The sequence below is a fragment of the Bizionia saleffrena genome (genome assembly GCF_008086175.1).
GTDB lineage: Bacteria > Bacteroidota > Bacteroidia > Flavobacteriales > Flavobacteriaceae > Bizionia > Bizionia saleffrena.
Genome location: NZ_VSKM01000003.1, coordinates 57672 through 115342, shown reverse-complemented (window position 1 = coordinate 115342; position 57671 = coordinate 57672). Strand labels below are relative to the sequence as shown.

Below are 57671 nucleotides of genomic sequence, written 5' to 3'. Positions count from 1 at the left end.
GATATCACCAAAACCTACGGTAGTAAGGGTAACAATGGACCAATAGATACTTTTAGGGATGTTATCGAAGCCGTTTTTTTCGCCTTCTACTAAATACATAATTGTACCAAAAATAGTGGCGGCAATAACAACGGCAAATAAAAATACAGAGATTTTCGCACGGCTTGCTTTTAGGGCTGTGGCGAGTTGGTTTGATGCGCCTAAGTAACGGGCTAATTTTAAAATTCTAAATACACGTAATAAGCGTAGTGCTCTTAAAGCCACGAGAGCGTGTGTACCTGCAAATATTAAAGATAAGTATTTAGGTAGGGTAGATAACAAATCGATTATACCGTAGAAACTAAATATGTATTTCCAAGGTTTTTTTACGGTAATTACTCGCGCTATATATTCGATAGTAAATAATACGGTAACAATCCATTCGCCTACGTTTAACCAAAAATGGTATTTTAAATCGATGGAGGCTACGCTTTCAAGCATTACCAATAAAATACTAGCAATAATGAAAACTAATAAAATAACATCGAATAACTTTCCGGCAGGAGTGTCTGCTTCGTAAATAATTTCGTGAAGTTTTATCTTCCAACGCTTATTTTTTTCAGGTAAGGGATTTTCCATAGGTATAAAAAATACAGAAATTTAATTATTTTCTTGCTGTGTATCTAATGTTACAATTTTTAAGCGTTTATTACGTCTTAAGTAACTTTGTATAATATGCTGGTTATCTCTATTGTTAAGCATTGGTGTAATGATTGTTTTTAAAATATCGATATTGTTTATTTGATAGTTTAAATTGAAAAATCCCAAGCCTTGAAAGATACCATTTTCTATAAGAATAGCACTACGTTCATCGATATCGCGACCTTTGTCTATAATTACCATATCTTGATTATCGTAACTGTATTTTTTTATTAGCTCAGTGACGCGTTTATTATACGCTTCTGGTGCTTCTTGATTAACACAAGCGCCATTGCACGATTTTATATCGTAATTAAAACAACTGGTTTTGGTTTTATATAAACCATTTAATTTCTGACATAAATTATAGTCTTCCACCACTTTAAACATAAATGCTTTTGCGCTTTGCCTATTGCTAAAGGTTGTTATCGCTTTTTTGCGACCATCGGCCTTATCAACGGTTAAATTAATATAACCATTATCGTCTACAAAACTGTATAAAGCACTAGAGAATAGAGAACGGCGTAACGAACGATTATGTTTCGGTTTTACGCGTTTTATTTCTTCGCTTTCTTTTAATAGTGCAACAAGTTCGCTACCTGTAGACTCGTAAGTGACCTCGGCCACTTGTAACTGTATTTTTTTTGACTTCGAGTCGGTACCCGTAAAATGTTGATTAATACGTTTCTTAATATTATTACTTTTACCAATATATATAATATCTCCGCTTGAATTATGAATATAATACACACCAGTTATTGATGGCAATTTACCCATAATATCGACGAGTTTAGGCTCCAATTGAAGCTTTGGCTCTTTACGAATGGAATTAATAATAATTTCCTTATTCGTGTCTTTGTCTATTAATAACTTAAAAAGTTTTACTGTCGCCAAGGCATCTCCAGAGGCGCGATGCCTATCGGTTACTGGTATACCTAAAGAACGCACTAGTTTACCCAAACTATAAGACGGTAAATCTGGAATTAAGTCTTTAGACAATTGAACGGTGCATAAGGTTTCTCTTTCGTATTCGAACCCTAGGCGGCTAAATTCTGTACGTAAAATACGATAATCGAATTTGGCGTTGTGCGCGACTAAAATAGAACCCTCTGTAATTTCGACAATGCGTTTAGCGACTTCGTAAAATTTAGGTGCATTGCGCAGCATATTACTGTTTATACCTGTTAAGTTTACAACAAACGGTTGTATCTCGCGCTCCGGATTTACCAAACTAATAAATTGGTCTACGACTTCGTGTCCATCGTATTTGTAGATGGCAATTTCGGTAATGCCTTCTTCATTAAACTTCCCGCCGGTCGTCTCTATGTCAACTATAGTATAAATATGCTATTAATTTAAGTGTTTGTTATGCGTTGTAATTTCTTTCTCCAAAGATACTACTTCCTACACGAACCATTGTGCTGCCACAATTAATTGCTAATTTATAGTCGCCACTCATACCCATAGAAATGGTTTTGAAGGCTTTATTTTCGGGCTGAAGCGCTTTTAATTGATTGAATGCAGTTTGTAAAGCATTGAATTCATTTTCAACCTGATTGGTATTATCAGTAAATGTTGCCATCCCCATAACACCAGTAATTTGAATGTGTTTAAATTCTGAAAAGTCATCCCTCTGTAAAATCTCTGAAGCCGCGTCTAAAGACATTCCGAATTTAGAATTTTCTTCAGCAATTTTTATCTGCAAAAGACAATTAATAGTGCGCTCGTTCGCTTTCGCTTGTTTATTAATTTCTTTTAATAACTTAAAATTATCGACACCGTGAATTAAATTCACAAAAGGTGCCATATATTTTACTTTATTACGTTGTACGTGCCCAATCATATGCCAAAGGATGTCTTTTGGCATATCTTCGAACTTGTCGCACATTTCCTGAATTTTATTCTCTCCAAAAATACGCTGACCAGCGTCGTAAGCTTCCATTAAGTCGCTAACCGGTTTCGTTTTAGAAACGGCGACCAGAGAAACGTGCTCTGGGAGGGTGGCTTGTATATCGTGTAATTGCGTTGTTATGCTCATTTGTTCTTGCTTATAATCAATTTGCTAAATGGTAATGCGTTTTAAAACTCGTAAATAGTAACTCCACTTCGTAATTTTGGTTCTATATACGTGCTTTTTGGAGGCATTTTTAAACCATCGTCAGCGATGGTTTTAAGTTCATTAATACAAGCAGGAACCATACCAAAACCTATTTTGTAGTCGCCTTCATCCACTTTACTTTTCATATTTACGACTTCCTTAATACCGCTTATGTAATTTATTCTATTATCATTACGTAAATCTTCAATACCTAAAATAGGTTTTAAAATGGTCGCATAAAGTAATTGTGCATCCAAGGCATCAAGCGATGTTTTAAACGAATAACCTGCTTTCCTTAAATATAAGGAGTAAAACTCGCCATCTAAATACATACTGAAATGATGTTTTTGTGTCGGTTTATAAGGAATGGCACCGCGGTTTTCTATTCTATACAGCGTATCTAATTGTATTAAAAACTCTTCTTTACTTAATCCGTTGAGATCGGTGATTAATCTATTAAACTCGTGAATTTTTAATTCGGATTCCGGAATTAAATACGTCATAAAGTAATTATAAGACTCCGATCCTATATGATTTTTGTTTTTAGATTTTAAATCCTCATATAATAAATGAGACGACGACGAACGGTGATGGCCATCGGCAATATATAAGGTGTCAATGTCTTTAAACGCGTCCGAAATCGCGTTTATATCAACTTCATTTTCAATTTTCCATAAGTAATGCGTGTCGCGAAAGGTGGTTGTAAATTCAAATTCTGCTCGGTGTTGTTGTTCCTTTTTAATAATAGATGAAATAACAGCGTTATCGGGGTAGGTTAACAACACAGGTTCGGCATTAAAGCCCACCGTTTTTAAATAGTCTTTAAACACGACTTCGCGGCTAGAAATAGTGTCTTCGTGTTTTTTTATAACATCGGCTTTGTAGTCTTCAACACTTGCTGCTGCCACAATACCGTTAAATACTTGGTTTTTTCGATCTATAATTTTATAAATATAAAAACAAGGGGTGTTATCGCGTTTAAATATGCCGCTTTCTTTAAATTCTAAATAGCGATTTTTAACGAGTTGATAACGCGCAACTCCAGAAATTTCTTTTGCATATTTATAGCCCGGATTAACGATGTGCAAAAATGAATACGGGTTATAATCTAAACGGCCTTCGCGTTCTGCTTGCGTATAACTTTGATACGACCGCGAAGCCACCAAGCTCACTTTATCTCGGGTAGGACGTACTGCTTTAAACGGAATAATTGTAGACATACTAAATATTGAGAGTGTTTAATTCGCATAAAAATAAAATTAGACCTTTAGAGGTATGCGAACGCTATCTGCTTATAATTTTTATTTCGAAAATTGCTTAGCGACTTTTTCAGCCTTTCTACTTTCTGAATAATCATAAAATCCTTCGCCAGATTTAACACCTAATTTCCCTGCCGCTACCATATTCACTAATAATGGGCACGGTGCATATTTAGGGTTTTTAAAGCCGTCGTACATAACGTTTAAAATTGATAGGCAAACGTCTAGCCCAATAAAATCTGCTAATTGTAAAGGTCCCATTGGGTGCGCCATACCTAATTTCATAACTGTATCTATTTCTTCAACGCCGGCAACACCGTTGTATAACGTTTCGATAGATTCGTTTAGCATTGGCATTAAAATTCTATTCGCTACAAAACCAGGATAATCGTTAACCTCGGTTGGCGTTTTACCTAATCTTTTAGATAAGTCCATAATAGTTGACGTCACGACATCGCTTGTACTATACCCGCGAATAATTTCAACCAATTTCATAATAGGCACAGGGTTCATAAAGTGCATTCCAATAACTTTCTCTGGTCGAGAAGTAACGGCTCCAATTTTTGTAATAGAAATAGAAGAAGTATTGGTGGCTAAAATGGTGTTGTCGTCACAAACGTCGTCTAATTGCTTAAATATTTTAAGTTTTAAATCGAAATTTTCGGTTGCAGCTTCAACTACTAAGTCGGTGTTTTTAACTCCTTCAGAAATATCGGTGAACGTGGTAATCTTTTTTAGAGTAGCGGTTTTATCAGCTTCAGAAATTTTTTCCTTAGCAACCATTCTATCTAAATTTTTCGTAATAGTGTTTATGCCACGCTCTAAAGACGCCTCACTAATATCTATAAGTTGTACGTTGTATCCGGATTGAGCAAAGGTGTGGGCTATTCCATTTCCCATTGTTCCTGCTCCAATTACTGCTATATTCTTCATTAAATATTTATTTTTATTCCTTAAAAAAAGGATTCTTATTTATTATCTATTTTTCCTTGAGCTCGTTTGGTGTTTAGCAAGGAAGTAAATTGTATTTTTTACTTAATTATACTTCGAATGACTTTAATTTAAATAATGAGATTATTAGTTGCGACAGCACTAAAACTGATTGATAATCATAGTAGCAACACGCAAGGCTTCGGTACCATCGTGAAGTGTTACCACTGGTTTGGTGTCGTTATTAATGGCATCGGCAAACGATTCTAATTCGTCTAAAATGGCATTATTTTCTGAAATTTCAGGATTGTCGAAATAGATCTGTTTTTTGATGCCTTCCGCATTTTGAAGAATCATATCAAAATCTCCGGGGTTTTTCGGGGCGTCTTTCATTTTAACGACTTCACATTTCTTCTCTAAAAAATCGACAGAAATATAAGCGTCTCGCTGAAAAAAGCGAGTTTTACGCATATTCTTTAACGAAATTCTACTCGCTGTTAAATTCGCCACGCAACCGTTAACAAACTCAATACGCGCGTTGGCAATATCGGGAGTGTCACTAATTACCGAAACGCCACTTGCCGAGACGTGTTTTACTTCAGATTTTACGACGCTTAAAATAGCATCGATATCGTGAATCATTAAATCTAAAACCACAGGAACATCGGTACCTCGTGGATTAAATTCTGCCAAACGGTGCGATTCTATAAACATAGGTTTATCGAGCATGTCTTTAACGGCAATAAACGCAGGGTTAAAACGTTCTACGTGCCCCACTTGACCTTTAACGCCTTTTTCGGCGACTAAAGCACGCAAGGTTTCTGCTTCCTCAACGGTATTTGTAATTGGTTTTTCTATAAAAATATGCTTGCTTTTAGCAATGGCCTGCTTGGCACATTCGTAGTGCGATAGGGTAGGGGTAACAATATCGACAACATCTACAGCGTCAATTAATGCTTCTATAGTACTAAAATAGGTGTAGCCCAATTCCGCTTCAATACGTTTTGCATTTTCTTCATCGGCGTCATAAAAGCCAACCAAATTATATTTTTCAGATTGATTAAGCAGTCTTAAATGAATTTTTCCAAGATGACCAGCACCTAATACTCCTACGTTCAGCATATAATTACGTTTTCAACAAAAATAAGATTTTTGAAGCAGAATAAAGAAAAAGAATTTATAAAATAAAGGTATGAAACCTTTAAGATTTGATTAATTTTATCCCGTAAAACTCCCAATTATTTTGAAAGATACTTTAAAACATCAAGGCTTACGTCAGCAATTAGTTTCTGTGGTTAAATCTAAAGGTGTAACCAACGAAAATGTACTAAAAGCGATGGCTAAAATACCACGACATTTGTTTATGGATTCTAGTTTTTTGGACCACGCGTATCAGGATAAAGCCTTTCCTATTGCTGCCGACCAAACGATTTCACAGCCGTATACAGTAGCGTTTCAAAGCGAATTAATGCAAATAGAACGCGGCCATAAAGTATTAGAAATTGGCACTGGAAGTGGTTACCAAACCGCTGTTTTGTGTGAATTAGGAGCACAAGTATATAGTATTGAAAGACAGCGAGAATTGTTTAAAAAAACGAGTAATTTTTTACCTAAGTTAGGGTATCGTGCCCGAAAACTTATTTTTGGTGATGGCTATAAAGGATTAGTTGAAGAAGCGCCGTTTGATAGTATTATTGTTACTGCCGGAGCACCTTTTGTACCCAAACCGCTTTTAGCGCAACTGGCTATTGGTGGCCGCTTGGTAATTCCTGTGGGTGACGACGTGCAAACAATGACGCTATTTGTAAGAACAGGCCCAAAAGCATTCGAGAAAACCGAGTTTGGAGAATTTCGTTTTGTGCCTTTATTGGAGGATAAAAATTAAGGGGTTATTTCTTGGTTTGCACTATTGTTTTAATCACCATTACTATAGGCATTAGCGTTAAAAATGCGATCGTTATTATTAAGAAGTAATTTGAAAACAGCGAAAAGGAAGTGCTGTTTTTTAAAGCTATAGTTACCATTTCGTAAGTAATTACCGCGCAAATTAATGAAAAGCTCAAGTTAATATATCGTGTTATTTTTGTTGAACTTCTGTACTGTTTTTCAGCATTGTTTTCCGTGATTTTCACAGGATAATTATAGATGTAAGGATGTTTGTTCAATTTATAAACGCCGAAGCAAATAGCAGAAAGTAGCATGGGGACTAACCAAATCATACTTTTCTCGTCATAGCGGTTTACTTCGCCATCTAATCCAAAATGAGCGGGAACCCTATCGGGTAAATCACTGTAATGATGCGCTATAAACGCAAACGAAAATAACAAGCTTAAAAGTGTAAGCGCTTCAATAATTCTGTCTGATTTATCACAGTCAATTTTTAATTTAGGTCGGTTGGTGTTGAACATTTTCGGTGTTTTAGTTGAAAGGTATTTAACGTCGAGCACAAGGATCGTTATAAATATTAGGTATGAGAAAGGGGTAGAGTAAAATTAGAGTTTGTAATTACGAAGCGATTAATATTAAAATACTAATTTAAATAGTATTTTCCTTAATTAGTTTCTTTTTCAACCTATTCATAAATAGGTTTTGCCTTATTAATGCAATAACCAGTTCATTCCAAAAAACCAAATAAATGCAAAAAATCCAATATTATAACTTTGAGAAATAAGTCCGAAAAAGGCACTCATACACAAAGCAATATAAAACATCCTAATTAGAGAAAAAGAATATACTACTATTTTTGAATCTCTATTCAGCTTAAAATATTCTTTATCTACAGGAGCCATTAGATGATTTCTTCCCTGTCCGTTGAAAAAGGAGTTTCTGAAATTAATTTCAAACCCTGAAAGTATAATTTCATCAATTTTTAAGTGAATCAGTTCTTTTTCTATCGTTTCAATAATTTTATTGTTTTCAGAATCTACATTTAATTTTATATTTTATGTTTAATGGAAACAAATTATTTTTATATATATATAATGTATTAATTAAACCTTTTGTAAATCCAAATGGTTCTTAAAATTGTTTTGTAATCGACTTCTTAAAAACATTCCAAAGAGGTGAAACAAAATGGCAACTACAATTATAAGGAGTCCAAAAATCAAGGTTTTGTTATTTGAAGCTGCCACTATTAAGGTAATTATGCCTATTAATACGGTAAGAATAGGGAAAATGGCTATAACAGGATTTGGTTTAATGTTTAATTGCAATAATGAGCCTTTTTCAGAGGTTATTATTTCCCCATTTAAATACGCCGTTTTTCTTTTAAAATTTGGGACATACCACTTAATATAAGTCCATTTATCATAAGCTTCAAACGCATTTTGACTTGTAAATTTTCCAACAAACTTCAAGTTATTTTGGCCAAAAATGTCCTCAATTTTTTGTCTTAAATTATCTCCATTCAAATTTGAAGAATAATGTGCTTTTTTAGTGTTAAGTATATATTTAATCATTTTCTACAATTATGTTTTTTCAATATAAGGGCTAAAAGTAACGCGTATATGATTCCGGATTATCTCTTTACTCAAAGGCATACAGCTAGAGTATAACTTAAGTTAGTATTTTATAAATATAGTTAACTTTAAGTTATAATCAGAAAATATAAAAGAGTGGAGTAAGGTCATTTTGTGTAATGAAACTTAGATCTTGTTTTTTTGATTTTAGGTGCCGTAGTAAAAACCAATAGTATTGACGCTAAAATAATAAGCGAAGAAAAAATCAAAGACTAATATTCTTTCGGTTCCGAAATTTTTGAAAATTCTACAGTTAGAATGCTCAAAACACAAGAAGTTATTATAAATATTGAAGCTAAATGTCTTTATATTATTTTTTAATATTATGAGAGGATATTGGGTTTATTGTAGTCTTTGTTATTGCGTTGCAGGTCTTATATCTAGGGTTTTCCTAAGGAAAATTAGAAGTTTAAAAACAAGGCAACTGACAATGATAATATTAATTAATTTTATACGGTATTATGTTTTTTTTATTTTTTTTAGTCTAATCCATTCGTGTTTAATATCCTTCATTAGTAGCCCATTGTCAAATTTCACAGAACCTTTTGGGAAAATATTTTCATCTTCAAAAAAACTCGACTCTACGTTTTCCACTACCAATAACGATACTTTCCAATTTTTCGTTTTTAATTCAAGTCCGTCAAAATCATTTTTATCAGGCGCGTATCCAATAGAGGCATATTCAAAAAAATCAGATGCACATTTTAAATTTTCAAATACGCTTTCGTTATTCCACTTATGTGTTTCTGTGGCTTGGATTGATATAGATGTTTGGTCTTCACTTATAAATCTGATATCGTAATTTCCGCCTTTTTCATTAACTGTAAAATTTGCTAAGTGATGGATTCCAGGGAAAAGTGTTCCTCCAGCAAGAGAATTTAATTTAGAGGACGTGTCTCTTCTTGGAATATAAACACCTTCTTTTAGTTTTCCATTTTCTACCCATTCGACTGCAATACGGTGTGCCCCGTTTTCAGATGAAATTCCGATTTGTTTAGGGAAACCTTTAGGTCTGATTTCTTTTAATCTAATTAAACAAATTCCACCAATTCCTTTTCCATTTACCAATTTCGGTTTAAAAGGTTTTGGTAAATAATTCTCCAAAACTTCTTTATCAATTTGGTAATTGATTAAAATTCGTCTGTCTATTATTCCTTTTAATCTTGGTGTTTTCATTATAGTGGTCAATTGGCATCAAACGCGATTGTTTAAGATTAGTTTCGTGGCTAAGCAACTAAATTAGGAAATAAAAATCTACTTCTAAAATCTATAAAAATTTCTAAGTAGGTTAGAACTAGCAATTAATTTTATACGGAATTACCCTCAGTTTTTTTAATCATCAAGTTTATCTCTTAATATTTAACTTTTGTTTTGTTAAGCCGTTAGAGTGCGCATAATGTACACTACCTCTAATGTAAGAGTTATAAATTAAACTATTAATTACATATTAAAAGCTAATTCCAAACAACACAGCATCGCTAATAAAGCCAGAGCCTTGGTACGAGCGCACATAATCTATTCGTAAAAAACGGTATTTACCAAAGCCTAAATTATCGATTCCTATAGCATATTCTGTATACGGTTTGTTACTTTCCGTGTAGGCAATATTGGAGCTAATTAGCATGTTGTAATTCAGTTTATTAAGTAATGGAATTTTATTCAAAATAAACCCTTTAAAGTTGTGTTGCGCGTGTACTTCTGCGTAATTGTTATTGGTGCTTAGGGCGTAGTAAGGTAAATTCTTATAGCTGTTTAAATACGAGCCTCTAAAATTAACATTGGTCTGGTTGCCATTAAAATGATGATAATCGATAAAAGCAATATCATCGGCATTGGCAAAGAAACCACCTTTTACATTATAGTTTAAAACCCCTTTGTTACCAACAACCACTTCCTGCTGAAGTCCTAATTTAAAAGCATCGAAATTGTAATTAGATTCAGACGTACCCAACCCTTTTTCGTAGCCTACAGTTAGCGTTGGGTATTTATTATTGGTAACATTAAATTTCCCGTCAGGGCGACTATAAAAACTTTGGGCGAAATTGATGCGCGCATTTACATTCAGTTTTACAATATTGTGCGTGCTAAAATTGGCGCTTGTATAATTAAATGGATCTCTGGGATTATTACTTGTGTAACTATCGCGATCTTCGTTTATAAAAGTATAATCGGTGTGATTAAAAAGCGGTTTTCTACGTTCGTAAGCTAATGAAGAATAGAAGCTAAACCCATTAAACAACTCTTGTGAGAATTTAGCTTCAGCAAAACTTTTGTCGTAAAGCTTCATATAATTATCCTCAAAAAACAATGAGCTGATGCTATTTATTAACGGGGAAATAGGTGAGCTACTATTAAACTGTTCGGTTTTTATACCTCCAGAAAGCGAAATAAAACGATCGTTTATATTATTGAATTTAAAACGAAAATAAGCAACAGCACGCAGGCGGTCATCGGCTTCACCATAATTTATTTTCGTACCGATACTTAGGTATTTATTAAAATCGTCGTACTCTTTCATGAAATTGACATCCAAAAAGCTATTAAAACCTTGCACCGTATTAAAGTTGACACCTTTTAAAGGAGAACTTACATTAATAGTATACGATTTTTGAGAATTTTGATAACTGTAACCGCTAATAATATCACCAATTTTAAAGGCATTATTCGCGCCGTCTATGGAATCTAAATAGGGTTTCGATTCTTTTACTAATTGAATACTGTCTTTTTTTATGTAGTCCTTATTTTCCGGTTGCGTTAAGGGAACGGGCCTTTTTGTCGACCAATAGATAGCGTCTTTTTTATTAGAATTGTCTTCGAATGAAAGAATTTCACGTGTAAAATGATCATCTTCAAAATTAGGAGAAAAATCGTAATCACTATAAACAACAGTAAAATAACCATCGCCCGTAATGCCTAAAATGCCGAACTTAAACTCGAAAACCTGCGATATTTTTGCCCAAATAGCATCGGTTTCAGAGTAAGCGTAAGATTGTTTTATGGTAAATACATCGACAGGAATTACCTGAGCGCGTTTTCCAGTAACCGAAACGTCTACGGCGTATAAACTCCAATCATCTTCTACGATATATACAAAACCAGAAAAGGCTTTATCGTTTTCTCGTTTTGGAGTGATTTCTATTTTATTAATGAGGTTCCCTTTGTCATCATAAAAAACACCAACGAGTTGGTATCGGTAATAATTAAAGGCATAATCGGCAATAGGCGAAATAATTTCGCTCCCTAAGGTAATAGTATTGTCGTAAAAATTGAAATTAACGCTATTGGCGCTGTTAAAACTAAAACCATTATCATCGCCACTCACTTTGGAAGCGATAATTTTTTCTTTTAAAAGTTTTGGTGCTTGATATTCTAATTTCGAAATCGTTTCAGAAAGATAAATAATTCCACTTCGGGTAGAATCTAATGCGCCACCTAAATCACCAACGTCTTGTCCGAATATTTTCTCGGGAGCATTTTTAATTTTCAGTAATCCTCGAGAATAAAAGTTGGCCGAAAACGTGTTCTCCTTTTCTAAATTGGCTTCTCGAGCTTCGATAGTTTTACGAATAATAATATCTGCTGGGTTTTCTTTCGAATTAATAACGACTTCATTCAGCGAAATATCTTCTTCTATTAATTCAGCATTTAAAGTATGTGGAAATGATGTAATAGTAACCGATTTCTTTAACGTTTTATACCCTAAATATTGAAAAACAACGGAATACTCTCCAGTTTTAGCGAAGTTCAATTCATAGATGCCATCGTCGTTCGTGGTTGTACCAATATACGTATCGTTTAAATAAACACTTACGACAGGAAGGTTTTCTCCGCTTGCCGAAGTTACCCGGCCTGTTAGTTGTGAAAATGAAGTATGGAAAATAAAGAACGTTACTAAAAAGAGTAGTGGTTTGGTCATAGTAAGGGTGTTTAGGGTCTGTTTTATTATAGACGCTTTTAAAAGTAAAAAGGTTGCCTAAAGATAACTGAATTTAATAATAAAACAGAAAAACATCAGTAATGACTAATAAATAAATTATGGTAAACTAAAAGTTCTTCTTAATACGCGCTAATTGTTTTTTGCTATCTCGGTCTTTTATAGCTTCTCTTTTATCGTATAGCTTTTTACCTTTTGCTAAAGCTATAGTCAGTTTAGCTAAGCCTTTATCGTTAACAAACATACGCAACGGAATAATGGTTAACCCAGTATTTTGCACCTCTTTATTAAGTTTTTTAAGCTCTTTTTTGTGTAATAATAGTTTGCGTTCTGCTTTTGGGACGTGGTTGTAATAATTACCATACAGGTATTCTTGAACGGTCATATTAATAACAAATAATTCGCCACGGTCGTTAAACTCACAAAACGATTCGGTAATGGACGCTTTTCCCGATCTAATGGATTTTATCTCGGTACCTGTAAGTACAATTCCTGCGGTATATTTATCTAAAATTTCGTATTGAAACTTAGCCTTTTTATTAAGTATGTTTATTTTTTTTTGCATAGCACAACAAAGCTAATCAATTTAAGATTATTTTATTAAAATTGATGTTAATAATTACTAAGTTGCACGAAATAATTGCTTTTACTAGATGTAATTTAATCTCATTTTATCCGACTGTTTGATTATTGCTTACAGAAAAATGAAGTGATACTGTCTTATTAAAATTAAAAAAATGAAACTAATGAAACTAATGAAATCTATACTTTTACCTTTACTCTTTCTTACTGTTTTAATAAGTTGTAAACAGAATACTACCCCAGAAGTTGCAGCACCAAACGCAACTAACATTGTAAACGAAGCGATTAAAATTGCCGGTGGCGATACTATTTTAACGTCTACGCTTACATTTAAGTTTAGAGATAAAACGTATATAGCAGTACGCGATGGAGGTGCTTTTACTCTAAATCGCACATTTATCGATTCGGTAGGAACAATTCGCGATGTGTTAAGCAATACACGTTTTGAGCGATTTGTGAATAATGAAGTGGTAAAAGTACCAGATTCATTAGTGGATACGTACAGTAATGCCGTTAATTCGGTACATTATTTCTCGATACTACCGGTAGGATTAAATGACGGAGCGGTTTATAAAACGTATTTAGATACGGTTACCATAAATAAAAAATCGTATCATAAAATAAAAGTGACATTTAGTGAAGAAAATGGCGGAGATGATTTTGATGATGTGTTTGTGTATTGGTTTTCGACTGAAGATTATAAACTTGATTACTTAGCATATCAATACCACGTAAATGGTGGCGGTATTCGTTTTAGAGAAGCGTTTAATGAGCGCTATATAAACGGAGCGAGAATTGTAGATTACAATAATTACAAGCCCGAAACTATCGATATCAATATAGAAACCATTGACGCTTTATTTAAAAATAAGAAATTACAACTCCTCTCTAAAATTGAATTGGAGAATGTAAGTGTAGAATAATCTGAAATTAGGCTAATTCTAGTGCAATTTCAATCATATCATTAAAGGTGGTTTCGCGTTCTTTGCTAGTGGTGACTTCGCCAGTTACTAACGAATCTGATATGGTTAAAATTGTTAGGGCTTTTACGTTATGTTTAGCGGCAACTGTATATAATCCAGCGGTTTCCATCTCTACGCAAAGCACACCAAATTTCGACCACTTTTTATACGATTCGAAATCGTCTGCATAAAACTCATCCGAAGTAAAAACATTTCCGGCTTTTATAGGGATGTTTTTACTTTTTGCAGTGTCTACCGCTTTCTGGAATAACTCAAAATTGGCAGTTGGCGCGTAATCGGCGCCGCTAAAACGCAATTCATTAACGCCGGAATTGGACGATGCTGCCATTGCCAAAACGATATCCCTAATTTTTATGTGTTTTTGGTAAGACCCAGAACTTCCTACCCGGATTAAGTTTTTAACCCCAAATTGCGTAATAAGTTCGTGGGCGTAAATAGATATACTCGGCACGCCCATTCCGGTACCCATAACCGAGACGCTTTTGCCATTGTAAGTACCGGTATAGCCTAACATACCGCGGACTTTATTAAAAAGTGTAGGATTTTCTAAATAGGTTTCTGCAATCCATTTGGCACGTAAAGGATCTCCGGGCAATAAAATTGTTTCCGCTATATCTCCTTTTTTAGCGTCTATATGTATACTCATAATTACTGGTGTTCGATATTTAAAACTTCTGAAGTTGTTTCGTTACCATTAATTGTTACAATAAAAAGCGCGCTATTTATACTATCGTTGATGGCGTTGTATTTATTCTCTCCAATAATGGTATTGACAAATTTTGGAGTGGTATCGCTATGTCCTACGATTAAGACCGTTTTGCCTTTAGTGCCTGCTTTAAAAGCGTTGTAATCTAATTTTGACGGATTGTAAATAATAAGTTTTAAATTGTTCTGTTTCGCCGTGGGTGTTGCTGTTTGTTTCGTGCGCTTGTAATTCGTAGAATACACGGCATCAAAAGCAATAGATTTAAAATATTCGGCCCAATTTTCAGCTCTAGATTGTCCTTTTTCTAACAAATTAGGGTTTTTAGTTTTTACAGCTCTGTTTTTTTCAGAATGACGGATAAAGTAATACGTTGTTTTATTTTCAACTTGAATTGTTTCTTCTTTCTCTTTCGTTTGCGCTTTTCCGCAGGCAAAAACCAGTAATAGGAGTGACGCTAATAGTAATTTCTTCATTTTAATAATTTGCTTTTTTATCTTTATTATTTTCAGTGACAATAGCAATACTGTTCGATGTGCCTAAGCGCAAAGCTCCAATTTTAATATACTCTAAAGCTGTTGCGGTATCTCTAATACCACCTGAAGCTTTCACTTTTACGTGCGTGTTTTTAGTGGCGTTAAGCATTATTTGTACCGTGTTTAACGTGGCGCCACTAGACCCGAAGCCTGTGGATGTTTTTATAAAGTCGGCGCCGCTTTCTAATGCAATTTCGCTGGCTTTAATAATTTCTGTCGTGTCGAGGTAACAGGTTTCTAAAATCACTTTTAAAGTAAGTTTAGGCATTTGTTGTTTAACGGCTTTAATATCGTGGGCAGCGCCCGTGTAATCTGCGCTCTTAAAAAAACCGATATTCATTACCATATCAATTTCATCTGCACCCTCTTTTAATGCTTGTTTTGTTTCTTCAACTTTAGCGATAGTGCTCATCGCTCCTAAAGGAAAACCTATTACAGCGCACAGCTTAACAGAACTGCCTGCTAAAGTTTGCTTCGCCAAAGAAACATAACACGTGTTAACACACACCGAAAAAAAACCGTATTCCATAGCTTCCTTACAAAGCGTGACAATGTCATTTTTGGTCGCTGTTGGCTTTAATAACGTATGGTCTATAAAAGTATTGAGGTTCATAAATAAAAAATAATGGTGTTTATCTCTAGTAAAAATACAATTTACTGCGAGCATAATGAAGATAAATAGCGAATTATTGCGACGGTATCTTGATAAATTTCAGAAAACTTCTTTTTTAGCATATCCCAATTTAATCCTATAAAAAAGCTGCTTTTTATGAGTAATACCGACCTGAAATACAGTCTACTACAGAATTCAGGATTTACCTATGACTTTTGTCAACGTTAAAGCTATGTGTTGTAAGTATTTTTGGGGTATAATATTAAAACATAATACTATGAAAAAAGTAATTTTTAGTGCCCTAATGTTGTTTGCGTTTATATTTAACGCACAAGCACAAGATGATGACAAAATGAATGCTGATTTTAACAAATGGCAAGCACGTTTTAGAGTGGTAACCGTAATACCCTCTCCAGGAGATAATTTAGACGGTTTAGATGTCGATTTATCGACGTCGTACATTCCAGAAATAGATATCACCTACTTCTTTACAAGAAATATAGCAGCCGAATTAATTTTAGGAACTACAAAACACGAAGTTGAAGTTGGAAATAGCCTAGCAACCACAGATTTGGGGCACGTTTGGTTGTTGCCTCCAACATTAAACCTTCAATACCACTTCTACGCCGGGGATTTTAAACCTTATATTGGTGCAGGTATTAACTATACGTTTTTCTACGAAATTGATGAAGGAGCGGTGGCAGGAATGGAATACGACGATGCTTTCGGGGTCTCTTTTCAAGCAGGATTAGATTATAATTTAGACGATAAATGGTTTTTAAATCTAGATATTAAAAAGCTATTATTATCTACCGATGTAAACGTAGATACCGGTGCAGGTGTATTACCAGTAGAGGTAGACATCAATCCATTAATGGTCGGAATTGGTGTTGGTAGAAAATTCTAATCAACGTTATCTCGTATATAGTTCAATATAAATTAACAAGCCGCCATAGTGTGGCTTGTTTTTTTAAATGAAAGGAGCTTTTTTTTAGCGTTATTTTTGGTTTGTAGTAACGCTTTCGCGGAATTGTTATAGCTTCAAACGTGGTTTTAGCACCTAATAAATAGAGTGATTCCTTCACCCTTTTTAAGCTAAGAGAAAGATAAGCGCACTTAATTTCTTATAATAATTCCCGACGTTTGAAGGCGTCGCGCTTCGGTTTATAAAGGAAAGACAACAGCAATAGTAGAGTAATAGGGTTTCACTTTGGCACTATGAAAAATACAGTATTGTACCCGTTTAATCCTATAATTAGCCCTAAGATGAAATCTAAACGTGTTGCTCTAAATCACTTTTCTTTTCCTTCTGAAACATAAAGTAGGAGTAGAGAATAGGTAGTATTGAAATAACCCCTGTAACAATTAAAAACACCGTGTAATTCGCTTTTTGGTCTAGAATTAAACTAGAAATAATTACAATAATACCACCAATAAACCATAATTTACCTCCCATTTTGTGCGTTTCCTTCCAAACAGATTCACTTTCTAGCGTCCAAGGCGTTCTAATCCCAATAAAGTAGTTGGCTTTAATTGTTTTAAAATAATTTCCAAGAATTAAATACAACAAACCAATACAAAGTACTATATAATTAGGGTTTGTAAGCGATTCATTTTTTGCAGTGTAAATAATAAACAAAGCCAAAACAGACATAATAGTAGTGAGTAAAAACTTTAAACTCTGCAGTTTGTTACCCATATTTTTCAACTTATTTTTAGGGTCGATTTTCGGAATCACCAAAAACACAACATATGTGAGAACAGGGAGTAAAAACGGAATTAATAAAAGCTCTATTTTTTCACCATAACGATCTATTTCTCCCTCAATATTCCAGTGCATCGGTACTTTTTCTGGCAAATCATTCCATACATAAGTGATGTAAAGGAACGGCAGTAATACTATTGCAATTAGCGGAAGTTCTTTTTTAAGTTTCATAATTTATTTTTTTAAGGTTAGTATCCAGTTTATTAAATCTTCTAAAATGCTAGTGTTTAAAGAGTATGCTACAAATTGTCCTTTTTTCTCACTTGTAATTAAATCCGCCCTTTTTAAAATATCTAGATGATGCGAAATGCTAGGTTTCGACATTTTAAATTGGTCTGCAATTTCTCCAGCATTCATGTCTCTTTCTTTTAGCATTTCTACAATCTGCCTTCTCGTTTCATCATTCAGTGCTTTAAATAACGCGTTCATTTTGTATGTTTAGGTATTTAGACAAATATCTAAATATTATTTTAATTCTGCAAAATTATTTCTTATTAAAATTATAACGCACTGATTTAATTACTTCTACGCGTGGTTTTGCTCAAGAAATAATTCCTGAATTCTACGAGATATTAACGATTGTTAAACATTTTTAAAGTAAATAAGGGCTCTTAAAGCACTATAAAAGTCCGTTTGCATACGGCCGAGTAGCTGCTTAAAAAGTATAAAAGAAAACAGTTTTAAACTGATGTAGCTTGAAGAGGCTCAACTCTATTTCTTAAAGCGTAGTCGAGAGGTTATTTACAAAAGGACATAAAAAAAAGCAACGTAGTCTAAAGTGTAGACCAACGTTGCTTTTCAAACTAACTAACCATTACTAGGAAAACGTACTCTTTTCTGAGTTATTTTACGTTAACAATAATTTATGATTTAGACCGCGTCGGAAACTAAATTCCCTTGATTTCTAAATACTAATTCTTTGTCGAAGGCATCGAGTAAAATAATACTATCGGTGTTTACGTTTCCTGAGAGTATTTCTTTACTCAAGGTATTTAAAACTTCTTTCTGTATTACTCTTTTTACTGGTCTTGCACCATATTCTGGATTATATCCTTTCTCTGCTAAGTAAGAGATTGCTTCTGGTGTCGCGCTGAATGTTATGCCTTGCTTACCAATCATTTTAGCGACACCTTTTAATTGTAACTGCACAATTTCGGTAATGTTATCCTTAGATAGCGGTGTAAACATAATCGTGTCGTCAATTCTGTTTAAAAACTCAGGTCTTACTGTTTGCTTCAATAAAGCTAAAACATCCACTCTTGCAGCTTCAGTTGCCGCGTCTATGTCTTTAACAGCAGCGAATCGCTCTTGAATAATATGGCTACCAATATTCGATGTCATAATTATAATAGTGTTTTTAAAGTCGGCAACGCGTCCTTTATTATCTGTTAAATGGCCTTCGTCTAACACTTGCAATAAAATATTGAAGGTGTCCGGGTGCGCTTTTTCAATTTCATCTAACAGTACCACAGAATACGGTTTGCGTCTCACTGCCTCCGTTAATTGTCCACCCTCATCATAACCTACATATCCTGGAGGTGCTCCAACCAAACGGCTCACAGCGTGGCGCTCTTGGTATTCACTCATATCTATTCGCGTCATTGCATTTTCATCATCAAATAAGTACTCGGCTAATGCTTTTGCTAATTCTGTTTTACCAACTCCCGTAGTTCCTAGAAATAAGAAAGAGCCTATTGGTTTTTTTGGGTTTTGCAATCCCGCGCGACTACGTCTTACGGCGTCACTCACAGCGACAATAGCTTCTTCTTGGCCAACGACGCGTTTGTGTAATTGATCTTCAAGTTTTAGCAGTTTTTCGCGATCAGTTTGAAGCATTTTTGTCAACGGAATACCGGTCCACTTCGCCACCACTTCGGCAATATCATCATATGTAACCTCTTCTTTAATTAAAGACGTCGCCGATTGATTTTCTTTTAATTCTTGTTGCAGTTTTTCTAAAACTTCTTGCGCTTCTTTAATCTTACCATAACGTAATTCGGCAACCTTACCATAATCACCATCGCGTTCGGCACGTTCGGCTTCGATTTTAAAGTTTTCAATCTCTAATTTTCTATTCTGAATATTATCGACAACCGCTTTTTCGGTTTTCCATTTCGCATTTAGCTCGTTGCGCTCTTCTTTTAAATTCGCTAACTCCGAACGTAAACTTTTTAGTTTGACTTCATCTTTTTCCCGCTTAATGGCTTCAATTTCAATTTCTAACTGCATCACTTTTCGGTCTAAAACATCAAGCTCTTCCGGTTTAGAATTGATTTCCATTCTTAATTTAGCGGCAGCTTCATCCATTAAATCAATGGCTTTGTCTGGTAAAAATCGGTTAGTAATATAGCGTTGCGATAATTCTACTGCACCAATAATTGCTTCATCTTTAATACGTACTTTATGGTGTGTTTCGTACTTTTCTTTAATACCACGTAAAATGGAAATAGCACTTTCTGTATCGGGTTCGTCGACCATTACTTTTTGAAAACGACGTTCTAAAGCTTTGTCTTTTTCAAAATACTTTTGGTATTCGTCTAGGGTTGTAGCTCCAATCGCTCTCAATTCGCCACGCGCTAAAGCTGGTTTTAAAATGTTAGCAGCATCCATAGCACCTTGTCCGCCACCAGCACCTACAAGCGTGTGGATTTCGTCTATAAATAGTACAATGTTTCCATCGCTTTCAGTTACTTCTTTAATAACGGCTTTTAAGCGTTCTTCAAATTCACCTTTGTATTTTGCACCGGCAATTAAGGCGCCCATATCTAGAGCGTAAATTTGACGATCGACTAGATTTTCGGGCACATCGCCATCTACAATTCTATGAGCTAAACCTTCTGCTATAGCAGTTTTACCAGTTCCAGGTTCTCCAACTAAAATGGGGTTATTTTTTGTGCGTCGCGATAAGATTTGAAGAATACGTCGTATTTCTTCATCACGACCAATTACAGGATCTAATTTCCCATCTTTGGCTAATTGGTTTAAATTTTTCGCGTATTTATTTAAAGAGTTATACGTTTCTTCTTGGTTTTGAGACGTTACGCGATCGCCTTTTCTAAGCTCTTCAATACTTGCTGTAAGATGTTTTTCTGTAACGCCTTGATCTTTTAAAACTTGCGCAATTTTACTGTTCGATTTAAAAATGGCGAGTACTAAATGCTCAATCGACACATAATCGTCTTTCATTTTTTTAGCAATGATAGCGGCTTCGTTTAGCGCTTTTGAAGCGTCGCGCGACAACACTAAATCGCCACCCGAAACTTTTGGAAAACTCTCTATTTGCTTATCTAAAATTTGTTGTACCATAGGAACGTTGACATTCATCTTTTTTAAAATGAAAGGGAGTACATTCTCATCGACATCAAAAATAGATTTTAAAATATGTTCATTCTCTATTTGTTGATGTCCTAAACTCTGTGCAAGTTGTTGGGCTTGTTGTATCGCTTCTTGCGATTTAATTGTAAAATTATTAAAATCCATAGCTGTATGTTTTGTGGTCTTTGGTTGTTATCGGAAGTTTACCTAACGCTTCTAATTAATAGGACTGAAGACTATTGTTTGTTTTTGTTTGATCGAGATATTTCAATTATCTTACCAAATAATAGCGAACGACAAAATGTCTGTTATCACGAATATTGATATGACTTTTTGTCGGAATGTAAGGTTATATTAAAGATACGACTTATACGATGAGCGTACAAATAAAATCAGTGATTACTGATTGCTAAATACAAAAAATATTATGGGATTTATAAATAAGTTGTTTGGAGGTTCTAGTGAGCCCAAAGAAGAAAAAGTGCTGCCGTGGTTGCTATTAACTTCGGAGTCGCAATTAGAAACGATTGAAGAGCGTTCTAAAACAAAAACGCAAGTCGTTTTTAAACACTCTACACGATGTGGTATTAGTAGTATGGCAATGAATCAGTTTGTATCGAATTACGAACTCACTGCTGAAGATTTAGATTTATACTATCTCGATTTACTAAATTTTAAATCGGTGTCTAATGAAGTGGGCTATAAATTTCAAGTGCTTCACGAGTCACCGCAATTATTAGTCATTAAAAATGGAGTAGTAGTAGCACACGAAAGTCACGGTGCTATTAATGCTTTAGATTTAAACCGTTTTATATAAAGAAACAAGTGTTTTTTCAAAGTGTTTTTTAATTATATAACTTCACGGTTGCTATTATCTCTTTAATTTCAAGTGAATTTCGCGTGTAATTTTAACGTTAAACTAAGACGTTTTGTATCTTCGGGCTATTATTTAGTATACCTAGAAATCAAGCATTTATGAAGGTTAAGATTGATAGATTCGTTGTGTCTATTGTAGTTGTAATATTTATAGCTTACTTTTTTCCACAATGGGGAATAGAAAGCAGCATAATTCCTATCGATACGATTAGTGCGATAGGAATTTCTCTTATATTCTTTTTCTACGGACTTAAATTGAGTCCGACGAAGTTAAAAGAAGGGATTAAAAACTGGAAGCTACACCTTTTGGTCCAGGGTTCTACATTTTTAGTTTTTCCGTTGTTAGTTTTAATTTTTAGGCCACTTATTCAAAATCAAGAGCAAGAAACGATGTGGTTGGCGTTCTTTTTCTTAGCCGCGCTGCCATCGACAGTATCATCGTCTGTTGTTATGGTTTCTATGGCAAAAGGAAATGTTCCAGCTGCGATTTTTAACGCGAGTATATCCGGGATTATCGGTATTACGATTACACCACTTTGGATGGGGTTATTTATAAACGATACCCAAACGCATTATGATTTTACTTCTATTTACATCAAGCTCATAGTTCAAATACTTCTGCCTGTTGTTTTGGGCTTACTCTTACAGCGCTACACTAATAATTTTGCTCATAAACATAGTGCTAAACTCACCCTTTTTGATAAGTCTATCATTCTATTAATTATTTATAAAAGCTTTGCGGAGTCTTTCTATAAAAACATTTTTAGCGCTGTGTCGCTATTAGATTTAGGTGTGCTTTTTATAGGTGTACTAGTACTCTTTTTAATCGTGTTCTTAGTCACCGGGTTTACGGCAAGAAAATTAAACTTAAATAAAGAAGACCAAATTACGGTACAATTTTGTGGTACTAAGAAATCGTTGGTGCACGGCACGGTATTTTCTAAAATTATATTTGGTAATATGGCAACCGTAGGTATTATCTTATTGCCGCTTATGCTGTTTCACGCGTCACAACTATTAATAATAAGTATTATCGCTAGTAAACTTGCTAAGCGGGAACGTTTTGAGGAATAATGTGTTGTAATTTGAAATGTAATTTGTGGTCTTCTGTTGGAGCTAAATTTAATCTAAAATCTAATTACTGCTTTTGCAGTGACATAAATACTTATAGCAAGGAACAAAAAAAACAGCCTCTTAAATTTAAGAGGCTGTTTTTATATGTATTTATACTATTTTTATTACTTGTTTTTCTTCGCATTAAAAACAGGTAATAATTTTGTTTTTACTTCTCCAAATCCAATACGTGTTCCATCTTTTTCACAGTAACCTCTCATAATAACCGTATCGTTATCATTTATAAATTTACGCTCGGTACCGTCATTCATTGTAAGTGGTTTTTCACCTCTCCAACTTAATTCTAACATCGATCCGTAAGAATCTGGAGTTGGGCCAGAAATGGTTCCACTACCCATCATATCTCCCGAGTTTATTGGGCAACCATTTATAGTGTGGTGCGCTAGTTGTTGCGCCATAGACCAATACATATATTTAAAGTTAGATTTACTTATCACCGTTTCTTTAGCTTTTTCAGGCTGAAGTGCCACTTCCAAGTTAATATCAAAACCTTTTTTTCCTTTTTGTTGTAAGTATTCCAATTGCTTTTTTAAAGGTTTAGGGCCTTGTATTCTGTAAGGTTCTAAAGCATCTAATGTAACAATCCAAGGAGAAATAGACGAGGCGAAACTTTTCGCTAAGAAAGGCCCTAGTGGCACGTATTCCCATTTTTGAATATCTCTAGCACTCCAATCGTTAAATAAAACTAATCCGAAGATGTATTCTTCCGCTTCATCAATAGGAATAGGTTCTCCTAAATCGTTAGCATCGGTAGTAATAAACGCCATTTCTAATTCAAAATCTACTAATTTTGAAGGTCCGAAAACAGGTTCGTTCGCTCCGGCCGGTAATGTTTGACCTTGTGGTCTGTGCACATCAATTCCCGATGGAATGATAGACGAACTTCTACCGTGGTAGCCTACCGGAATATGTAACCAGTTGGGTAGTAAAGCATTCTCTGGATCTCTAAAAAGAGTTCCCACATTTGTTGCGTGCTCTATGCTCGAGTAGAAATCTGTGTAATCACCAATTTGAACCGGTAATTGCATTTCGATTTCATCCAATCTAAAAAGAACAGTTTCTTTATGTTGTATGTTGTTTTTTAGCGTCCCATTTTCGTTATCAAAAATGTCCGCAATTCTATTTCTTACTAAACGCCAAGTTTTACGACCGTCGGCAATAAAATCGTTTAAAGTATCTTGAAGAAAAATATCATCGGTTAATGGTATTCCTTCAAAATAACCTAATTGGTGTAAAGCTCCCAAATCTATAGCTGTATCACCAATTCGAGTTCCAATAGTTATTATATCGTCCCTAGTAAGAAAAACTCCAAAAGGAATGTTTTGAATGGGGAAATCTGAATTTTTATCGACGTGAAGCCAAGATTTTCTATCAGGGTTATTTGCAGTTATTGACATGTTAAGGGTGTAATTTTAAAGTTTGTAAATCATTCCAAACCTACATATTTTTTTTATTTTACAAGAATAAAATCGAAAAAAACGAGATTGAAATTAATCATTTGTTAAAATAGTTACGTTTAGGAGTAAATATATGTTTTTTCAAGTTTATAACTAATCAATTTCTTATTTTTGGTTCTTATTTAACACTAACAAAATATTATGCAAAGGGACGAACAAATATTTGAATTAATTGATGCTGAAAAAGAAAGACAGCTTAACGGTTTAGAGCTAATAGCCTCAGAAAACTTTGTAAGTGATCAAGTTATGGAAGCAGCAGGTTCTGTTTTAACCAATAAATATGCAGAGGGCTATCCTGGAAAAAGGTATTATGGCGGGTGTGAAATTGTAGATGAGGTAGAGCAGATTGCGATAGATAGAGCTAAAACGTTATTTGGCGCAGCGTATGCTAACGTGCAACCACACTCTGGAAGTCAGGCAAACACGGCTGTTTACCACGCGTGTTTAAGTGTTGGAGATAAAATTTTAGGATTCGATTTATCTCACGGAGGTCACCTAACACACGGTTCGCCAGTAAATTTTTCTGGTAGATTGTACAACCCTGTGTTTTATGGTGTCGATAAAGAAACGGGATTAATAGATTACGATAAAATTCAAGAAATTGCAACCAAGGAGCAGCCAAAGTTAATTATTGCTGGCGCTTCAGCGTATTCTAGAGATATGGATTTTGAGCGTTTTCGTAAAATTGCAGATAGTGTCAATGCTATTTTATTAGCCGATGTATCGCACCCTGCCGGATTAATTGCAAAAGGTATTTTAAACGATCCAATTCCGCATTGTCATATTGTTACAACAACAACACATAAAACATTAAGAGGTCCAAGAGGTGGGTTAATATTAATGGGGAAAGATTTTGAAAACCCGTTTGGCTTAAAATTGAAAAACGGAAACTTACGTATGATGTCTTCTCTTCTCGACTCTGGTGTTTTTCCAGGAAATCAAGGCGGGCCTTTAGAGCACATTATTGCGGCTAAAGCAATTGCTTTTGGAGAAGCGTTAACCGATGAGTTTTTAACGTATATGCTTCAAGTGAAGAAAAATGCTGCGGCAATGGCCGACGCATTTATGAAAAAAGAATATGGTATTATTTCTGGTGGAACAGATAACCATATGATGTTAATAGATCTGCGCAATAAAAATATCACCGGTAAAGACGCCGAGAAAGCACTAGTGAAAGCTGACATTACTGTGAATAAAAATATGGTGCCTTTCGACGATAAGTCGCCATTTGTAACGTCTGGAATTAGAATAGGAACTGCCGCTATTACAACTCGTGGATTAAAAGAAGAAGATATGAGTGGTATTGTAGCGCTTATTGATGAAGTTATTACAAATTACGAAAATGAAGAGGTCTTAGAAAAAATAGCAGGAAAAGTAAATGCAATGATGAGTGACTTACCGTTATTTAAAATGTAAATACTGTTTAATAGTTTTATAAAAACCTGTATGAAATCATACAGGTTTTTTTGTTTAACTTTAAAAAACACTATTAATACATTACTTTTTTGATATTTTCTGAGCTAATTGACCACCTAACCACGCCATCGGAATGTATGCTAAAAGCAAATCGGCGGTGATAAACCAAAGAGGACCAGTTATCATAAAATTAATCATAATTCCGCCCAGTAAAAAGAACACTCCTATAATATAAGCAAACTTCATTTTATTATTTGTCGCCATACTATAAGCGATTATCGCGCCGACAAAAGTCCCTAAAGCGTGTGCTAAAAACGGAAATATAAAATAATTAGTCCCTAATGTTGGCATAACTTTCGATAAGGCATTCATGTTGTTTATATCAATATTTGGAATAGGATAAATAGAATGTCCGACTTGTATTAAAGCCATATTAATAATACTGCCGCCAATCCATCCTAAAATAATGGCAAGAATATTTTTTATAGTAGAGTTCATAATGTCGTTTTTATAGTTGTTTATCAACTAAAATAAAGGTAAAAATAGATTTCAGGTGATTTATTATTTATTAAAATGCTGTGTTTTCGCCACTTTTCTTAAATTAGAAACACTAAAGTGTTCAAAAGATATAGACTAAATAAGCTTCATCTTTTTTGCCTTTTCAATCACCTCTTGCATTTCTTCTTCTTTTTGAGTCCCTATTCCAATCTTTTTTCCATTTTTAAGTGCAATCGCTACTCCTTTATTTCCTCTAGTATTGTACACGGTGCCATAGGCTGTATTCCATCTAATTCCCCATCCACCAACAAACCCATAATTAACGACTTCAGCAGTTTTAATATCTTTCCAATCAATCTCTTTTTTTACAAACGGAATGTAATTCATTTGTATGCCTTTCGAATTAATTTCTGTTTTTAAAGTAAGCCTTAGAAACACGCCGATAGTAGCAAATATAAAAATAGAGTAGAGGATTAATCCAACATCAGAGAGTGGGGCATCTCCTAAAGGTTCTTTTTTAATAAGTTGTGTGTAAATCCCAATAAGCGGGCTAATTCCAATAGCTATTAAAATAAGCCACAACCACCACTGTGTAAATTTCTGCGTTTCTTTAAATGTTAACATAATATATGTTTTATAGTGCCCTAAAATAAACATTTAATATTAAGTGTGAAATAGAATAGAATAGCACCATCAAGATTTATTTAGGTTTTTCGAGTTTGTTTTTTAAGTAATGCATTACAAAAACAGCGAGCGCCCCGCCTAAAAAGGAAACAACACAATTAATTGCGAATAATGGTAGTGAAACGGTGTCTATAATTACAATAGTTTGAGGATTAAAGCCTAAGCGTCCAAAACTTTTAATTAATAAAATACTCCCAAAAACTCCTGCAATTGTATTACCTATAAAACCAAAAGAGCGATTTTTATAGCGTATTGCAATACCATTTGCACCAAGGATGCCAAATACAATACTAATTAGTGAGATTAAGGTTGCTGTCATAATAAAGGGGTTTACTATTAATTAATGACCATAATCCATGGTGTCCACTTTGCCTCTCATCAATCTTTTTTGAACTATAAAATAGATTAATAATAGAATCAAGCCTACAATTCCCCAACCCATTGCTACGGACAAGCCATACTGTGCTGCTGAGGTGTTATAAATCGTTAACGACTCGTGAACGCTATTAGTAGATGGTAAAATAACGGGGAATAACGAGGCTAAAGACGAGGTGATTCCGCCTAAAATTATAAGTGTTGAAAAGACAAGTGGACTGTTATCATTTTTAAATTTTGAAATGAAAAATGTACCAACGACCCCCACTATAAAAAGCAACGGAAAAATTAACAGATAAGGTTTTTCTGAGAAATTATTAAATGAATCGGGGTTGATGGTTTTCCAGCTAATTAACGAGACAATCGTTAACAATAAAAGTACCCCGTTTAAACGTACGGCTATTGTTTTTAGTTTCTGATTAATCGATGAATTGGTTTTTAAAACAATCCAGTTTGCTCCGTGTATAGCCAAAGTAACAACACTTATAAAACCAATAATTAGCGTAAACCAATCGATAACTCCCGGGTGTGTGGTTAGTGGGCTAAAACTAGAATCCCATAGCGGTAAGAAAAAATAGTGCGCTTCGTAAATAGAGGAGCCATCTTCAAAACCACCTAAATTTACACCTCTTACAATATTACCTAAGGCAATTCCGAAGAATAAAGCCAAAAGCAGACTGGAAACACCAAAAGAAGTATCCCAAATATCTTTCCACATTTGGAAATTAAACTGACTTCTAAACTCTAAACCAATCGCCCGAAAAATAATGAGCCATAATACCAAAATCAATGGCAAATAGAACCCACTAAACACCGAGGCGTAAAATGTGGGGAATGCCATAAACAGTAAACCTCCGGCAGCCACAAGCCAGACTTCATTCGAGTCCCAATACAAACCGGCAGATTTGGCTATAACCTCTTTATCTTTATCCTTTTTGGCGTAAAATAAATGAATAATTCCTGCTCCAAAATCGTAACCATCTAAGATGAAAAAGACGACTAAAACAAGTGCAATAATAATAAACCAGAATAATTCCATAATTAATGAGTTTGAAATTTTGGACCTTGGTGAATCGTTTTACCAACCAATACTAAAAATAAAAGTCCGAGTAGCATATAAAGCGCGACAAAACCCAGTAAAGTAAATAATGTATTTCCTGAAGACACGTTTGGAGACACCCCTTCGCTAGTTCTAAGTAGTCCATAAACTAAGTAGGGTTGGCGACCTAGTTCGGCGGTGTACCAGCCCGTTAAATTTGCGATATACGGAAAGGGAACCATAAACATAATGGCCCACAGTAAAGCTTTCATTCCGTATAATCTTTTCTTCCATAAAAAGAACGCCGATATAACCATTAATCCAATAAAAATAGTACCTAAACCAACCATAATATGATACGAGTAATACAAGGCAGGAATATTATCTGGTAATTCCTCTTCTTTAAATTGGTCCATTCCTGCGATTTGTCGGTCCCATTCCTGGTACGTTAAAAAGCTAAGAATGTTGGGCACTGCAATTTTATTGTCCAATTTCTTTTCGATCATATTTGGCTGACCGATTAATATAATTTCAGCTCCAGCGTCTTCAGTCTCAAAAATTCCTTCCATAGCCGCAAACGCTGCAGGTTGATATTTTACAACGTTTTTAGCATTCCAATCTCCCGTTGGAAACGCCACTAAAACACTAGATATTAAGCCGAAAACGACCCCTGTTTTTAAAAATAATTTACCAAACTCTGTGTTTTTATCTCTTAAAATGTAAAACGCGCCAATGGCAGCCACTACAAAAGAAGAGGTAACGACCGATGCTAATTGGTTGTGTAAAAAGGCAGGAAGTAGCCAAGGATTTGTAAATAACTCAGAAAAATTATTAAGTACAAATTTCCCGTTTTCCAGTATTTCGTAACCCACAGGATGTTGCATCCACGCGTTGGTGGCTAAAATAAACCAGCCACTTGCCCAGGAGCCTACAAAGACTAAAAAAGCAGTTAAAAAATGAAGCTTTTGGCCTAGTCGTTTTTCACCGAAAATAAAAAGGACTAAAAACGAAGATTCTAAGAAAAATGAAAACAAACCTTCCATTGCCAAGGTTTGTCCGATGATACCACCGGTAAGCTCGGAGAACTTTGCCCAATTGGTACCAAACTGAAACTCCATTGGGATTCCTGTAACTACCCCCATCGTAAAGTTGATGGCAAAAATTTTCATAAAAAATTTAGCGGCGTCATTATATTTCTCTACTTTATCACGTAAATAGCGCCATTTAAAATAGACTATCATTAACGAAAGACCCATAGTTAATTGGGGAAAAATGTAATGGAAAGTGATTGTGAATGCAAATTGAAGTCTATCGTAAAAGATCATATCTTCCATAGCGCAGAATAAATTGAGAGTTTAATTTTTAATTGCGTTTTAAAAAATAATGCAGTGAAAAATAAAACAAAGAATAGCTAATTGATTAGCGTATTAAAGGTTTTTAATGGATCGTCGCACTGAAATTATAAAATTTAAAAAAATGTTTTACAATTTTATTTACTAATTTTTTAAAACGTTTTAACGAAGGTAATCAATAGTAATCTGTCTGAATGTAACTGCTGTTACTTATCGGAAAATTATCTTAGTTTTTTAAGGAATGTCGCGAACGCAAATTAAAAGTAATTCAAAAAAAAATAAGCTTTAAAAAGTAGTCTGTTGGTAGGCACCACTATCTGGAGATGCCGTTCTGTTCGTTCCAGAAAGATCTAACGGCACTTGATTGGCAAAAAAGGAATTGCCTATGCCATTTGCCGCCGAGTCCTCACTAATATTAAAATCGTTTTCAGTTACATTTTTAAATTTTGGTGATTGGTTAAACAGATTGCCTTCGTAATGTGTTGCATCGTTAAAATCGTAATTCGATCCCGTATAACTGTTATTTGCATTCTCAAAACGCAATAGTGAATTGGTGAATTTGAAGTTAAAATCTACTGAAGCATCAAAAATTTCATCGACTAAAAACTCAGGGTTATCATTTCCATAAACAATACAGTTGTTAAAATTGGCCTCGGTTAGATTATAAACTAAAGCTGTGTTTGAAGCGTCTACAACGAAATTATTAATTAGAAGTGCAGGAAATTGCCTAAAACTATTGGTCCAATAATTGGTAATAGTAGAATGTGTAAAATTATATTTTCCTCCTTGGGTTAAGGCTAATGACACTTGTCCAGAATTATTAATCACGAGATTCTCTCCTGAAATAGACGTGTTTCTCGCTAATACACCATAGTTACTAGAATTGTATATTTTGGTGTTACTTATCGTTAGTTTATTATTGGATGCATCGGGATTGCCGTCTACAATAAGAGCTACTCCAGCATTTTTTATGGTTGCATAATTAATACTATTATTTACGCTATTTTGAAATAACCAAATGGCGCCCCATTGTCCAGGAATATCAGAAAAACCAGGTTCTAAACGATCGCCTTCAAAAATCACTTCGTTTTCTAATAGAGTAGGGTCGGTACTTAAATCGCCATTCACTTGGAGCGCTGCGCTTTCAGACACTAGCAACCCAGAATTAGCGTGGAAATGTACTCGAGCGCCGGGGTTAACGGTTAGCGTTTCTCCGTTTGGTACAGCGGCATACCCGTAAATTACGTATGGTTTTTCGTTGGTGAAAGTTAATTCATCCGCTAATAATTCGCGCCCTTGAATATCGGTAGCTATAGATTCTCCATTGACATTTAAAGTTAAGGTTTCAACGATTCCTGTAGCACCATCACGATTAGGATAGATAAAAACGGCATCTTTTACCAAGGTTACTAAATTTACACTTTGTTGATTAATCCCCGAATCGAATTCAATTTTGTCCGTGTATAGAAAGGCGTTATTAGTTACCGGATTTGTAGTGGTGTTGTACGTCGTTTCAACAAAAATAAATAGACTGTCTTTAGCTAAAATTTCAACATTATAAAACGCTTTTCCTGCGGCTCCATCTACATTTAAACGGTAGCCAGAAGATTCTCCACGACTTAAACTCACCGAAGGAATTGTAATATCCTCATTACTACGGTTATAAACTTTTAGATTGTAAGTACTAGAGCCAATATTTGCAAATATGGTATCTAGATATACGGTGTCTTTAGAAAACTCTAACTGTCCTGAGCTAGGTTCGAATTCGAAATCTTTCCGGCAAGAACTCCACAGTAAAAGAAATGCAAAACAAGCGATAAAATATAAAGTACTTTTCATAGGTGCAAAAATAGAATGGCATTGGTTGTAAACGACTAAAATATAACTTTTGAAATACTAATTTAGTATAGAAAAGCCTTTTTAATTAAATAATTCTTCAATCTCTGGCGTAATGCGCGTAGGTCGTTGCGTTAATGCATTCATAAAACACCATTTGGTTTTAGATTGGGCAACGAGTTCTTTAGTTTCTGTATTATACATATCTACAGCACGCAGAGATGTAATAGAACTGGACTCGATAATATAGGTTTTAACGGTTATGGTATCGTTTAAAACCGCCGCTTTTTTATAGTCGATAGTGTGCGACATCAACACCCAGAAATATTTGTTTTTTATGTGCTGTGACGCTACTTTTTCCCAATGTGCTTTTGCGATATCGTTTACCCATTGCACATAAACAACGTTGTTTACGTGATTAAGATCGTCTAAGTAATTAGCAGTAACTGTGATATCGTATTCTAAGGCTTTCATAATTTTTAAATTAGCAGACTAAGATACTGTTTATTCCTGTTTTTTGAAAGATTTAATACTTTAGAATAGTACCGTATCTAATTATTGTTGTCCGATAAATGACACGAGATTACAGCACTTCTGATGTCAAGAATCAAGAACCAAGATTTCATTCTAACTATTAACCAAACAAGAAAGCTTAAAAAGAAAAAAACGCCACTATTTCTTTAAAACGATTAGCCAAAAAGCACGCGTTATTATAAGCAATTAGTGAACTTCTTTATTTTGACACAGATTATGCCTCTTAAACTATTTTAAATCGGATACTAATGATTACTAATAGATTTTTTTAAGACTATCCCGTATTGTTCATTTTTATCGCGATTAAATTGTCGTTAATGTCTCTCTGCTTTTTAAAAGGTAAAGGCTACTTTTCGATTATTTTAACCTCAAATAGTTTATCCCATCGTTTACCAGTAACAAAAATAGTTTGGGTTTCTGGGTTATAGGCAATACCATTTAAAACATCTAAACCTTGATGCTGAGTCACTAATTTTTTCAATGGAGAAAAATCGATAACGGCTTCCGTTGCTCCGTTTTCTGGATTAATAATTACTACACCATCTTTTTGATAAATGTTAGCATAAATTTTTCCATTAATCCACTCTAATTCATTCAAACGGCCAATTTTACCTTTATTAGTAAAAACCTGTATGTTATCTTCTTCAACCAAAGTCTCTGGATTTAAAAGCCAGATATGCGACGTGCCATCACTTTTGTATAGCGTTGTGTTGTCATTACATAAGCCCCATCCTTCTTTACTTTCGCCATATTTAAAACTGCTTTTGCGTTCTAATGTTTCGGCATCGTAAACAAAACCAGTGCCTTCTAACCACGTTAATAAAAACACATTGTTATTTAAAACGGTAAGTCCTTCACCAAAATATTTCTTAGAAAGATGCACATTTTTTGTTACGTTTCCAGTGGCGTAATCTAAGGTTCTAAGTTTAGATTCTCCATATTGTCCGGTACTTTCATAAAGCGTACCGTTATAAAACTCTAAACCTTGTGTGTACGATGTAATATCGTGGGGATACGAATTTATAATTTCGTAAGTCATTACTTTTGGCGCGACGTTATTCAATAGAGATAGTTTTTGCGACACCGTTTCCGTGTCGCCATTGTAAGTAACAATGGCTTCTAAGTTATGTTCACCTAATTTAAAGTCGCTTATTAGTGTTTTTGCTTCAATTGGGGTGCCGTCTAAAGTATAAGCGACCGAAGTCACTGCGATATTTTTAGCATTTTTAAGCGTCAATTCTAAGGTGTTTCCTATTTGAATGGCGTTATTTTCGGTATTTGTTTGAATAGAAAAATTATTTTTTTGAGAAGAACTGCCACTACAAGCGACAATTAAACTGCCTAAAAATATGATTGTAAGTACTTTAAATGTTTTCATTTTTGGTTTAATATTTTTAGCAAGATATTTATTAAAATTCAGTTTAAAAAATGATTGTAAAAGTATTAAAAGATTGTATCTTTGCACCGGCAAGTCCTACACAACTAGCTCCTGTTGAATCCTCCAGGTCGGGAACGAAGCAAAGGTAAATAGTCGTAGCAGTGTGATGTAGGGAGCTTGCCTTTTTTTGTGCCCAAAAGTCTCGTAACATTCTTCACTTAAATTATTGTATTTTTGGCCCATAAAAGTTTAAAATTTATATGTCTAAAGTTGTTTTAATTACAGGCGGTTCCTCCGGAATCGGAAAATCTATTGGAGAATTTTTAACCGATAAAGGATTTAAAGTCTACGGCACTAGCCGAAATCCAGAGCGTTATACTAATAGTAAATTTCCTATTGTAGCTTTAGATGTTAATAATCCAGAGAGCATTACTACAGCCATTTCTGAAATTTTAAAAAATGAAAACACCATAGATATTCTTATAAACAATGCCGGTGTTGGTATAACGGGGCCCATTGAAGAAATCCCTAACGACCAAATTCAACATAATTTCGATACCAATGTTTTTGGACCGATAAACGTTATTAAGGCTGTTTTACCTCAAATGCGTATTCAAAGAAGTGGATTAATTATTAATATCACGTCTATTGCCGGATATATGGGATTGCCTTATCGCGGCATTTATAGCGCGAGTAAAGGAGCCTTAGCGCTAATTACGGAAGCGTTTAGAATGGAAGTGAAAGATTTTAATATAAAAATGACCACTATTGCCCCTGGCGATTTTGCAACCAATATTGCTGCTGGACGTTTCCACGCGACTGTACACCCAAATTCTCCATATACTAAATATAAATCGGTGTTAAGTGATATCGATGAACACGTAGATAGTAGTGGTGACCCCATAGAGGTTGCCAAGAAGGTGTATCAAGTAATTAATGCCAAAAATCCCAAAGTGCATTATAAAGTAGGGGCTTTTATGCAGAAATTTTCAATTGTATTGAAACATATTTTACCAGATACGGTGTACGAAAAACTACTGTTAAATCATTACAAACTGTAAGTAGATTATGATTTTAATGTATTCTTTATTAAAAACAAGGGATAAATTGTAATTTAGCTCCAATTAAAAATAAACACTACTAAATATATTACCATGAAATTTTTTATTGATACAGCAAACTTAGAGCAAATTAGAGAAGCTCAAGATCTAGGTGTTTTAGACGGCGTTACTACAAACCCGTCATTAATGGCTAAAGAAGGTATTACCGGTCACGATAATATTATGAAACATTATGTTGAAATCTGCTCAATAGTAGATGGAGATGTTAGTGCTGAAGTTATCGCGACCGATTACGATGGAATGGTGAGAGAAGGAGAGGCTTTAGCGGAACTACACAATCAAATTGTTGTGAAATTACCAATGATTAAAGATGGAATTAAAGCGTGTAAATACTTTAGTGATAAAGGTATTAAAACCAACGTTACGTTAGTGTTTTCTCCAGGACAAGCATTATTAGCAGCGAAAGCAGGAGCAACGTATGTGTCTCCATTTATAGGTCGTTTAGATGATATTTCTACGGATGGATTAAACCTTATTGCTGAAATAAGACATATATACGATAACTACGCGTTCGAAACTCAAATTTTAGCGGCTTCTGTGCGCCATACAATGCACGTAATCGATTGTGCTAAATTAGGTGCCGATGTTATGACTGGTCCTTTAAGCTCGATTGAAGGGTTACTAAAACACCCGTTAACAGATATTGGATTAGCTAAATTTTTAGAAGATTATAAAAAGGGAAACTCATTGATTTAATTATTCAGATAAGACTATAAAAAAAGCTTCAGGGTATTACTGAAGCTTTTTTTGTTTTATACCTTTTTTAAAAATTGATTTGAGCCACAATCAGTTGAAATAATTAGACTTTATCTCCTTAACTAGTATTGAATATTGTAAGAGTCTAATCGTCTTATAATACTAGGTGTCGTCTCGTTTACAAACGATGCGCTGTCATAGATAAGTCCCACGCCATCTGCGTAATAAAAATGGTCTAAACCATTAAATGGTTCGCCTTCTTGTGATTTAGCATAACGTTCGGAGTTGATGCTGGTAAAAACGCCGGCTTCAACGGTTATTAGAGAATCTCCTACCGTTAAAGTTTCGTAGATAGAACCCCATTGGTTTTCTACAATTAAGCGTTCATCAAAATCGTTATTTGTAAACTGAATCGCGCCATCTTCATTTATTAAATTGCCTTCGTTTTCTCTAAGGAGTTTAAAATGCTCTCCATTAGAATTACAAAGCGTTATCTGTTCTTCATTTCCTGTGGTTAGTCGTCTAAACTTATAATAAAGATGTCCCGAAACGTCTTGAGTATCTACAATACTTAAAGAATCGATGACCCCGGTATTTTCATAGTTTTCGGTATTGTCATCGTATTTATAATTTTTATATACCCATGAATTGCCAACGGTTAATGCGTAAAAATTGGCTTCAGTTGGCGTCGTTTGATTTTCGGCATCGTCGGATTCACTGCAAGAAAAAGAAAATATAATAATTAAAAAACTTAGCGATATACGTTTCATAGTATAGGTTTTTTTGTTAAAAATTAATTAGGTGTGGTTTTGAAGATATTAGTTGTATTAATCTAAACGAGAGAAAGTGAAATTTAGTATTATTTGTGTTTTTAGTTGGTGTTACTAAGATGAAAATGATTGAGGTGTTTTTTATCAGTTTAGCTAATATAGATATGTATATTAAAAGACTTTAATTTGTAAGACTATTCTAGAGAATAGAAGCATACCATAACGATAAGGAATGTTAAATGAAAGCAACAGTTTAGAAATCCTAAAACTTAAGATGTAATTCAAAGTCTTCAATACTCAGAAGAAAATTTAATTTTCAGAACTCCTCCAGAATCTCTCTTGAACTTAGTGGCGAATTACGGTGATTGCATTATGGGACTAAAATTATTGAGAAATTTATTAGTATTCAAGTAGCCTTAAAGGTCTGCCAAAAACCAAAGAAAGGATGTTAAAACACTGTCTCGGCTATTATTAACCTGTTCTAGTTGGATTAGTTGTTGGAGAATTTAATTAAAAAGGGGGGCTTTAGAGTAGAGATTATGCCTGCGCTAAATATTAAAAGTGGTAAGGAAATCTTTTTCAAATTCGCTAACCATAGAGAAGTATACAGCAGCGGTTTTCCAAAAAAGTATATAGTGTCTAGCGTATTAGGCATTAGAAAACTAGGGTTTTACGTGAAAAATCCGGCAGAAACACTGAAAATATTAAGTATTTAAAGTTTTGGAGAATCAACAAAACGATAGAGAGGTTGCTAAAGATCTTAGTGAAATTAAAGTAATAACAATCTTTGTCCTTAATAAATTACTGATTTATAACACCCAATAATTCTTGCTCAAAACTAATATTAAACATATTAGCTTTAGCGTTAACAATCTCTGCTTTTCCATTTAAAATGAAAACGTTATTAATGGGTTTTACAGATAAAACTTTTATAGCCTCTGAGGCAGATTGGAAACGGAATTCGTTATTAATTCTTACGTTGTATAGCTTCAATAATCGTACTTGTTCTTTATACGAAATAGAATCTACGTTTAAGGCTATAAATTCGACTTCGGGATATTTTTTTTGTAAATCGGAGGCCCTTCTATGAGCGATAATCAAATGGTTTTTATTGGTTCTAGTCCAAAAATAAATAACAGTTGGCTTATTAATAAGCCCTTGTAAAGTGCGTTGATTATTATTTTTATCTAAAATTTTTAAATTAGGAATCTTTTTACCCGGTTTTAAGCGTTTGTATGAATTTACAATGCGCGTAACACGTGCTATTTGTTCGGTATTAGTGCTTTTTTGCTGAAACGATTCTAAAAGAGCATCGTAATCTTCAGTATTTTTTGTAATGCTTATAAAATGTACAATGTTATAATTTAGAAGACCGTTTTTTATTTCTTCATTCTGGATTTTGTCATCTATAACATTAAGCTTATCCAAGGTGTAATCTAAAATATGCTCGTTATAAGAGGTGTCTTCAGAATGTTTAAAATGGGTTTGTAATGCGGCATTATTTACATAAAAACGTAAAAACGAATTATAGGGGCGGTAGTCTTTTAATACATCGTTGTTAAAATCAACATCCTTTCGGTAGTTATAAAAATCTTCAGGCAAACTTTCGAACATATCACGCTCAGATTTGCTGTAATTTGCTAAAGGGTATAATTCTTTGTTTGAGTAGTATTTGTAATTAATATCGGCCGTAGCGAGTTCTAAAAACAAGTCAGACGGTTTGTTTTTCTTCTTAAAGCGCGATAATTTATTAAACTTTGCGTCCCTTAAAGCGTGAAGTTTCTTTTCGAATTCTTTTGGATTTAATTGACTAATACCAAGGATGTCTTTGTCTTCTTGTTCATTTTGAAGAAACAAATTAACTAGAAAATTATTCTCTTTGGCGCCTTTACCCGTATACACTAACGACTCATCAAAATCTATAGTATTTAATCGTAAACGTAAGCTATCGCGGGGTTGTAATAAAAATGTTTGGGTTTCTCTACCATCAAAAAAGTTGTAAATACCAGGTTTTAAACTCTCGAGTGTGTAACCAAATCTGTTTTTCTTATCCAAAAATAAGGTGTCTATAAATTTTCTGTTTTTAGAAAGTACGAGATAATTTGAATAGGGATTAATAATTTCACCACCAAAAAAAGCACTGTCGTCTACATTACTATTCGCTGCGTCTTTTTCACAAGAGGTAAAAAAGAGAGTCAAAATTAATAATAGAGGTAGGGCTTTAATAGTCATTAATAGAACGTATATTTTAGATAACAAAAATATGTTTTGCTTTGGATTTCTCGTGTTAAGGCGTTGTTAAAGTTATTAAGCTGGGTTTTATTTCGTCTTACGGAACTAATTTTCTACTTTTGCAAAAATTTTTAAACTACAATTTATGTTATCAGTTTCAAATCTTTCAGTTCAATTTGGGAAGCGTATTCTTTTTGATGAAGTGAGCACAACCTTTAATAATGGAAATTGCTATGGAATTATTGGTGCAAATGGCGCCGGAAAGTCTACATTTTTAAAAATAATTTCTGGTCAGCAAGAAGCTAATTCTGGTAGCGTGCATTTGGAAGCAGGAAAGCGTATGTCGGTTTTAACACAGGACCATAATAAGCACGATGAAGATACTGTTTTAGAAACCGTTTTAAAGGGAAACGAGATTTTATATAAATTGAAGTCTGAAATAGATGCCTTATACGCAGATTATACGGATAAGAATGCTGAAAAAATAGGGGAACTTCAAGTTCGTTTTGAGGAAATGAACGGCTGGAATGCAGATAGCGATGCAGCGTCAATGTTATCTAACTTAGGTGTTAAAAGCGATTACCATTATACGGTAATGGGCGATCTTGATGGTAAACAGAAAGTACGTGTGTTATTAGCACAGGCGCTGTTTGGAAATCCAGATGTGTTAATTATGGATGAGCCTACCAACGATTTAGATTACGAAACTATTTCTTGGCTAGAAAACTTTTTGGCGAATTATGATAACTGTGTTATTGTGGTTTCTCACGATAGACACTTTTTAGATTCTGTATGTACACATATTAGTGATATTGACTTTGGAAAGATTACTCATTTCTCTGGAAACTATACGTTTTGGTACGAGTCTTCTCAATTAGCAGCAAGACAGCATGCGCAACAAAACAAGAAAGCCGAAGAAAAGAAAAAGGAATTAGAAGAATTTATTCGCCGTTTCTCTGCTAACGTTGCTAAGTCTAAACAAGCAACTAGTAGAAAAAAGATGATTGATAAACTTAATATTGGAGATATTAGACGGACAAGTCGTCGTTATCCAGCCATTATTTTTGAGCGCGATAGAGAAGCAGGGGATCAAATATTAAATGTTGAAGGTTTAACGGCTTCTTTAGATGGTGAGGTGTTATTTAAAGACATCGATTTAAACTTGAATAAGGGTGAAAAAGTGGTGTTGTTCTCTAGAGATTCTAGGGCGACAACGGCATTTTATCAAATATTAAACGATAAAGAAAAAGCAGATTCAGGAAAATTTGCTTGGGGAGTGACAACGACACAATCGTATTTACCTTTAGATAATAATGCTTTTTTCGAAAATGAGTTAACGTTAATCGATTGGTTGCGCCAATGGGCAACTACCGAGGAAGAGCGCGAAGAAGTGCATATTCGAGGCTTTTTAGGAAAAATGATTTTTAGTGGAGAAGAGGCCTTTAAAAAATCGTCTGTGTTATCTGGTGGAGAAAAAGTACGTTGTATGTTATCGCGCATGATGATGACTAGAGCCAACGTTTTGCAACTGGATGAACCAACAAACCATTTAGACTTAGAAAGTATTACCGCGTTTAATAACTCGCTTAAAAACTTTAAAGGAACTGTATTGTTTACCACTCATGATCACGAGTTTGCACAAACTGTAGGAAATCGCGTGGTAGAATTAACACCAAACGGAGTAATTGATAGATTTATGTCGTTTGATGATTATATGCAAGATCCAAAAATTAAAGAATTAAGAGATAAAATGTATGGGGTAACTGTATAAATTTCACCTTTCAATTTAATAAACTAGTAAAGCTCTGATTCTATCAGGGCTTTTTTTGTAAATAATTATCTTATATTTGGATAAATATGTTAAAATAATCGCTGTAAAACATCTAAAATCGAAATGTAATCGTTTAAAGAGTAAAGCATTAAATAAAAAATAAAAATTATGTATTTAAAAACTAAAGCAATAACCAAGCAAATTACAATGGCAATAGCGCTAGTAGGTTGTATTAGTTTGGGTTTCGCTCAAAATAAAGAGCTTGAACGTACTGATAAGACATCAGAAAATAAAATCGCTGAATCTGAAATGAGTCGTGCTTCACTATCGGCTATAGATGAGGAAGATGCTACATCGGCTAACGCAAAAGCTGAAGAAATAAAAATGTCTCATAATGCAACAGATAATGAAGAGGTTTTAAAAGCGGAATTGAAAGATGCCAAACAAGACACACAAGAAGACGACACAGAAGGAGAACCAGAAGCGTCTACAATAAACAGTGCTATTTATATGTTTAGTAAAAGTAAGATAACAACTCCCCGAACTGTCGAAGGAACAACTGTTTTCGCTTATTTAAACAACTCTGAAGATCATACGTTTTTAGTACGCGCAATTAAACTTGTAGGATTAGAAGAGACTTTAAAAGGAAAAGGGCCGTTTACTGTTTTTGCTCCAACCAACGCAGCATTTAACGCGTTACCAGAAAAAACGTTAGAAACGCTATTAGAAGCTGAAAACAGAGAGGCACTTAAAGAGATGTTAACTTACCACGTTATGCCAGGAAACCAAGGTGTAAACGAGTTAACGAGGGCTGTAAATGGCAACGGCGGAGAAGCACGTTTGAAAACCTTAAACGGAACAACACTTACAGCAACTTTACACGGTGATAAAATTGTCTTAATTGGCGCTAACGGTGTGAAATCTACTATTATTTCGGGAGATAAAACACAAACAAATGGAATGGTACACACCATCAATACCGTTGTAATGCCAAACTAGTGAGCATATGTAGTATATAAAAAAAGCGGCTAAAATAAGATTTAGCCGCTTTTTTTATGTTTAAAATCAAGCCATAATTATTTACTTTCCATCTCTCCACGAACCACCTCTACCACTTGTACAGCTTTATTTAGTTCTTTTTCATGTACATAAACTTCTGGTTGTCCGCGTAAAGCAGATGCAAATCCTGCAAGTCTACCAGATTCGGTTTCGTCTTTAATAATCGGACTAATTCCGATATCTTCTAAACGCTCCTTAATCATTTGAACGATAATATAATTTCCTGTAAAAATTTTTACATATTCTGAGTCTGACATACTGTTTCGTATTTAGGTTATATTTAAATGTACAAATAATAAGTGTTCAAATTAAATTTTAAGGAACTTCTGTAAGTTAAAGTTTTGCAAAATAGATAGGGCTCAAAAAATTAAAATAGATAGATTACTATTTTAGTATGCCTCTATTTTATATGTAAGACACTGATTTTGATAATGATTTATATAGGGATCGTTGTATACCTCAGCAACATTTTATAATACAGTTACACAGGTTGTTGAATTTAGTAGTATCTGATTACCTTTTTATGCGATAATAACAAAGAATACGAAGGCGATTAACAGCAAATTAAGTGTTGAATGGTGTCTTTCTGAAATAAAAAAAGTAGCCTACAGATTATGCAGACTACTTTTATATAGTGTTATCGAAAGTTGTTTTTACTTCGTGTATTTATATAAATTATAAATACCGAAACCAAGGAAGGCCGCAGCAAAAACAAGTCTTAGGTTTGACAGTGTTGCTTCAGTTAAAAAGTGACTGTAAAAACGGTAACCTCCTAAGCCAATAAAAGCTATACCTGAAATTAGATCCCAGATATTTTTCTTTTTCTGTGGTACTTCATTGTGTTCTGTTTCCATAATTTATCTTAGTTGGGCACCTAATTTTGTTTCGAAATTAGATTTTAATTTATTCATGATTTTATCTACTTGCTTATCAGTAAGTGTTTTGTTTTCATCTTGAAAGATAAAACTTACGGCATAACTTTTCTTTCCTTCGGGTAAATTTTCACCTTGGTAAACGTCGAATAAATTTACGCTTTTCAAAAGTTGCTTTTCTGTTTGTTTAGAAATAGTGTGTATGTCTTCAAAGAGCACTTTATCGTCTATTAGTAACGCGAAATCGCGACGCACTTCAGGGTATTTTGGTATCGCTTTAAACGAAATTGTATTGCGTTTTGCAATGTCAATAATAGCCTCCCAATTAAAATCGGCATAAACGACAGCTTGAGAAATTCCAAAATGCTTTAAAATAGCGTTTTTAACTACTCCAAATTCTACTAATTTCGTTTTACCTTGTTCTAGCAATACGCCTTCGCTAAACACATCATTTTTAAAAGGGTTAGTCTTAAATCTAGAGATTCCTAAGCGCTCTAAAGTCGCTATAATGGTCCCTTTTAAATAAAAGAAATCGCTTGGTGTCTGGTTTTTATTCCAAGATTCACTCGTTTTATTACCTGTTAAAAACAAGGTTAAGTGTTTTAGTTCTTCTTTATTATCTCCATAGTTATGGTAAGTTTTACCAAATTCAAATAACTTTAAATCGGTGCGTTTTCTATTTATATTAAAAGAAATAGCTTCCAAACCTGAAAACAGTAGCGATTGACGCATTACCGATAATTCGCTACTTAACGGATTTAACATCGTAACATTATGGTCTTCATTTAACTGCTCGCTTAAAGCTATATAATCTGGAGTCGTAAGAGAATTAGCCATAATTTCGAAAAATCCTTGAGACGCTAATTGATTACCAATGATGTTTTGTAATTTATAGTCTTCAAAACGAGACGCATTAGAAATAGACGCGTTTAGCTTCGTCGTGGTTTCTATTTTATTATAACCGTACACTCTTAAAATCTCCTCGATAACATCCGCCTGGCGGTGTACATCGTTTCTATACGCAGGAATTGTTAAACCTAATCCTGTTTCGGTAACATTATTAATTTTGAAATCTAAAGTCGTTAAAATACTTTTTATCGTTTCTTCAGGAATCTCTTGACCAACCAATTTCGTTACTTTATCGAATGTAAGGTGAACGTGAAGGTCTTCAATTTTATTCGGATAAAAATCTGAAATATCGCTAGTAATAATGCCGCCTGAAATTTCAATAATTAATAAAGCTGCGCGTTTTAAAGCATATTCTGTGATATTTGGGTCGATTCCTCTTTCAAATCTAAAAGAAGCGTCGGTATTTAAACCGTGGCGTTTCGCTGTTTTACGAATGCTAACGGGGTTAAAAAACGCGCTTTCTAAAAATATAGAGTTAGTGTTTTCGGTAACACCAGAATGCAATCCGCCATAAACACCGGCAATACACATAGGTACATCGGCATTACAAATCATTAAGTCGTCTTCATGCAATTTGCGTTCTACGCCATCTAAAGTGGTAAAGGGGGTTCCGGCAGCAACCGTTTTTACTTCAATTTTATTATCTATAATTTTTGCCGTATCAAAAGCGTGAAGTGGTTGCCCTAATTCGTGTAATACGTAATTAGTAGCATCAATTATAGTGTTTTTTGGGGTTACACCAATAGCCTTTAAGCGGTGTTGTAACCAAGCAGGGGATTCTTTAACTTTAATATCAGAAATGGTAATACCGCAATAGCGCGGTGCCAATTCTTTATTAGCGATTTCAATGTCTATTTTTAACGATCTATTGTCAACGTGAAACGCACTTACAGAGGGGGTGTTTAATTGGGCAATAATATTTTGTTGCGCTAAACCAGCTCTTAGATCTCTGGCCGTACCGTAATGACTCATTGCATCGGCACGGTTTGGGGTTAAACCAATTTCAAAAACCTGATCGTTTACAATCTTAAATAAATCTGCAGCACGCGTTCCTACAACTGTATCGATGTCTAAAACCATAATACCATCGTGAGATTTCCCTATACCTAATTCATCTTCAGCGCAAATCATTCCGTGACTTTCTTCACCACGAATTTTTCCTTTTTTTATGGTCCAAGCTTCGCCTTCCTCGGTATATAAAGTCGTTCCTATGGTCGCCACAGGTACTTTTTGCCCAGCAGCAACATTGGGTGCGCCACAAACAATTTGCACGGGCTTCTCTAAGCCAATATTAACGGTTGTAACCTTTAATCGGTCTGCATTTGTGTGTTGTACGCACGTAAGTACTTCGCCTACAACAACGCCGTCTAAACCGCCTTTTATGCTTTGGTATAATTCTATACCTTCAACCTCCAAACCTAAGTCTGTTAATAATTCGCTTGTTTGTTCTGGTGACCAGTCTGTTTTAATAAACTGCTTAATCCAGTTATAAGAAATTTTCATTTATACAATACCGTTTTAAGTCCGCAAATATAAGAATACTTAAGGCTTAATGGAATTGAAAAACTATTTTGTTGAAAAAAAAGTGCTGATTAGCGGCTTATTATTTAGACCCCATTAGAATCTATGTTTTATTTGTAAGGTTTTTGTAGTTTATTCGATTACATTTAAAATCAAAACAAAACAATGCTAAAAACACCTCTTCTATTCTTAATTTTATCAGTTTCATTTTTATCTTGTCAAGATGAAACGCCTCAAGAACGATTATCACCGGGAATGTACCGCGCAGAATTACAAGTGAGCGACACAGAAATATTACCTTTTAATTTTAAGGTTGACGCTGAAGATTTGCTGGAAATTTATAATGCAGATGAAGTAATCTTGGTAGATGAAATACGCTATAAAGACGATTCTATTTATATAAAACTACCTGTCTTTGAGGGTGTTTTAATAGCAAAAATTAAAAACGGTGTTTTAAAAGGTGATTTTGTAGTAAAAGGTAAACAACGAAAAGTGCCGTTTACAGCTCAGAAAAATACAACGAGATTTGAGGTTGTAAACGATGCAATGGTTAACATTTCGGGCGATTGGGAAACGACATTTAGTCCCGATAGTGACTCCGAAAGTTACCAGGCAAAAGGTGTTTTTAAACAAACAGGTAACGAAGTAATCGGAACGTTTAGAACTGAAACCGGCGATTACCGCTATCTTGAAGGCGTAATTTCTGGATCGACTTTAAAACTCTCTACTTTTGATGGGGCACACGCTTTTTTGTTTACAGCACAAATTACCGATTCTACAATTGCTGGAACCTTTTATTCTGGAAACCATTATAAAGAACCTTTTGTAGCGCAGCGAAATAGTGATTTTGAATTAAAAAGTGCGAATGCGCTTACCTTTTTAAAAGAAGGTTACGAGAGTTTAGCCTTTAGCTTTCAAGATACTGATGGTAAGCAAGTGGCGTTAAGCGATACCCGATTTAAAGATAAAGTGGTTGTCGTGCAAATAATGGGAACGTGGTGCCCAAATTGTTTAGACGAAAGCACGTATTATGCAGACTATTATAGAAATAATAAGCACAAAGCCCTTGAATTTGTAAGTCTAGCTTTTGAATACGCGAAAACAGAAACTCAAGCTTTTAGTAATATAAAACGTTTGCGAGATCGTGTAGGTATTACCTATCCTATTTTGTTAGCACAGACAGGGTCGACAAGTAAAGCGGAAGCTCAGAAAAAACTACCAATGCTAAACCACGTTTTAAGTTATCCAACCACTGTATTTATTGACAAACAAGGAAAAGTTAGAAAAATACATACGGGGTTTAATGGGCCTGCTACTGGCGATAAGTTTACCGAATTTAAATTAGAGTTCGATGGTTTTATAAATGCGTTGTTAGAAGAGTAGGGGTGGTTTACCCGTGAATGGTTTCGCTTTTACCGTAACTTTTAATCAGTTCGCCTTCAAAGGTAACGAGTTCTTGCCAGCGCGCATCGACATCTATACCTTTTCCGTACTTTCTGGCAAACGTAATAAAAGTAGTGTAATGTCCAGCCTCACTAATCATTAGTTCGTGGTAAAACTTAGATAATTCGGGATCCGTAATACGTTCGGAGAGTAATTTAAAGCGTTCGCAACTTCGGGCTTCAATCATAGCCGAAAACAACAAACGATCGACCATACTTTGTAAACGGCTTCCGCCTTTGCTCATAAATTTATACAATTCATTGACGTAACTGTCTTTGCGTTCTCTGCCCAAAGTGTACCCACGCTCTTTAATGATGTTGTGCACCATTTGAAAGTGTTCTATTTCCTCCTTCGCGAGTTCTAATAATTCTGTAACTAAATCTGGATATTCAGAATTGTGAGTAATTATTGTAATTGCGTTGGTCGCCGCTTTTTGTTCGCACCACGCATGATCGGTTAATATTTCTTCAATATTAGATTCTACAATAGTTACCCAACGCGGATCGGTTTCTAGTTTAAGGTGAAGCATATTAATGTTTTAGATGTAAAAGTAAATAATATAACAGTTTAAGCTCAATATTCTAAGAAATATAATTCCAAATATTCTTGTATTTCGCCATTTGGCGGTAGGTCTCTAAAATAGGGGTGTGATCTGGCGATTTCAAACGGGGATCTTTTGTTAATATTTGTTTGGCATGGTACCGGGCATGTTGCAAAATATCATTGTCTTTAACGATATCGGCAATGCGCAAATTTAAAACACCACTTTGCTGTGTGCCCATAATATCTCCCGGACCACGAAGGCGTAAATCTACCTCGGCGATTTCAAAACCATCGTTAGTACTTACCATCGTTTTAATGCGTGTTTTACTGTTTTCAGAGAGTTTGTGGCTCGTCATTAAAATACAAAAACTTTGCTCGGCACCACGCCCAACACGACCACGCAATTGGTGTAATTGCGAGAGTCCAAAACGTTCGGCACTTTCAATTATCATTACCGAGGCATTAGGGACATTTACGCCGACTTCAATAACGGTTGTAGCGACCATAATATTGGTTTCGCCTTTTACAAAACGTTGCATTTCGAACTCCTTATCGGCCGGTTTCATTTGTCCGTGAACAATAGAAATTTGAAAGTCTGGCATCGGGAAATCTCGAGCAATACTTTCGTAGCCGTCCATTAAATCTTTGTAGTCCATATTGGCACTTTCTTTAATTAATGGGTACACGATATAGACCTGTCTTCCTTTCTTAATTTCGTCTCTTATAAAGCGTAAAACCTTAAGCCTATTGGTGTCGTATCGGTGTACTGTTTTTATGGCTTTTCTACCCGGTGGTAATTCGTCTATTACGGAGATGTCTAAATCGCCATAAACAGACATTGCTAAGGTTCTTGGAATAGGGGTTGCGGTCATTACTAAAACGTGTGGGGGCGAGGTATTTTTTTTCCATAATTTAGACCGTTGCTCCACACCAAAACGGTGTTGCTCGTCGATAATGGCGAGTCCTAAATTTTTGAATTTCACCTTATCTTCTAAAACGGCGTGCGTGCCAATTAAGATGTCTAATTCGCCATTTTCTAAAGCTTCGTGAATTTTTCTTCGCTCTGAAGTTTTACTTGAGCCTGTAAGAAGTTTTATGCTGATATTCAGATTGTTGCAAAGTTCTTTTAATCCGTTATAGTGTTGTACTGACAAAATTTCAGTAGGCGCCATTAAACACGCTTGAAAACCATTGTCAAGTGCCATTAACATTGCCATTAGAGCCACAATAGTTTTTCCGGAGCCTACATCGCCTTGTAATAAGCGATTCATTTGGGCATTACTTCCTAAATCGGCTCTAATTTCTTTAAGTACACGTTTTTGTGCGTTGGTTAATTCAAAAGGTAAATGGTGTTTGTAAAACGTATTAAAATGGTCACCAACCGTATTGAAAGGAAAGCCTTTTATTTTAGATTTATGGATTAAATTTTTAAGGATTAATTGCAGTTGAATATAAAATAATTCTTCAAATTTTAGTCGGTATTTGGCTTTAAAAAGAAGGTCGGAATTCTTAGGAAAATGGATGTTAAAAATGGCTTCAGATTTGGTGATTAATTTTAAATCTGAAAGTAAATTTTTAGACAAGCTTTCAGCAAAGCGTCCTTTGGTTTCTAGGAATAAATTTTGCATAATTTTTGTCATCACACGATTGGTAATTCCGCGATTGGAAAGCTTCTCAGTCGATGGGTAAATAGCCTGCATCGAAGAGCGTAAATTTTGTTCGTGTTCACTTAGCAATTCAGTATCGGGGTGCGGAATACTAAACTTACCGTTGTAGTAATTGGTTTTACCAAAAATAACATAATCGGTATTGAGTTTTAGCGCTTCTCGAATCCATTTTTGTCCACGAAACCAAACCAATTCCATTACGCCGGTGTCGTCTTTAAAAGTGGCGACCAAACGCTTGCCTCTTTTTTGAGCAATCTCCTCAAATTTTATAATTTTCCCAATAATTTGAACTTCGGCATTGTTAGCTTGTAGTTCGTTAATTTTAAAATATTTGGTCCGGTCTAAATAGCGATTGGGAAATAGATTAAGTAAATCTTGGTACGTTTGGATACCGAGCTCCTTGCGAAGCAAATCTGCGCGACTTGGTCCGACACCTTTTAAATAATCTATGGGCGTTTGTAAACTCGTCCTCATACTGCAAAAATATCAATTTATAATTTATTCTGTAATAGAATACGTGAATGTCTTTAGGCTTTTGATATATTTACGAAACAAAAAATTAACTATATTTTAACCTATAAATCAAATTTATGAAATTAACCACGCTTAAAACCTGTTTTGGTTTTATAATGTGTACGCTGGTCGTACTACTTTCTGCAAATTGTAGCAGCGACGATACAACTGAAGCGGCACCCACTCCTGAAATTAAAACGATGGGCTCTTTTGTGACCTTTGGAGAAGTCGATGTGATGAATCATTCTAGTTCTCAAAATGTAGAAGTGAAAGGGGAGAACCTTAACGAAAATTTAAAAATTAAAGCGAGTGAAAATTTTGAAGTTTCTTTGGATGATTTAAGTTTTTCTGCTGAAGTTAGTTTAAATAAAAGTTCTGCAAACGCTGCGAATAAAACGGTTTATGTGCGTTTTTCTCCAAGTGAAACAGCTGTAGGACCAAGAGGTGGGACATTAACGTTAAAAAGTAATGGAGCCGTAACAAAATCATTAAGTTTAAGTGGTGCAGGAGTGAGTATTGCTCCCATTATTACTGTTAGCAATACGGCTTTAAGCTTTGACGATACCGCAGTTGCTAACGCGTCTAACCCTGTAGAACTTATGGTAACTGGCTATAATTTAGTAAGTGATATAAATCTAACAATTACAGATGATTTTGAGATGTCTTTAGACGGAACAACTTATGCAAATACTTTGCAAATAGGAACAGCGACAGCAAATGAAGCAACAATTGTTTACGTGCGTTTTACTCCCTCAGTTACTGGAAACGCAACAGGTACTTTAATAATATCAAATACAGATGCTGACGCTGTAGTAGTTAGTTTGTCTGGAAATTCACCGGCTGTAATTCATAATTATCAAACTTTTAATCAGCAACGTCTTGCTATGGGTGGTGGTTACGATCAATCTAACACTCAAACGTTTAACTTACATAATGATTTAACAGCTATAGAAACTGTAAAAATGTATGTTAAATTAACGTGTCCTGCAGGTGGTTGCGATGAATGGGATGTCTATGCTAACGTAAAAGTGAAGGATCCAGCTACTGGAGAACTTTATGAGTTAGGACGTTACATTACGCCCTATTGGAATGACAATAGCCAATTAGAAAGAGGTTTTGAATATGATGTCACCGATTTTAAATCGCTGTTAACGGGGGCTACCGAGTTGAGAATTAGAACTGAATGTTGGAATGATAAGGGGTACCAAGTATCCGTAGATTTCGATTATATTGAAGGCACGCCAGATTATCCTTACTATGCTGTGACTCCTATTCTTTCTTACGACGATTGGTCGTCTTCGGGCGTGCCTTACGGTGTAGCACATAATTTTGATTTAGACAAAACCGTGTCTATTCCTGCCAATGCAGAGAGTACTCATTTAAGAACCATTATTTCAGGTTGGGGACACGCAACACCGGAAGATACTGGAACAGGAAGAGGTTGTGCAGAGTGGTGTTATAGAACACACAGTGTTAAAATAAACGGTGCAAATACATTCGATCATTATATGGGACCAATGAATTGTGCGGCTAACCCAGTTAATAATCAAAGTCCAGGAAACTGGTCTGCTGATCGTGCGGGTTGGTGCCCTGGAATGGAAGTTCCCACCCGTTTAGATGTATTCGGTACGTCACTGGCAGGAAACACATTTGCTTTCGAGTATGACTTCGAAGATTGGACTAACGATGGAGAAAATGGTAATGCTTATTACGCTACTTCTATATTTGTAGTCGTTAAAAGTAACACCCCAATTAATGCTCCTATAGTCACAAATTAAAACAGTTAATTAAGTGTCGAAAAGCACGCTATTTATAGCGTGCTTTTTTTGGTCTACACTTTTAGGTTTATTATCTTCCACTTATGAAACACCTGCTATTTTTTATTCTATTTTCTTGTAGTTTTTTAGGTAAAGCGCAACAAACGTCAGGCATTGATTTTAAAAAGGCTATTGTTGATTTAAACACGATAGACGCTGAAAATAAATCGGTTAACGGAAGTGTCATCTATTCGTTTGATGTTTTAAAAACTGTAGATTCATTTTATTTAGACACTAGAAATAGTTCTTTTTCTAAGGTTTTACTTAATAATAAGGTTGTAAAATATCGTGTTAAAGAGGATAGGTTTTGGGTGTTAAGCACTTTGAAGCCTTCAATGGAAAACACATTGGAATTTTCGTTTTACTCGAGACCTAAAAAAGCGCTGTACGTTATTAATAGTGAAAGTGAAGAGCAACATCAAATTTGGACACAAGGTCAGGGGCAATACACCAGTAATTGGTTGCCGAGCATAGATGACACGAATGACAAAATAGAGTTTGACATATGTGTAACCTATAAAAATAATTTTGAAGTTATTGCTAATGGAAAATTAATTAAGAAAGAAAGTACTGCCACACATACCACTTGGCAGTACGATATGAAACAGCCAATGTCAAGTTATTTAGTAGCTTTAGCTATTGGAAAGTATAACAAAATTGAGGAGTTATCAGCGAGTAAAATACCATTAAGGTATTACTATTATCCAAAAGACTCCTTAAAAGTAGAGTCCACTTATCGCTACTCTAAGCAAATGTTCGATTTTTTAGAAACTGAAATAGGAGTAGCTTATCCGTGGCAGAATTATAAGCAAGTCCCAGTGAAAGATTTCTTGTATGCCGGAATGGAAAATACAGGCACAACCATTTTTAGTGATGCTTTTGTAGTCGATAGTACTGCCTTTAAAGATCGAAACTATGTAAACATAAACGCGCACGAATTAGCACACCAATGGTTTGGGAATTTGGTTACCGCCACCAAAAGTAAACACCATTGGCTTCAAGAAGGCTTTGCAACCTATTATGCGTTATTAGCAGAACGGGATGTTTTTGGAGAGGACTTTTATTTTTGGCGATTACACGAATATGCTCAAGAGTTATTAGAGCAGGAGCAAGCAGGGGAAGGTACCCCCTTGTTAGATCCCAAAGCAAGCAGCGTTACTTTTTATAAAAAAGGAGCTTGGGTTTTAGAAATGCTTAGAGAAAAAGTGGGAGAAAAGGCTTTTAAAGACGCGGTTAAAAAATATTTAAATACCTTTCAATTTAAGAATGTAGAAACCGATTATTTTTTTAAGATACTTGAGCAAACGTCCAATCAGGACTTGAGTGCTTTTAAATTGAAGTGGTTAGAATCAGCAGATTTACCTATTACAGAAATGACCAATCATTTGATAAATCAATCAGAAAGTATAGCAACATTTTTTAAATACGATTGTTATGCAGAGCCAGATAGTTGTAAGAAATTTTTGCTAACAAGTGAAGCTGTAGAATTAAAATCTAAAATAATTCCGCAGTTAAAAGGTGATATTCCAGCATTTTTATGGTCTGAGACTGATTTGAAAGTAAGGCAAGCCATTGCTAAAAGTTTTACGGTCGTTCCTTTAGAGTTAAAAACCCAATACGAAACATTTTTAGAGGATAATTCGTACGCTACAAAAGAGGTGGCCTTGTATACGCTTTGGGTTAATTTTCCTGAAAGCCGATTGCTCTATCTCGAAAAAACAGCTAATATTAATGGTTTTAATGACAAGAACATTAGACTATTGTGGTTGGTTTTGGCTCTAAATACAGAGGGGGTTGCCAATAATGATAGAATTGATTATTACGCTGAGTTAATAGAGTATACCTCTCCAAATTTCGATTTTAATGTGCGCCAAAATGCACTGTCCTATTTACAATCTTTGGATGGGTTTAATGACACCGCAATTAAAAATCTAATTCTCGCCACTACGCACCATAATTGGAGGTTTAAAAAATTAGCTAAAAGTATTTTAAAATCTCTTTCCGAAAACGAGAAATATAAAGACATAATTACTAATTTAGAACAAGAAAAACCATAACAATTTGAAAGCATTAGTGATCTCTGGTGGCGGTAGTAAAGGAGCCTTTGCTGGTGGTGTCGCGCAATATTTAATAGAGCAGGAAGGTAAACAGTACGATATGTTCTTAGGCACGTCTACGGGGGGGCTACTCGTTCCTTTTCTAGCCACGAACGATATCGGTAAACTGTACGATATTTTTACTAACGTAAACCAACAGTCTATTTTTAGTGTTAATCCTTTTGTTGTGAAAAAGAAAAAAGGACGTGAATATGTGTCTATTAATTATTTTAATACGGTGCTTCAGTTTATAAAAAAGAGGCGCACTTTTGGTGAAAGTAAAAATCTAAGAAAAAATATTAAAAAGAATTTCACCAAAGAAGAATTTAATCTTATTCGCGCAACAAAAGAAGACGTCATTGTAACGGTAGCAAATCTTTCAAAAAACAGAACCGAATATAAATCTATTAATGATTTTGAATATGATGAGTTTTGCGATTGGATATGGATTTCTTGTAATTATATCCCGTTTATGTCTTTAGTGAAAAAAAATGGGTTCGATTACGCAGATGGGGGTTTAGGCTGCGTTATTCCTATTCGAGAAGCAATAAGACGTGGTGCTACAGAGGTTGATGCCATTATTTTAGAAAGCGAAGAGTTAGAGTATAATAAGGTGCTCGGTAGCAATCCATTTTCCTTAATGTTTAGTCTGTTTGGACATTTATTAGATCAGGTAGAAAAAGGAGATATTGCTATTGGTAAACTCGCTGCACAATACAGAAACGTAAAACTGAATCTTTACTACACGCCAACGAAACTCACGGAAAATTCATTAATTTTTAATAAAAAGTTAATGGAAAAATGGTGGTTAGAAGGATATGCTCACGCCGAAAGTAAACACGGTAAAGGTCTGTCTATGGACGATAGTCTCTCCTTAGAAAAGGAAATTACCAGATAGCGCTTATTTCTTCTTTTATATACGCTAAAGCTGTACTGCTTGGCGCTTGTTTTTCCATCATTTCCGTTAAAATTACTTCGCGAAGTTTATTTGCAGTGTCTGTTTTTTCAGACATATTAGCTTTTAAAATAAGCTGAATGGTCGTGTTTTTTGCCGCTAAAATTATACTCCAGCAATCGCTAGTTAAATAGATTTGTTGCGATAAATTATGCTCAAATTCTTGTTCTATACTATCTATTAACAATCTCTCGTAATCATTTTTATCGCTAGAAAGCGGTGCTACTCTTATTAATAATTTAGAGGGTACAATACGCTCCAAAAACAAAGTCATACGCTCGTAAGCTTGCAGGCGCATTGGTAGCGCTTCTTTCTTGAAGTCTTTATGCATTAAAAAATGACGTCTATTATTTTCGTTTTTAATATGTTCTTTAAAAAAGAAATAAGCAATAACTCCAGTTACGACTGCTGGAACAGTATACATAAGAAGATTAATAAGTTGGTCCTGCATAATTGTGAATAAGATTATAAAGCAAACTTAGTTTCTTTTTAAGTAGTGTACAAGAAAACCGATAGTTGAATGAACGTTGGTTTTAAAATAATGAAGACTACGTTTTATAGTATGGGAGTATATTTCTTATAACGACCCCATTATATTTGAGTTGCTATTAGTCAACAATAAAAAAATCGGCAATACTAAAGTGTTTCTTAAAGGTTGTCGGTTTTTTTTATTCGGAAACAATTAAGACAATGTGCTATTACATTGAAATCGCATTTTACAAATAACCTCTTAACTATTTAGCGCAACTCTATTATTATTATTATTATAGAAACTTATAAACCCTAAACCTAACAAATTCTCTAAAGCTATGAATTCAACATTTAAAATTTTTCTATTTAGCGCAGTGCTATCACTTACATTTGCTTGCAATAACGACGACGATGATGGTACAGATACCATCAATCCGCCAAATGAAGACGTGTGTAATTATCAAGGTCTTACTTTTTATACAACGTCCAACGGGACCGAAACTCTTATTCCCGGCGCAGAGCTAACTGCACAATATGTAACTGGAGGCTCTAATGGACCAGAAATTGAAATATACAAAACTACCAATCCTGGTTTTTTTAATTTTACAACCATCGCGGTTAATGAAGGTGCTACAGGCACAGGTACTATTAATCTTGATGGTAACACGTATGCGAACTTAGCAATTACTTGCCAGAGAGGCGTTACCGGGACTACAGGAGCTGTTGTTGGCGACGAATTTAGATTCGATATTGTAGGTAACGGTTTGGAAATTGAGTTGTGTGTAATAGTAACCGACTTAACGTTGGGATACATTGATGCAGATGGTGATGGGTGCGGGTCGCAAACTATTTCTTACGGTTTTGGAGTCTTAAATAATATAGACACAGACGACACGGATTCAAGTATTTGTAATTAAAAACTTAAATAAGATGAAAAATATAAACATAATACTAGTACTCATTTCTCTTTTTGCCTTTAGTTGTGATAACAACGACGACGAACAAACAGATCCAGTAGTTCCAACCGATGGTTTTACGCACAATAATATATTTTTTGAAACTCCGAATGCTTATTTTGAGATAGATGAAGAGGATGACGACCCTAATATTGGAGGCGATGGCTTTCCAGATAATTACAGTTTTTTCTTTTCCAACGGAAGAATGTTCGACAATGATTTGGCAAATGTAAATGGCGTAAACGATGATTATTTATTCTCTTTAAACACAACGAGCTGGGTGTTTTTAAATGTAGAAGTCCAAGACAACCCAAGTTTGGCAAATGCAGGGCCACTGCCAAATAATACGTATGTGGTTTCTAGTATTCACGATTCTGTTATTATTGAGAATGGTCAAATAGATGCTTTAAGTCCAATATATATAAATAATAACACAGAGTTCGGTATTGGTAGCGAGAATGTGGGCATTTTTAATTTCCCAGGCCCAGTAGGTCCATCAATTACTTTTAATGCTATTACTATAGATAATGCTAATCCAACAGAAAGCACAGTAGATGTCGATTATACATTTATGAATGAAGATGGCGAAATAATCACGGGGCATTACGAAGGAACTTTCGGTATCATTTTAGACTAAAACTTAAAACTATGAAAATAATAAAAAATATTTTATTTGCTGCCGTTATCCCTATGCTTTATAGCTGTGACTACGGCAATGATAATGATCCTTTTGTAGATGAGGTTTGTGGAGACGGTGAGCAAGGTATTACTGTTATAAACGAAGGAGAGAACAATCTTCTCTTTGACGGAAACCTTGTTAATGTGCAATACGTAACTGGTCATCCAGATGGTGATTATTTGCACATATTTAACACCCAAAATGCACCAATAATGGATTTCTATACCTTTGGGACTACCACCGGTAGCTTGTCTACTTTAGGGACTAATTTTAATGCAATCGATGGCAGTTATTTTATGATGAATGGAAGTACCTATCCAGTAGGTAATACACAATTTTATACAACAGTAGTCAGTACATTAAGTGGCGGAAATCAACCTGGTGACGTAGTAACACTAGAACTTTTATATTTGTCTGCTCAAGATAATGATGCTGTCGCTGCCTCAGTTAATATGTGTGTAATTATAGATGAAATTGTAAGTGTTACCGATTATGTTTATATAACAGATGGTTCAAACCTAAAAATTGTAAATGTGACTAACGTTTTATCGCCTAGCTTGGAAACCGCTATTCCAGCACCAACATCATACTATGTAAATACTGCAAACAGCCTTGCGTATGTTGGGCATTTTGATGCCACAGAGCCTTTTGTCAGTTTTGTAAACATTGCAAACCCGCCAACTGCAACTATTTACGGTTCACTTGCAAAAAGTGCAACTTATGGTCGCGTTTCAGATGTGGTAGAAGTAGAAAACTACACGTATATTTCAGATGAATATAGAGGGTTTCATAAATTTCATATGGCGAGTGCAGAGTATAGTATTGTAGATGGCCACGATACAATGAGTATGGTTAAAAATGGAGATGATTTAGTTATTATAGATTTAGCTTCTGGTTTACATAGAATAGATATTACAGATCCAAGTACACCTTTGGTAACGAACACTACAAGTGCCCCTATGGATGTAGACATAGCTTCTTATCCTTACAGCAATGGAAGTTTTCATAGCTGGACAAGAACCGATGGCACTTATTATTATGTGGCGAATATTATAGATCAAAAATTAAAGAAATTTCAACAAACGCCAGCCGGTTTCCAATTAATTGATGAGGTTATTATTGGCGGTCACGCAACGGCTTTGGATGTTTCAGGTGCTTATGCTTATGTTACAATGAAACCTGGTCCAGACGCTCCTTTACAAACAAGTTACGATGGTGTGAAAATGATTAATTTAAACACGATGTCTGTTATGGACTCAAAGCCTCTAAATAACGCTAGTGGTGTCGTTGTTAATCTTAATTATGCTTATGTAACAGATGCCAATGCTTTATATATCTATGATATGTCTGGAGGGAGTTTAAATCTAGTGAGCACTTTTAATGCTGGCTATGGAAATTATATAGCAGTAGATAATTAATCAGAAAAACAATGAAAATATTTTTAAAACCTTTTTTAGTATTCGCTCTTATAGTTTCTACGTTTAGTTGCGGTAACGATGACGATGCCGTAATTACGCCAACATTAAACACAAGCGAATATTTTAAATACACACTAAACAATGGAACAGAGCGTATTTTTGACGCTTCAGCAAAAGGCTATTTTACACCAAATACCAATTCGCCATTCGAGAAGTTTTATTTTAGGGCTTCCGCTGGCTCTGTAAATGATGCGAGCATTTTTGTAGATGGAGATTTTACCTTTCCAGATTTTACAACGTTTACAAATGAAAGTAATTTTTCTTGGGGAATTTCAGATGGCGTAACGAGTAATTTCATTTTTACAGAGTTTTCTCCAGGTCATATATTTGTGTCAAGTATAACGAATTTTGCTAGTTCGCCAGTGATGTGCACGGTTACGGTTCACCCCGTAAATGTTGGAGATTACATAGAGTTTACTTTTGAAGGCGATTTTTTGTATGCAACAGATACTACTGCTCAAGGAACAATAGTCGGCGAAGGCAGAATTTTAAGAAAACCAGATCAATAAAGGTTTTAGTAAGTAACCTCGGAGAGTAATAAGTTTGAAAAGGGATGGCTGTCTCTGCTAAATAGCAAATGAAATGATGAATAAACGTACAAATATTTAT

At 34.7% G+C, this 57671-nt stretch carries 52 protein-coding genes and 1 other RNA gene (1 of these 53 only partly in view); 19 read left to right on the top strand and 34 right to left on the bottom strand.

The features are described from left to right. The 6 genes from ES676_RS03450 to ES676_RS03425 form a co-directional block, all read right to left on the bottom strand. Nucleotides 1-618, bottom strand: partial view of an ion transporter gene (locus ES676_RS03450; protein ID WP_148368649.1) — the 5' portion only. The gene continues 258 nt to the left of window position 1, outside the view; only the first 618 of its 876 coding nucleotides appear in the window; the start codon lies at nt 616-618; its stop codon lies off the left edge, out of view. Between the two features lie 21 nt (nt 619-639). Further along, a complete protein-coding gene (locus tag ES676_RS03445; protein WP_148368648.1) occupies nt 640-2022 on the bottom strand; it encodes an exonuclease domain-containing protein in 1383 nt (460 codons plus the stop codon). Between the two features lie 22 nt (nt 2023-2044). After that, nucleotides 2045-2716 (bottom strand): YggS family pyridoxal phosphate-dependent enzyme, encoded by a 672-nt coding sequence (locus tag ES676_RS03440; protein ID WP_148368647.1) that lies wholly within the window; start codon nt 2714-2716, stop codon nt 2045-2047. A gap of 41 nt (nt 2717-2757) precedes the next feature. Beyond that, nucleotides 2758-3996: a DUF1015 domain-containing protein gene (locus tag ES676_RS03435; RefSeq protein ID WP_148368646.1), complete on the bottom strand. Its 1239-nt coding sequence runs from the start codon at nt 3994-3996 to the stop codon at nt 2758-2760. An 81-nt stretch (nt 3997-4077) separates the two neighbouring features. Further along, nucleotides 4078-4968: a 3-hydroxybutyryl-CoA dehydrogenase gene (locus ES676_RS03430; RefSeq protein WP_148368645.1), complete on the bottom strand. Its 891-nt coding sequence runs from the start codon at nt 4966-4968 to the stop codon at nt 4078-4080. Between the two features lie 159 nt (nt 4969-5127). Next, nucleotides 5128-6087: a Gfo/Idh/MocA family protein gene (locus ES676_RS03425; RefSeq protein ID WP_148368644.1), complete on the bottom strand. Its 960-nt coding sequence runs from the start codon at nt 6085-6087 to the stop codon at nt 5128-5130. Between the two features lie 121 nt (nt 6088-6208). Here ES676_RS03425 and ES676_RS03420 point away from each other — a divergent pair, with 121 nt between their 5' ends. Then, a complete protein-coding gene (locus ES676_RS03420; RefSeq protein ID WP_148368643.1) occupies nt 6209-6850 on the top strand; it encodes a protein-L-isoaspartate(D-aspartate) O-methyltransferase in 642 nt (213 codons plus the stop codon). Nucleotides 6851-6854: 4 nt separating this feature from the next. Here the strand turns inward: ES676_RS03420 and ES676_RS03415 are convergent, their stop codons facing one another. From ES676_RS03415 to smpB, 5 genes are all read right to left on the bottom strand, one after another. Further along, complete coding sequence (locus ES676_RS03415) at nt 6855-7373, bottom strand: DUF1648 domain-containing protein (protein ID WP_148368642.1); 519 nt, start codon at nt 7371-7373, stop codon at nt 6855-6857. A 582-nt stretch (nt 7374-7955) separates the two neighbouring features. Beyond that, the gene (locus ES676_RS03410) at nt 7956-8423 is read right to left on the bottom strand and encodes a hypothetical protein (protein ID WP_148368641.1); all 468 of its coding nucleotides are present in this window, start codon (nt 8421-8423) and stop codon (nt 7956-7958) included. A gap of 519 nt (nt 8424-8942) precedes the next feature. Further along, nucleotides 8943-9659 (bottom strand): DUF2071 domain-containing protein, encoded by a 717-nt coding sequence (locus ES676_RS03405; protein WP_148368640.1) that lies wholly within the window; start codon nt 9657-9659, stop codon nt 8943-8945. 271 nt (nt 9660-9930) lie between these two features. Beyond that, complete coding sequence (locus ES676_RS03400) at nt 9931-12399, bottom strand: DUF5686 and carboxypeptidase regulatory-like domain-containing protein (RefSeq protein ID WP_148368639.1); 2469 nt, start codon at nt 12397-12399, stop codon at nt 9931-9933. Between the two features lie 127 nt (nt 12400-12526). Then, nucleotides 12527-12982, bottom strand: coding sequence for an SsrA-binding protein SmpB (gene smpB / locus ES676_RS03395; RefSeq protein ID WP_148368638.1), 456 nt, complete (start codon nt 12980-12982; stop codon nt 12527-12529). 190 nt (nt 12983-13172) lie between these two features. On the opposite strand from smpB, the gene ES676_RS03390 reads away from it, so the two are divergent. Next, nucleotides 13173-13922, top strand: a complete 750-nt coding sequence (locus ES676_RS03390) for a DUF6503 family protein (protein WP_148368809.1) — start codon at nt 13173-13175, stop codon at nt 13920-13922. Nucleotides 13923-13929: 7 nt separating this feature from the next. On the opposite strand, the gene deoD is transcribed toward ES676_RS03390, so the two are convergent. Genes deoD through deoC form a run of 3 tightly spaced genes read right to left on the bottom strand, consistent with a single transcriptional unit; the run spans nt 13930 to nt 15834 of the window. Further along, nucleotides 13930-14628, bottom strand: a complete 699-nt coding sequence (gene deoD, locus ES676_RS03385) for a purine-nucleoside phosphorylase (RefSeq protein ID WP_148368637.1) — start codon at nt 14626-14628, stop codon at nt 13930-13932. 2 nt (nt 14629-14630) lie between these two features. Continuing rightward, a complete protein-coding gene (locus ES676_RS03380; RefSeq protein WP_148368636.1) occupies nt 14631-15161 on the bottom strand; it encodes a phosphoglycerate mutase family protein in 531 nt (176 codons plus the stop codon). Between the two features lies 1 nt (nt 15162). Then, entirely contained in the window at nt 15163-15834 is a 672-nt protein-coding gene (deoC, locus tag ES676_RS03375) for a deoxyribose-phosphate aldolase (RefSeq protein ID WP_148368635.1), read from the bottom strand. 277 nt (nt 15835-16111) lie between these two features. Between deoC and ES676_RS03370 the strand changes: the two genes are divergently transcribed. Then, the gene (locus ES676_RS03370; RefSeq protein WP_148368634.1) at nt 16112-16741 is read left to right on the top strand and encodes an OmpW/AlkL family protein; all 630 of its coding nucleotides are present in this window, start codon (nt 16112-16114) and stop codon (nt 16739-16741) included. A gap of 366 nt (nt 16742-17107) precedes the next feature. Here ES676_RS03370 and ES676_RS03365 read toward each other — a convergent pair whose 3' ends face one another. The 3 genes from ES676_RS03365 to clpB all read right to left on the bottom strand — a co-directional run bounded on the left by ES676_RS03365 (nt 17108) and on the right by clpB (nt 21079). Continuing rightward, entirely contained in the window at nt 17108-17770 is a 663-nt protein-coding gene (locus ES676_RS03365) for an SdpI family protein (protein WP_148368633.1), read from the bottom strand. A 3-nt stretch (nt 17771-17773) separates the two neighbouring features. Continuing rightward, nucleotides 17774-18028: an autorepressor SdpR family transcription factor gene (locus tag ES676_RS03360; RefSeq protein WP_148368632.1), complete on the bottom strand. Its 255-nt coding sequence runs from the start codon at nt 18026-18028 to the stop codon at nt 17774-17776. Between the two features lie 441 nt (nt 18029-18469). Further along, on the bottom strand, nt 18470-21079 hold the full coding sequence (gene clpB / locus ES676_RS03355) for an ATP-dependent chaperone ClpB (RefSeq protein WP_148368631.1): 2610 nt from the start codon (nt 21077-21079) through the stop codon (nt 18470-18472). 262 nt (nt 21080-21341) lie between these two features. Here clpB and ytxJ point away from each other — a divergent pair, with 262 nt between their 5' ends. Both ytxJ and ES676_RS03345 read left to right on the top strand, forming a co-directional pair. Continuing rightward, complete coding sequence (ytxJ, locus tag ES676_RS03350) at nt 21342-21731, top strand: bacillithiol system redox-active protein YtxJ (RefSeq protein WP_148368630.1); 390 nt, start codon at nt 21342-21344, stop codon at nt 21729-21731. A 158-nt stretch (nt 21732-21889) separates the two neighbouring features. Then, complete coding sequence (locus ES676_RS03345; protein ID WP_148368629.1) at nt 21890-22864, top strand: bile acid:sodium symporter family protein; 975 nt, start codon at nt 21890-21892, stop codon at nt 22862-22864. A gap of 164 nt (nt 22865-23028) precedes the next feature. Here ES676_RS03345 and fahA read toward each other — a convergent pair whose 3' ends face one another. Continuing rightward, nucleotides 23029-24321: a fumarylacetoacetase gene (gene fahA, locus ES676_RS03340; RefSeq protein ID WP_148368628.1), complete on the bottom strand. Its 1293-nt coding sequence runs from the start codon at nt 24319-24321 to the stop codon at nt 23029-23031. A gap of 201 nt (nt 24322-24522) precedes the next feature. Between fahA and glyA the strand changes: the two genes are divergently transcribed. After that, a complete protein-coding gene (gene glyA / locus ES676_RS03335; protein WP_148368627.1) occupies nt 24523-25797 on the top strand; it encodes a serine hydroxymethyltransferase in 1275 nt (424 codons plus the stop codon). A gap of 81 nt (nt 25798-25878) precedes the next feature. Here the strand turns inward: glyA and ES676_RS03330 are convergent, their stop codons facing one another. The 8 genes from ES676_RS03330 to ES676_RS03295 form a co-directional block, all read right to left on the bottom strand. Continuing rightward, nucleotides 25879-26295, bottom strand: coding sequence for a hypothetical protein (locus ES676_RS03330; protein ID WP_148368626.1), 417 nt, complete (start codon nt 26293-26295; stop codon nt 25879-25881). A gap of 135 nt (nt 26296-26430) precedes the next feature. Continuing rightward, nucleotides 26431-26919, bottom strand: a complete 489-nt coding sequence (locus ES676_RS03325) for a hypothetical protein (protein WP_148368625.1) — start codon at nt 26917-26919, stop codon at nt 26431-26433. A gap of 76 nt (nt 26920-26995) precedes the next feature. Further along, complete coding sequence (locus tag ES676_RS03320; RefSeq protein ID WP_148368624.1) at nt 26996-27298, bottom strand: hypothetical protein; 303 nt, start codon at nt 27296-27298, stop codon at nt 26996-26998. Nucleotides 27299-27319: 21 nt separating this feature from the next. Continuing rightward, nucleotides 27320-28393: a cytochrome d ubiquinol oxidase subunit II gene (gene cydB, locus ES676_RS03315; RefSeq protein ID WP_148368623.1), complete on the bottom strand. Its 1074-nt coding sequence runs from the start codon at nt 28391-28393 to the stop codon at nt 27320-27322. A gap of 2 nt (nt 28394-28395) precedes the next feature. Further along, on the bottom strand, nt 28396-29727 hold the full coding sequence (locus tag ES676_RS03310) for a cytochrome ubiquinol oxidase subunit I (RefSeq protein WP_148368622.1): 1332 nt from the start codon (nt 29725-29727) through the stop codon (nt 28396-28398). A gap of 303 nt (nt 29728-30030) precedes the next feature. Continuing rightward, nucleotides 30031-31584 carry a hypothetical protein gene (locus ES676_RS03305; protein ID WP_148368621.1) on the bottom strand — a complete coding sequence of 518 codons (1554 nt, stop codon included), beginning with the start codon at nt 31582-31584 and terminating at the stop codon, nt 30031-30033. Between the two features lie 81 nt (nt 31585-31665). Then, nucleotides 31666-32055, bottom strand: coding sequence for an acyl-CoA thioesterase (locus tag ES676_RS03300; protein WP_148368620.1), 390 nt, complete (start codon nt 32053-32055; stop codon nt 31666-31668). Nucleotides 32056-32461: 406 nt separating this feature from the next. Then, nucleotides 32462-33493 (bottom strand): glutaminyl-peptide cyclotransferase, encoded by a 1032-nt coding sequence (locus ES676_RS03295; protein WP_148368619.1) that lies wholly within the window; start codon nt 33491-33493, stop codon nt 32462-32464. A gap of 87 nt (nt 33494-33580) precedes the next feature. Between ES676_RS03295 and ffs the strand changes: the two genes are divergently transcribed. The 3 genes from ffs (at nt 33581) to fsa (ending at nt 35310) form a co-directional block, all read left to right on the top strand. Beyond that, nucleotides 33581-33679, top strand: an RNA gene (gene ffs / locus ES676_RS03290) — signal recognition particle sRNA small type. A 74-nt stretch (nt 33680-33753) separates the two neighbouring features. Then, nucleotides 33754-34554, top strand: coding sequence for an SDR family oxidoreductase (locus ES676_RS03285; RefSeq protein WP_148368618.1), 801 nt, complete (start codon nt 33754-33756; stop codon nt 34552-34554). A 93-nt stretch (nt 34555-34647) separates the two neighbouring features. Next, on the top strand, nt 34648-35310 hold the full coding sequence (fsa, locus tag ES676_RS03280) for a fructose-6-phosphate aldolase (RefSeq protein WP_148368617.1): 663 nt from the start codon (nt 34648-34650) through the stop codon (nt 35308-35310). A gap of 122 nt (nt 35311-35432) precedes the next feature. Here the strand turns inward: fsa and ES676_RS03275 are convergent, their stop codons facing one another. Further along, complete coding sequence (locus ES676_RS03275) at nt 35433-36080, bottom strand: hypothetical protein (protein ID WP_148368616.1); 648 nt, start codon at nt 36078-36080, stop codon at nt 35433-35435. An 801-nt stretch (nt 36081-36881) separates the two neighbouring features. Further along, complete coding sequence (locus ES676_RS03270; protein WP_148368615.1) at nt 36882-38312, bottom strand: TlpA family protein disulfide reductase; 1431 nt, start codon at nt 38310-38312, stop codon at nt 36882-36884. Nucleotides 38313-38457: 145 nt separating this feature from the next. Here ES676_RS03270 and ES676_RS03265 point away from each other — a divergent pair, with 145 nt between their 5' ends. Beyond that, on the top strand, nt 38458-40083 hold the full coding sequence (locus ES676_RS03265) for an ABC-F family ATP-binding cassette domain-containing protein (protein ID WP_148368614.1): 1626 nt from the start codon (nt 38458-38460) through the stop codon (nt 40081-40083). Nucleotides 40084-40251: 168 nt separating this feature from the next. Continuing rightward, the gene (locus ES676_RS03260; RefSeq protein ID WP_148368613.1) at nt 40252-41082 is read left to right on the top strand and encodes a fasciclin domain-containing protein; all 831 of its coding nucleotides are present in this window, start codon (nt 40252-40254) and stop codon (nt 41080-41082) included. Between the two features lie 77 nt (nt 41083-41159). On the opposite strand, the gene ES676_RS03255 is transcribed toward ES676_RS03260, so the two are convergent. The 3 genes from ES676_RS03255 to pheT form a co-directional block, all read right to left on the bottom strand. Beyond that, nucleotides 41160-41399 carry a putative signal transducing protein gene (locus ES676_RS03255; RefSeq protein WP_148368612.1) on the bottom strand — a complete coding sequence of 80 codons (240 nt, stop codon included), beginning with the start codon at nt 41397-41399 and terminating at the stop codon, nt 41160-41162. A gap of 396 nt (nt 41400-41795) precedes the next feature. Then, the gene (locus ES676_RS03250) at nt 41796-41996 is read right to left on the bottom strand and encodes a hypothetical protein (protein WP_148368611.1); all 201 of its coding nucleotides are present in this window, start codon (nt 41994-41996) and stop codon (nt 41796-41798) included. 3 nt (nt 41997-41999) lie between these two features. Continuing rightward, nucleotides 42000-44426 carry a phenylalanine--tRNA ligase subunit beta gene (pheT, locus tag ES676_RS03245; RefSeq protein WP_148368610.1) on the bottom strand — a complete coding sequence of 809 codons (2427 nt, stop codon included), beginning with the start codon at nt 44424-44426 and terminating at the stop codon, nt 42000-42002. A gap of 183 nt (nt 44427-44609) precedes the next feature. Between pheT and ES676_RS03240 the strand changes: the two genes are divergently transcribed. Continuing rightward, nucleotides 44610-45827, top strand: a complete 1218-nt coding sequence (locus ES676_RS03240; protein WP_148368609.1) for a TlpA disulfide reductase family protein — start codon at nt 44610-44612, stop codon at nt 45825-45827. 7 nt (nt 45828-45834) lie between these two features. On the opposite strand, the gene miaE is transcribed toward ES676_RS03240, so the two are convergent. Both miaE and recG read right to left on the bottom strand, forming a co-directional pair. Then, nucleotides 45835-46416, bottom strand: coding sequence for a tRNA-(ms[2]io[6]A)-hydroxylase (gene miaE / locus ES676_RS03235; protein ID WP_148368608.1), 582 nt, complete (start codon nt 46414-46416; stop codon nt 45835-45837). Between the two features lie 52 nt (nt 46417-46468). Beyond that, on the bottom strand, nt 46469-48571 hold the full coding sequence (gene recG, locus ES676_RS03230; RefSeq protein ID WP_148368607.1) for an ATP-dependent DNA helicase RecG: 2103 nt from the start codon (nt 48569-48571) through the stop codon (nt 46469-46471). 116 nt (nt 48572-48687) lie between these two features. Here recG and ES676_RS03225 point away from each other — a divergent pair, with 116 nt between their 5' ends. The 3 genes from ES676_RS03225 (at nt 48688) to ES676_RS03215 (ending at nt 53421) form a co-directional block, all read left to right on the top strand. Continuing rightward, nucleotides 48688-50388: a peptide-N-glycosidase F-related protein gene (locus tag ES676_RS03225; RefSeq protein WP_246130290.1), complete on the top strand. Its 1701-nt coding sequence runs from the start codon at nt 48688-48690 to the stop codon at nt 50386-50388. An 83-nt stretch (nt 50389-50471) separates the two neighbouring features. Next, complete coding sequence (locus ES676_RS03220; RefSeq protein ID WP_148368606.1) at nt 50472-52484, top strand: M1 family metallopeptidase; 2013 nt, start codon at nt 50472-50474, stop codon at nt 52482-52484. A 4-nt stretch (nt 52485-52488) separates the two neighbouring features. Next, entirely contained in the window at nt 52489-53421 is a 933-nt protein-coding gene (locus ES676_RS03215; protein ID WP_148368605.1) for a patatin-like phospholipase family protein, read from the top strand. Here ES676_RS03215 and ES676_RS03210 read toward each other — a convergent pair. Further along, on the bottom strand, nt 53411-53929 hold the full coding sequence (locus tag ES676_RS03210) for a DUF7935 family protein (protein ID WP_148368604.1): 519 nt from the start codon (nt 53927-53929) through the stop codon (nt 53411-53413). The two genes, ES676_RS03215 and ES676_RS03210, sit on opposite strands and share 11 nt — an antisense overlap. A 358-nt stretch (nt 53930-54287) precedes the next feature. Here ES676_RS03210 and ES676_RS03205 point away from each other — a divergent pair, with 358 nt between their 5' ends. From ES676_RS03205 to ES676_RS03190, 4 genes are read left to right on the top strand one after another with little or no spacing between them, the layout of a single operon-like run. Next, complete coding sequence (locus ES676_RS03205) at nt 54288-54866, top strand: hypothetical protein (RefSeq protein ID WP_148368603.1); 579 nt, start codon at nt 54288-54290, stop codon at nt 54864-54866. Between the two features lie 13 nt (nt 54867-54879). Further along, the gene (locus ES676_RS03200) at nt 54880-55542 is read left to right on the top strand and encodes a hypothetical protein (protein ID WP_148368602.1); all 663 of its coding nucleotides are present in this window, start codon (nt 54880-54882) and stop codon (nt 55540-55542) included. Between the two features lie 11 nt (nt 55543-55553). After that, nucleotides 55554-57002, top strand: coding sequence for an LVIVD repeat-containing protein (locus ES676_RS03195; RefSeq protein ID WP_148368601.1), 1449 nt, complete (start codon nt 55554-55556; stop codon nt 57000-57002). Nucleotides 57003-57013: 11 nt separating this feature from the next. Further along, nucleotides 57014-57571, top strand: coding sequence for a hypothetical protein (locus ES676_RS03190; protein WP_148368600.1), 558 nt, complete (start codon nt 57014-57016; stop codon nt 57569-57571). Nucleotides 57572-57671: the final 100 nt, after the last annotated feature.

What these genes read in the sequence shown, in the direction of transcription:
- ES676_RS03265 (WP_148368614.1), top strand. Translation starts at nt 38,458, where the DNA reads ATGTTATCAGTTTCAAATCTTTCAGTTCAATTTGGGAAGCGTATTCTT.
- ES676_RS03410 (WP_148368641.1), bottom strand. Translation starts at nt 8,423, where the DNA reads ATGATTAAATATATACTTAACACTAAAAAAGCACATTATTCTTCAAAT.
- ES676_RS03200 (WP_148368602.1), top strand. Translation starts at nt 54,880, where the DNA reads ATGAAAAATATAAACATAATACTAGTACTCATTTCTCTTTTTGCCTTT.
- ES676_RS03250 (WP_148368611.1), bottom strand. Translation starts at nt 41,996, where the DNA reads ATGGAAACAGAACACAATGAAGTACCACAGAAAAAGAAAAATATCTGG.
- ES676_RS03300 (WP_148368620.1), bottom strand. Translation starts at nt 32,055, where the DNA reads ATGAAAGCCTTAGAATACGATATCACAGTTACTGCTAATTACTTAGAC.
- ES676_RS03360 (WP_148368632.1), bottom strand. Translation starts at nt 18,028, where the DNA reads ATGAACGCGTTATTTAAAGCACTGAATGATGAAACGAGAAGGCAGATT.
- ES676_RS03210 (WP_148368604.1), bottom strand. Translation starts at nt 53,929, where the DNA reads ATGCAGGACCAACTTATTAATCTTCTTATGTATACTGTTCCAGCAGTC.
- ES676_RS03370 (WP_148368634.1), top strand. Translation starts at nt 16,112, where the DNA reads ATGAAAAAAGTAATTTTTAGTGCCCTAATGTTGTTTGCGTTTATATTT.
- recG (WP_148368607.1), bottom strand. Translation starts at nt 48,571, where the DNA reads ATGAGGACGAGTTTACAAACGCCCATAGATTATTTAAAAGGTGTCGGA.
- ES676_RS03330 (WP_148368626.1), bottom strand. Translation starts at nt 26,295, where the DNA reads ATGAACTCTACTATAAAAAATATTCTTGCCATTATTTTAGGATGGATT.
- ES676_RS03345 (WP_148368629.1), top strand. Translation starts at nt 21,890, where the DNA reads ATGAAGGTTAAGATTGATAGATTCGTTGTGTCTATTGTAGTTGTAATA.
- ES676_RS03310 (WP_148368622.1), bottom strand. Translation starts at nt 29,727, where the DNA reads ATGGAAGATATGATCTTTTACGATAGACTTCAATTTGCATTCACAATC.
- ES676_RS03260 (WP_148368613.1), top strand. Translation starts at nt 40,252, where the DNA reads ATGTATTTAAAAACTAAAGCAATAACCAAGCAAATTACAATGGCAATA.
- ES676_RS03405 (WP_148368640.1), bottom strand. Translation starts at nt 9,659, where the DNA reads ATGAAAACACCAAGATTAAAAGGAATAATAGACAGACGAATTTTAATC.
- ES676_RS03435 (WP_148368646.1), bottom strand. Translation starts at nt 3,996, where the DNA reads ATGTCTACAATTATTCCGTTTAAAGCAGTACGTCCTACCCGAGATAAA.
- glyA (WP_148368627.1), top strand. Translation starts at nt 24,523, where the DNA reads ATGCAAAGGGACGAACAAATATTTGAATTAATTGATGCTGAAAAAGAA.
- ES676_RS03205 (WP_148368603.1), top strand. Translation starts at nt 54,288, where the DNA reads ATGAATTCAACATTTAAAATTTTTCTATTTAGCGCAGTGCTATCACTT.
- ES676_RS03240 (WP_148368609.1), top strand. Translation starts at nt 44,610, where the DNA reads ATGCTAAAAACACCTCTTCTATTCTTAATTTTATCAGTTTCATTTTTA.
- ES676_RS03440 (WP_148368647.1), bottom strand. Translation starts at nt 2,716, where the DNA reads ATGAGCATAACAACGCAATTACACGATATACAAGCCACCCTCCCAGAG.
- clpB (WP_148368631.1), bottom strand. Translation starts at nt 21,079, where the DNA reads ATGGATTTTAATAATTTTACAATTAAATCGCAAGAAGCGATACAACAA.
- ES676_RS03295 (WP_148368619.1), bottom strand. Translation starts at nt 33,493, where the DNA reads ATGAAAACATTTAAAGTACTTACAATCATATTTTTAGGCAGTTTAATT.
- ES676_RS03380 (WP_148368636.1), bottom strand. Translation starts at nt 15,161, where the DNA reads ATGAAGAAATTACTATTAGCGTCACTCCTATTACTGGTTTTTGCCTGC.
- ES676_RS03190 (WP_148368600.1), top strand. Translation starts at nt 57,014, where the DNA reads ATGAAAATATTTTTAAAACCTTTTTTAGTATTCGCTCTTATAGTTTCT.
- ES676_RS03390 (WP_148368809.1), top strand. Translation starts at nt 13,173, where the DNA reads ATGAAATCTATACTTTTACCTTTACTCTTTCTTACTGTTTTAATAAGT.
- miaE (WP_148368608.1), bottom strand. Translation starts at nt 46,416, where the DNA reads ATGCTTCACCTTAAACTAGAAACCGATCCGCGTTGGGTAACTATTGTA.
- ES676_RS03195 (WP_148368601.1), top strand. Translation starts at nt 55,554, where the DNA reads ATGAAAATAATAAAAAATATTTTATTTGCTGCCGTTATCCCTATGCTT.
- ES676_RS03320 (WP_148368624.1), bottom strand. Translation starts at nt 27,298, where the DNA reads ATGACAGCAACCTTAATCTCACTAATTAGTATTGTATTTGGCATCCTT.
- deoC (WP_148368635.1), bottom strand. Translation starts at nt 15,834, where the DNA reads ATGAACCTCAATACTTTTATAGACCATACGTTATTAAAGCCAACAGCG.
- ES676_RS03285 (WP_148368618.1), top strand. Translation starts at nt 33,754, where the DNA reads ATGTCTAAAGTTGTTTTAATTACAGGCGGTTCCTCCGGAATCGGAAAA.
- ES676_RS03325 (WP_148368625.1), bottom strand. Translation starts at nt 26,919, where the DNA reads ATGTTAACATTTAAAGAAACGCAGAAATTTACACAGTGGTGGTTGTGG.
- cydB (WP_148368623.1), bottom strand. Translation starts at nt 28,393, where the DNA reads ATGGAATTATTCTGGTTTATTATTATTGCACTTGTTTTAGTCGTCTTT.
- deoD (WP_148368637.1), bottom strand. Translation starts at nt 14,628, where the DNA reads ATGAGTATACATATAGACGCTAAAAAAGGAGATATAGCGGAAACAATT.
- ES676_RS03305 (WP_148368621.1), bottom strand. Translation starts at nt 31,584, where the DNA reads ATGAAAAGTACTTTATATTTTATCGCTTGTTTTGCATTTCTTTTACTG.
- ES676_RS03255 (WP_148368612.1), bottom strand. Translation starts at nt 41,399, where the DNA reads ATGTCAGACTCAGAATATGTAAAAATTTTTACAGGAAATTATATTATC.
- ES676_RS03415 (WP_148368642.1), bottom strand. Translation starts at nt 7,373, where the DNA reads ATGTTCAACACCAACCGACCTAAATTAAAAATTGACTGTGATAAATCA.
- fsa (WP_148368617.1), top strand. Translation starts at nt 34,648, where the DNA reads ATGAAATTTTTTATTGATACAGCAAACTTAGAGCAAATTAGAGAAGCT.
- ytxJ (WP_148368630.1), top strand. Translation starts at nt 21,342, where the DNA reads ATGGGATTTATAAATAAGTTGTTTGGAGGTTCTAGTGAGCCCAAAGAA.
- ES676_RS03220 (WP_148368606.1), top strand. Translation starts at nt 50,472, where the DNA reads ATGAAACACCTGCTATTTTTTATTCTATTTTCTTGTAGTTTTTTAGGT.
- ES676_RS03225 (WP_246130290.1), top strand. Translation starts at nt 48,688, where the DNA reads ATGAAATTAACCACGCTTAAAACCTGTTTTGGTTTTATAATGTGTACG.
- ES676_RS03270 (WP_148368615.1), bottom strand. Translation starts at nt 38,312, where the DNA reads ATGACTATTAAAGCCCTACCTCTATTATTAATTTTGACTCTCTTTTTT.
- ES676_RS03365 (WP_148368633.1), bottom strand. Translation starts at nt 17,770, where the DNA reads ATGAAACTTAAAAAAGAACTTCCGCTAATTGCAATAGTATTACTGCCG.
- pheT (WP_148368610.1), bottom strand. Translation starts at nt 44,426, where the DNA reads ATGAAAATTTCTTATAACTGGATTAAGCAGTTTATTAAAACAGACTGG.
- ES676_RS03425 (WP_148368644.1), bottom strand. Translation starts at nt 6,087, where the DNA reads ATGCTGAACGTAGGAGTATTAGGTGCTGGTCATCTTGGAAAAATTCAT.
- smpB (WP_148368638.1), bottom strand. Translation starts at nt 12,982, where the DNA reads ATGCAAAAAAAAATAAACATACTTAATAAAAAGGCTAAGTTTCAATAC.
- ES676_RS03430 (WP_148368645.1), bottom strand. Translation starts at nt 4,968, where the DNA reads ATGAAGAATATAGCAGTAATTGGAGCAGGAACAATGGGAAATGGAATA.
- fahA (WP_148368628.1), bottom strand. Translation starts at nt 24,321, where the DNA reads ATGTCAATAACTGCAAATAACCCTGATAGAAAATCTTGGCTTCACGTC.
- ES676_RS03275 (WP_148368616.1), bottom strand. Translation starts at nt 36,080, where the DNA reads ATGAAACGTATATCGCTAAGTTTTTTAATTATTATATTTTCTTTTTCT.
- ES676_RS03400 (WP_148368639.1), bottom strand. Translation starts at nt 12,399, where the DNA reads ATGACCAAACCACTACTCTTTTTAGTAACGTTCTTTATTTTCCATACT.